Source organism: Pseudarthrobacter sp. MDT1-56 (genome assembly GCF_059383555.1).
Window position 1 is genome coordinate 1 of the sequence record NZ_JBWZCK010000001.1, and the last position, 55,135, is coordinate 55,135.

The window sequence follows — 55,135 nt, forward strand, 5'->3', positions numbered from 1 at the left end:
TGGTGACGCTGGGCGCTGCAATGCTGCTCGCCGTGAAGCTCGTGTTCGCCGCGGTGGCGACGCTGCTGTCCAGGGGCGTGGTGTTGTTCACGCCCCGGTAGGCGGTCATTCCGCCGCCCCACTTTGCCGAGGTGCTCAGCGTCCAGCTGTAATTTGCAGGGTCGGAGGCACCCACCACCTTGTAGTACGAGAACACCCGGGCGCCGCTTCCGACATTGAGGGTGTTCACGATCGGGGTCCAGCCCGACGGGGTGGTAGCGGAGGGGTTCTTGTCCGCCGTGAATGACGCCACCAGGACGTCACCGGCTGCCGTGCCCGAAGGTTTGGTCAAAGTGACGGTCGTAGTGGCGGTCGTGTTGTTGGTGGTGGTGGAGGCGCCCAGGGTGATTCCTGACGTCGGCGGCGGCGGGGTGCCGCCGCTGACCGTGATCGTCCTGCTGGCCGACGTCGAACCCCCGGCGTTGGTGGCGGTCAGGGTCGCGGTGAACGTGCCCGCAGTGGAGTACGTGTAGGACGGGTTCCGGGTGGTGGAGGTCCCGCCGTCCCCGAAGGCCCAGGCCCAGGAGGTCGGTGAACCCGTGGACGTGTCCGTGAAGGCCACGTTCAAGGGGGCAGTGCCGGACGTCGGCGACGCGGTGAACGAGGCTATCGGTGCTGCCGGCGGGGGTGTGCCCCCCAGGGTCCGGTAGGAGAACCAGTAGCGCTTGGTCACGTTGTTGCTGGCCAGCACGACCAGGCCGGTGGTGCTGTTGACGCTCTGCTTGCTGGTGGTCACATCGTTCATGTTGGCGGACGAACCGTCCTGGATGATCGGCGTGCCGCGCCCGGACGGGAAGACAGGGTTATCCATGGACGCCGTCTTTTCATAGATGGCGCCAGGGATGCCGGAGTAGGCGCACCCGCTGACATCGGTGCCGGGCGCCGTATGGAATGCATGCACCGTGTTGTTCTGCGTGTCCAGGACGATTTGCGGGCGGGACACGCAGTCCCCGACCGTGGCGATCGTTGACTGCGAGAAAGAGCCGGTTGCGGGCTTGAAGACCAGCAGCACCAACTGCGCGAGACTCTGGTTGGTTGACCCCTCGTTCAGGCCGGTCTTGATCGCGGCGAAGACCCGGCCGGTACTGTCGGACTGCAGCGTTTTGACGTTCAGGTGATCGTCGGCCAGATTGTTGCCCTTGACCGCGTCCTGGACTCTCCACGATGACGTCGCGGTGGGGCTGGTCCCATCGGTGCGGGTTGCCCAGCGTACGGCCCCGGTGCGCTGGTCACTCCACATGACCCCGATCTTGTTGCTGCCGTAGGCGACGATCGCGGAGATGTCATCCGGCGCAGGGTTCGGGCTGGTGACGGGGATGACGAATGGGGAACTCCAGCTGGTTCCGCCCGGCGCGGAGCGGTTGACGTAGACGGTGTTGGTGAAGCCGCTGGCCGAACTGCCGGAGACTTGGGTCCAGGTCGCCCAGATGGCGCCGGTGCTGTCCTGGTCGATCGTCATCGACTCGCTGCTGTTGTTCATGATCGTGGTCGGGAAACCGCTGTCCAAGGTGAACGATCCACCGGAGTAGCTGTAGCGGTACAGCTTGGCCGGCTGGCCCGAGACTGACGCCCGGGGCGTCGTGTCACCGGAGACCGTGACGACGTGCGTGGCGATGTAGAGGTGGGTGCCGTCCCAGAGGGTGTCCGCCAGCGTGTTGGCGCGGGTGTCGTTCGTGAGGCCGGTGCTGACCCAGGTTTTCGATGGAACATCCAGCCGGTAGATCTGCCAGCCCGTTCCGGAGGTCCACATATCGGCCCACCAGGACCCGCCATGCCACCAGAGCTTGCTCTGCGGCTTGTCCGAGGTGGGCGGATTGCTCACGCCGCTATAGCTGATGCTCGGGTAACCGTAGTTAGTGGCCGCGGTAGCGCTGGTCGAAATTCCCAGCAGCCCCCCGGTCGCAACTAACGCTATTACTACGATTTTGCTGAGCCAACTGGCGGTACGTTTCATCTTCATCGCCGATTCTTTCATGCGTTTGATCGCCGTTTCCATGGTGACCCCATTGATATCTCCCGGTTACGGTGATGCTAGCCACTCTTTCCGGAAGTGCAAAGGGGTATTTGTCGTTTCTTGAGTTTTCTTCTGTCTTTCATGGCGGAGAAAGAACTGTCATGGAATACGCGATATCCCCCCGGGCGCCAGCTGAACTGCGCCCACAATCCCGTTCCCCCGAACCGCATCCACACCAGGCAACTTCGATGTGGCTGCCACGCACGCCGGCTCTGGACCTCGCCCCCCGCATCGGCGTACGGTTCCAGTATCAGGACAAAAGCGCTGAAACTCAACGAATATTGACCGTATAGGCGCTGACCGAGTACACCGTTCCGGAATGACTCGAAGTTCCCGAGTAGGCCACCCCGATGACCCAAGTAGAGGCGCGGGAGTAGTGCAGGGACGGGAACAAACACCCAAGTATTAGCCACTCGTGACACAACTTTGGGTGAACTTTAGGCTCTAGGCAAGGCCACCATCCACTGGTAGCTGGGGCATGGGGGTTGTACACAATTTTCGACGGATTCCTATGAATTCGTCCTCGGGGTTCTCATTCGCTGATGGTTTATACCGTCGGCGCCGGAAATTTCATGAAGTGGTGAGGCTTTTGTCCATTCCAAACTTGGTCCCTAATTCGCCGCCCGAGCAGGGCGCGGTCTCGCAGAGGGCTACGGTAAGCGTCGTAATTCCGACGCTGAATGAAGAAATGAATTTGCCTTGGGTTCTGCGCCGGATGCCTTCCTACGTGGATGAAGTCGTCATCGTGGACGGTCGTTCGCACGACCACACCATTGACGTCGCCCGGGCACTCAGGGTTGACGTCGTTGTGGTGGCTGAGCCCCGTAAGGGCAAAGGCATCGCTGTCCGTGCCGGCTTCGCCGCTGCATCGGGCGACATCATCGTGATGCTTGACGCGGACGGGAGTATGGATCCGCAGGAAATCGGCTGGTTCGTCTCTCCCCTTCAGCATGACTACGACTTCGTCAAGGGGTCGCGCTACGTCACCGGAGGCGGGTCGGAAGATTTGACCTGGTTGCGGAACGCCGGCAACCGCGTGCTGACGGGGTTGGCGAATACGGTGCTGAGGAGCAACTACTCGGACCTCTGCTATGGCTATATTGCCCTCCGCAGGGAATGCCTTGAGGTCCTCGAGCTGGAGTCGGACGGCTTCGAGATTGAGACGGAGCTGATTGTCAGGGCGGCGCGCGCAGGTCTTCGCATCGCGGAAGTGCCAAGCTTCGAACTTGACCGCATCTCCGGAGTCTCGAACCTGCAGACCTTCCGCGACGGATGGCGGGTCCTCCGCACCCTGGCCCGGGAATGCACCACATGGGAAGCGCCAACCGCCGGGGCAAGGCCAGAAGCCCTCCGGCGGGTGAAGTACACCTATCCAAACGTCCGGTTTGCTCGCACACCCACGGACCCGCAAAGCGTCCTTACCGTGGCGGAAGGAGCCTAAGGTGCTCGACTTCAATTTCCGGCCTACCGCTTCGGTGGTCATCTGCTCCTACACGGAGCAGCGCTGGGACCTGCTGATGGACGTCATTAACTCCGTCCATGCCCAGACGTTCCAGCCGAAGCAGGTAATCGTTGTGGTTGACCACAACGAGGACCTGTACAAACGACTGGTGGCAGCCGTCCAGGACGTTACCCTGGTGGAGAGCACCGGGCTCCAAGGGCTTTCCGGAGCCCGCAACACGGGGGTGGGGCTTTCCACCGCGGACATTGTGGCCTTTCTGGACGACGACGCCGTGGCGGCCCCCGACTGGCTCGAAAAGCTGACGGCCCTCTACGACGATTCCGACGTCCTGGCAGTCGGCGGCAAGGTTGAACCCGCGTGGGAAGGCGGACGGCCAAGCCACTTCGGCCCGGAGCTGGACTGGATTGTCGGTTGCAGCCACCGCGGCATGCCGAAGGTGGCCTCCGAAGTGCGGAATGTCATCGGCGCCAACATGTCATTCCGGCTGCAAGTGCTCCAGCAAGTGGGAGGTTTCAACCTCTCCCTTGGCCGCCAGGGGACCAAGCCGCTGGGATGCGAAGAAACCGAAATCTGTATCCGGGCCGCTATCGGTTCCCCGGGGTCGCGCATCGTGTACGAGCCGGCAGCCTTGGTGCACCACTTCGTCCCCATCCAGCGGGGAACGTTCCGCTACATGCTGGAACGCTCGTGGTCCGAGGGCATTTCCAAAGCCCAGGTCAGCCACGTGGTGGGCCACAAGAGGGCTCTGGGCCCCGAGCGGCGCTACGTGCGCAGCGTCCTGCCGCGGGCGTTCTTTTCCGCGCTGGCGGACTGGAGCAGGGGTGCCGACCCTGAGGGCTGGCGCCGGGCCGGGGCCTACGTAGCTGTTCTGGCGTTCACGGCCGCGGGATACTTCCGCGGACGCCGGCTCGCCCAAGGCTCCGGATCAGTCCTGACCGGATCAGCACCCGTTCCCCATCGCAGCCCTCCCTGGAGGGAAGCCACGTGATCGAAGTTGGAAATGAGTTTGTGGTGGCACCTGAGGACGCAGGACTGGACATTGCACCGTCGATGGGGACCGAGGCCGTCCCCGACTGGCCCGGAGCCCTGTGGGTCGGAGCCGTCGATCTCGATTCCCTCTCCGGTTATTCTCACCTGAGGCTGCAGGACTCCATGGGCTATCACCGTGCGCGCTTGCTGGTGCGCAGCGGACCGTCCGTCCGCGGGTTTATCGACGTCGACGCCCCGGGCGGCATCCTGGACTGCGGCGTTCTCACGTCCGCAGCGGCGGACCTGCCCGCGGCGTTGGCATCCCAGGCGTCGTCGACGCCCTCGATCACCGTGGTTGTGTGCACGCGGGACCGGGCGTCGCTGCTGCGCGGTGCCATCGCGGCGATCCTGCGGCTCGACTATCCGAACTTCGATGTCATCATCGTGGACAACGGGGCCAGCACGGCTGAAACCCGGGACATGGTCCGTGATGAGTTCCGCGACCCGCGGTTGACCCTGATCTCCGAGCCCAGGCCGGGACTGTCAAAGGCACGCAATGCCGGCTTGCGCCGAGCGCGCGGCGACATCGTCGCGTTCACGGATGACGACGTCGTTGTGGACGAGTTCTGGTTGCGGGGGATCGCCGCCGGCTTTGAACAGGCCACCGATGTTGCCTGCGTGACAGGGCTGGTACCGGCCGGTGAGTTGCGCTCGCCTGCCCAGGGCTACTTTGACGAACGCGTCAACTGGTCCAAGATCGTCGCGCCGAAAGTCTTTTCCATGGCAGACCCTCCGGCCGATCTGCCGACATTTCCGTTCTGCGTGGGAGCTTTCGGCACCGGCGCGAACTTCGCCCTGGACCGCCGCACCGCGCTGGCACTGGGAGCCTTTGATCCGGCCCTCGGCGTCGGGACGCGGACGTGCGGAGGCGAGGACATCGACATGTTCACGCGGGTCATCCTCGGAGGGCACTCGTTGGTGGTCCAGCCCTCCGCGATTGTCTGGCACCGCCACCGGGCGGAGCTGGAGGACCTGATCATTCAGGCCCGCGGGTACGGCAAAGGCCTCGGATCGTGGCTGACAAAGATTCTCCTGGACCCGCACACGGCCCGTCTGGCGATCGCACGAAGCCCGCAGGGCGCGCTGCACTTCCTGAGGAACGCCCGAAACAATTCACTGGGGCAAAGCGCCGCGGAGAAAACCACTCCGGCGCTCCGGGACCCGCGCATCGCCAAGGCCCTCCGGACTGAACTCATCTCAGTGGCGCAAGGTCCGCTGAACTACCTTCTTGAGCGCCGGTCGGGGAGGACATAGACGGGCGACACAGTCCCTGGCACGACCGACAGCACACAGTTCCTGGGGGAACGCGGCACAAGGGGACGCTCACTTCCCAGTTGCACAGTTCCCGTAGATCGATCAAGGAAGTATCAGCGACATGAGTCTCTTACTCCAAGACGAAACACCAACCCCCAAATCACCGAAACCAACGGTTGCGGCGTTGAGGGCAAGTAGGCCCTTGGACTTTGGACTGGCTCTGGCCGGCGTCATGCTGGCCGTTCTTATCCTGTTCGACCTCGGCGGCCCGGTGCTCGCGCCGGTCACGCTCCTGGGGTGCCTCGTGTTGCCCGGATGGGTCCTGGTGCGGCGGCTTCCCGACGCTGATCCGGTGGCGCAGGTGGTCTGGACCGTGGTGATGAGCGCAGCCATCTACACCGTTCCTGCCCTCCTTATGGCGTGGGCCCACGTATGGCATCCCCGGCCCATGACGGCCGCCATCCTGGTTGTGGCCTCTGCCCTGATCGCAGTCTTTCCGCCCGGAACCGGTACCGGCCGGCATGCAATCTACGGGCATCCGGTTAACAGGCGCCCGGTGGACTGGCGTGCCCTGTGGAACCTGGACGCACTACGGGGCCGGGGCCCGGGGACTTACGTCCCGTGGGCCATTCTCGGGGTCGCGATGGTGATGTGGGGCGTGGCCCTGGCAATCACGGGGGAGGAACTCGTCGGAGACCGGGGGCTGCTGACAACGTTCCCGCTGATCTGGTACTTCGCCGTGGCCGCCGTCGTGGCCCTGTGCATCTGGGCCGTCGCCGCACGGAAGATGGCGTCCAACTTTTTCCTGTCAGCCTCCATCACAGGGCTCGTCGCCATGCTCTACGCCTCGGCCCCGATGGTGGTCAGCGTTCCGCGCCTGCCTTGGTCCTACAAGCACATCGCTGTCACCAACTACATCGGTGCTATGGGCCAGGTGGATCCGTCGATCGATATTTACCAACGGTGGCCAGGCTTCTTCTCGGTCAGCGCATTTATGGGCGAGGTCGTTGGCTATCGCGACGCCGTGGACTACGCGGCGCTGGCAGAGTTCAGTTTCGCCCTGCTGGACGTCGTTATCATCCTGGCCATCGCGCGGACCCTCACCATCAACCCGAGGATCTACTGGACCGCGACGTTGGCCTTTGCCCTCACCAACTGGGTGAACCAGAACTACTACGCACCGCAGGCGTTCTCCTACACCCTCTACCTGACGATGTGCCTCGTCGCCCTGACGTTCCTCCGAAGCACCCCCGCCAGAATCGTGACCCTGGTGGAGGACCGGCTGAAAGGCCTGCAGGTGCGGTTCAACCCGGGACTCCGGGCCGCCCCGGAGGCTCAAGCAGTCCGCCCCAGCCGCGCCATGGTCATGCCTGCGGCAGTGGCACTACTCCTCCTGCAGGCCGTGACCGTCGCGAGTCATCAGCTGACACCGTACATGGCAATCCTGGCGTTGTTCCCGCTTTTTGTTTTCGGCTATTTCCGGCCCAAATGGCTCGGTCCTGCTCTGGCGGTTCTGGCGATCGCGTACTTCCTGCCGAACCTCGACTACGTGGACAACAAATATGGCCTCTTCAGCGGGTTCGACATCTTCAAGAACGCGAGTTACAGCCCGCCCCAGGTGAGCAACATTAATGACGCCTCCCGCTGGATGGCCCGCACCCCGGATGCCCTCTCCCTCTTCATCGGGATGCTCGGGATGGCCGGCTTTGCCCGCAATCTGCTCCGCGGCAACGTCAGGCAAACACTGATCGTTGGCTGGCTGGCCGTCGCGCCGATGTTCTGGCTCCTGGGCCAGTCCTATGGCGGGGAGGCCAAGTTCCGCGTCTTTATGTTCGCTCTCCCCTGGCTGTCGGTCGGGGCGGCCTGGCTGTTCTGGTCCGGACCGGTGCGCACCCGTAAGGCCGTGATGGGCGCTACCGCCTCGCTGACGATCATGGCCATTCTGTTCACCGTCGTGTACTTCCAGGCCGAAGGGAAATTCCGGGTCCCCAAGGAAGACGTTGTGGCGGCGCAATGGCTGGATGCCCGGGTAGGGGAGAAGGATGTCATTTTTGAAACCAACGCCTTTTTCCCGCTGCTGATCGGCCCGAACTACCCCAGCTTTCTGGAGTGGGGCCGGGTCACTTCGCTGACGAAATTCCTCCAGAAGTCCAACGGGAACGTGAGGCCGGAGGACGTGGAGCGCTACGCGAACAACAACTGGAAACCTCAGCGCATCTTCATCGTCTTCTCAGACTCACAGCTGGAACAGGCGATCAAAGACAAACTATTCGATGCCGACATGCTCCCCGCTCTTGAGAGGGAGATAGCTGTAGGGGATAAGGCCGATCATGTATTTGACAATGGAGCCGTCCGAATCTACCAAATCAAAAAAACCCTTTAGATTGGGCAATAGCGGCTTGGTCCTGGCCAAGGTCGTCGCGATGACGGTCGCAGGTGCGCTGCTCATCGCGCTCGTCTTTTTCCTTTCGCGGACAGCCACACCGACGGAAATGCCGGTGGGGGACCTCCCCGGCTGGAAGCAGACCGGCGCCCAGGACTTCACCACCCCGGCCAAACTGGGCCGCGTGGGCGAGGTCTACGGTTCGGATATGCGCGGCTATCACGATCTCGAGGACACCTCCGGACAGGGCCTTTACACGCCGGATTCCGTGCTCTCCGTGAAAGACGGCAAACTCGATTACCACCTGCACACGAAGGGTGGAATACCGCGGGTGGCGAGCGTCGTCCCGTTCGGCTATGCCGGTCAGACTTATGGCCGCTATTCCGTCCGGTTCCGGTCAGATACCCTGCCGGGCTACAAAATCGCCTTTCTGCTCTGGCCTTCAAGCGACGATTGGCTCGAGGGTGAGATTGACTGGCCGGAAGGCGAACTCGACGGGAAGATGTATGGCGTTTCAGCCATAAAGGACTCAACTCTCAAAGGCCCGGCCCGCTTCGACCCCTCCACCCGGTACTACTCGCCGACCGATGCGACCGAGTGGCATGTGGCGACGACGGAATGGACCCCCGGCAAAGTCAAGTGGTTTTGGGACGGGCAACTCGTCGGTGAGACCACGATGCCCAAAGGTGTTCCCACCACGAATATGCGGCTGACCCTGCAGGCCGAGACGAAGGACGGAGCGGACTCGTCGTCACCCAAGCCGGAAACGTCAGGACATCTGGAAGTCGACTGGGTCGTGCAGTATGCCTACGCGCCCTAGCCCCGGCGCCCGCTCATCACCGTCAGGATTCGTCAGGCATGATCACCAGGGTTACGGGGGAGCAACAGATGGAAGTCCCGATTAACGGCCAGACCGACCCCGGCGAATGGAACGGAGAGCAGCCAGACATTCACCCGTCTATCGCGAGGGCGTTCCGGGCGCTGGACGGGTCGGGGCTTCCCTGGGTGCTGCTGCGCGGAGAAGATGACCTGGTCCGCCCAAACGGCGATGTGGACATTCTCGTGGCCGTCGGCCAGCTTCCTCGCCTGGACGCCTTGCTGGCGGGTGCAGGGTTCCGCCGTGTCATGGCCCGCGGGCACGGAAGCCATCGGTTCTATTTCAATTACGACGCCACGGAGGACCTGTGGCTCAAGCTGGACATCGTCTCCGAGATCTCCTTTGGCCCGTTTCAACAGTGGCACACGCTCCTCGCCCCGGGGTGCCTCCAGCGGCGCATCCGCAACGGCCTGCTCTGGCTCCCTGCAACAACCGAGCAGGCATGGCTCCAGCTCCTCCACACCATGCTGGACAAGGGTGGAGCCGTCAGGCCTGAGCGGTTGGAAACGGTCCGGGTCGCCGGCGCGCTGGCATCGACCGACGACGTGATCGCGGCCTTTGTCGATCGACAGGTGGGACCCGGAACCGCTGCGCAGCTGCTGAAGCTCGTTCGCTCCGGAAGCGTTGGCGATTTCCGGGATCCGGCACGCCGCATGGCATCAGCCCTGACCCGGAACGCGCCGTTGCGCACCCGGCTGACCGCGGGAAGAAACAGGATCCTCCGGCTGCTCAGCCCGACCTTCCCGGGGCGCTTCAGCCGCGGGTTTGTGGTTGGTGTCATCGGCCCGGATGGGTCGGACACGACCACACTGCTGCGCCGGATCGGCGAGGCCTTCCCGATTCCCAGCCGCTACGTCTCCCTGGGCAGAACGGCACCCGGGCGTGGGGGCGGCTGGGTCACCCGGATTCCCGGTGGGCTGCACGGCCAGCAGGTAATCCGGCAGCTCCGCGGCGCGCTGGCGGCCAAGTACCACTACCGGCGGGGCCGGCTGGTTCTGGTGGACCGGCCGGCCTACGACGCTAGCCTGCCGGGGCATGCCGGGCCCGTGGCCGGAGGGCGGAAGGATGCGGCCCTGGCGGCCGCGCTGGCGCCCGCACCCGACGTGCTGCTGGTGCTCGACGCGCCCGGCGAGGTCATGCCCGCCGGGAACGGCGGACACCCGCACGAAGTCCTGGAGCAGTGGCGGCAGGACCGGCTGGAGACGGCGAGGCGGCTCCCGAACGCCTGGGTTGTTGACGCGTCCCAGCCTCAGCCGCTCATCAACAGGGTCGCCACCGGGATCGTCTGGGAGCAGGTGTCGGGTTCCTCCGCCGTGGCCGCCCCCGGCCAGCCAGGCGAGCCCGAGTCAGAGACGCCGGAAGCCGGAGGGCAGCCGTGAACTTCATCGACTCGGTCCTTCGCGGGCATTACGACGAGTGGAATTTGGCGGACTTCAAACTGGGCACGGACTGGACCACCGTCCTGGTGACGCCGCAATTCACCACCTCCCGGCACGTTGTGGGACTGGTCTTCCCGGCCGGCGCCAGCCAACCCAGCCTGGTCGTCAAAGTGCCGCGGTGTCCGGGAGACAACGAAGGCGTCCAGCGGGAGGCGGACATGCTCCGTCAGCTCAGCACCCTCAGCGGCGGGCGGGTGGAAGGCATCCCGCACATCGTGGCCACCTTGGACGTCGGGGAGCACACCGTGCTGGTGGAGACTGCTTTGACCGGCGCTCCGCTGGACCCCCACCGGGTCGCGGGGGATCTGGCCGGTGCAGTGGCTCTCGGCGTGGATTTTGTGGCCGCGCTGCCCTGCACCCTGCCGGGACCGGAGAACCCGGGCTGGTACGAGCGGACGGTCGAGCGCCCGCTGGAGGCACTCGCCTCGCTACTGCCCGGGGACGCCGAGGTCTCTGCCCTGGTCCACCGCACACACGAGCTGCTGACGCCCCTGCGGAGCAGCACCCTGCCCGCCGTGTTCGAGCACGCGGACCTGAGCCATCCCAACCTCCTGGTGCAAAGCGACGGCCGGCTCCAGGTTATGGACTGGGAACGGTCGTCGCTGTTCGGCCTGCCCGGCCACGATCTCGTCTTCTACCTGCAATATCTCAGCGAATCGTCCGACATGGCGTTTTCGCGGGTTGCCCAGTTGGCGGCGTTCGACAAGGCCTTCGGGCCCGGCGGGTGGGCGCTGGCGCCACTGCGCGAGCACCTGATGCTCAGGAACGTCGACCCCGAGTTGCTTCCCCTGGTGGTGATCGCCACCTGGGCGCGCTCCGCTGCCACCCTGGCCTATCGGCTCGCTGCCGAGGACGCTCCGGCGCCTGGGTCAGCGCAGCTGCGGGCGGCCGTGCTGGATGATCGCGACTTCTGGCTGTGGCGGCACGTCGTCGCCTCCGGGCTGAACTAAGCCTGCACGGACAAGCCTGCACGGACGGAAGCGGCGCCGGCAATTCGCCCCGGCCAGCGCTTCACGGCAAGATGTGAGCATGGAGCACACTGACCAGCAGCCCTGGGTGAAGAACTACCAGCCGGGCGTCCCGGCCGACATCGAATTGCCCACGGAGTCGCTCGTTGCGATGCTGGAGCGGTCCGTGGCCGAGGCCGGCACCGCCCCCGCGCTGGAGTTCTTCGGCCGCCGCACCAGCTACACCGAACTCGGCGAACAGGTCGACCGCGCAGCCGAGGGCCTGCGCCGGCTCGGCGTCCGCGCCGGCGACCGGGTAGCCCTGATCCTGCCGAACTGCCCGCAGCACGTCGTCGCGTTCTACGCGGTGCTGCGCCTCGGCGCCGTCGTCGTCGAACACAACCCGCTGTATACCTCCCGGGAACTCCGCCACCAGTTTGAGGATCACCAGGCCAGGGTCGTCATCACCTGGGACAAGGCCGCGGCGGCCGTCCGCGACTTCCCGTCGGACATCGAGATTGACCATGTCGTTTCGGTCAACCTCCTTGAGGCGTTCCCAGCCGTCAAGCGACTGGCCCTGCACCTGCCCGTGAAGAAACTGCGGGCGTCCCGCGAGGCGCTGACAGCCCCGGCGCCGGGCACCACACCGTGGAAGGAGCTCCTCAGCCACGGCCGCATCGACCCGGAACACCCCCGCCCCGGGGTGTTTGACCTCGCCGCGATCCAGTACACCTCGGGAACCACCGGCCGTCCCAAAGGCGCCATGCTGACCCACTTCAACCTGTACTCCAACGCGCTGCAGGGTGAAGCCTGGATGCAGGGCGCCGAGTACCGCAAGGAAATCTTCTACGCCATCCTGCCGATGTTCCATGCCTTTGGTATGACCCTCTACCTCACCTACGGCATCCGCAAGCAGGGCCTGCTCGTGCTGTTCCCCAAGTTCGACCCGGACCTGGTGCTGGCCGCCATGAAGAAGTCGCCCGCCACCGTCTACTGCGCGGTCCCGCCGATCTACGAGCGCACCGCGATGGCCGCGAAGGAGAAGGGCATCTCGCTCCGGTCCTGCAAATACTGCATCTCCGGCGCCATGAACCTGCCGGACCATGTGGTGGAACTGTGGGAATCGGTCTCCGGGGGTCTGCTGGTGGAAGGCTACGGCATGACCGAGTCTTCCCCGGTCGCGCTGGGCAACCCCTTTCACCCCACGCGCCGCAACGGCACGATCGGTGTGCCGTTCCCCTCCACCCTGATGAAGGTGGTCGACCTGCACGACCCCTCTCTGGAAGTGGCGCCGGGCCAGCCGGGGGAATTGCTGCTCAAGGGCCCTCAGGTGTTCCAGGGCTACTGGAACAGCCCGGAGGAAACAGCGAAGACCCTCACCGCCGACGGCTGGCTCCGGACCGGCGACGTGGTGACCGTGGACGAGGACGGTTTCACCACGATCGTTGGCCGGGCCAAGGAGCTCATCATCACCGGCGGTTTCAACGTCTCACCCAGCGAAGTGGAGTCGGTGCTGCGCCTGCACCCGGCCGTCAGGGATGCCGCCGTCGTCGGCAGGCCCCTTGAACGGGGCGGTGAGATGGTGGTCGCCGCCGTCGAGCTTGAACCGGGCGCCACGCTGGACGAGGATGCCCTCCGCGGGCACTGCCGCGAGCACCTGGCCGGCTACAAGGTCCCCAAGCGGATCGTGGCTATCTCCGACATGCCGCGCTCCATGCTCGGCAAGATCCTGCGCAAGCAGGTGCGCGAGCAAGTGCTGCCGACGCTCTGACCCCTCCGGGCGCCGAAGCGAGTAGGCACGGGTGGAACCAGCGCACTGCCCAAGTAGATCGCCGCGGGCGGGGCCAGAAACCGCTACTGGTGACACCCCTTGGTGCGGATCGTAGGCTTTCTTCCAAAGCTCCCGCGGCGGCTTCGTCGTTGGTGTCTTCCGGTGAGTGACGCGGTTGATTGAAGCGCTGGGCAGCTTCACGCGTCAGCCGAACCCGGCCAAGGAGGTCTCACGCACATGGTCCACGAGGTCCGAAGCGACGTCCCGGCACCTTTGCTGCCAGGACACGCGCGACGGCGGTGCGCATGACGGCGGACCCGCACACCAGTCATTCGGCCGTGCACCCGAGGGTAGCCAAGGCGTTTTCCGCCCTTGACCAGACGGGAGTGCCCTGGGTTCTGTTGCGCGGTGAGGATGACCTTGCCCGGCCCGCCGGCGATGTGGACATCCTGGTGGCGGGCGGGCTGCTACCCGGCCTGGACGAGCTGATGAGCGGGATCGGGCTGTGCCGGGTGCGCGCCGCGGGACACGGGAGCCACCGCTTCTACTTCGGGTACTCGGACTCCGGTGAGCTGTGGCTGAAGCTGGACATCGTCTCGGACATCTCCTTCGGCCCATTCCAGCAGTGGCGGACCCCGCTGGCGCCGGGCTGCCTCGAGAGGCGCGTCCGGAACGGCGGGTTGTGGATGCCCGCCCCGGCCGACCAGGCCTGGCTGCAACTCCTCCACCTCGCACTGGACAAAGGGGAGATCCAGCCGCAACGGGAAGGAACAGCTCTGGCTGCGGCCGCCGCCGCGTCGCCAGAGGACGGCATCGCCGGGTACGTGGACCAGCGCAGCGGACCGGGCACCGCCGCGCAACTGCTGGAGCTGGTCCGTTCGGGCAGATTTGGCGAGTTCTCCGCCCTGGCCGCGCGGCTGCGGTCCGGCTGGACGGACGGGGCACCGCTGCGCACCCAGTCACTGGCCCTGGCGAACCGTGCCTTGCGCCAGCTCAGCCCGAGGCTCCCCGGCCGTGGACTGGTGGTGGGGGTTATGGCCCCCGACGGCGCCGGCAAGACCACACTGCTCCACGGCATGCGCGCAGATTTCCCCGTCCCCACTGCCTACGTCTATATGGGAATGTGGGGCGCGGGTCCCTGGGACGGCTGGCTGCACCGGGTTCCCGGCGGGCGAACGGCAAAGAAGTTGTACCGGGTCCTCAAAGGAGGGACGGCCGCCAGGTACCACCGTGCCCGCGGCCGCGTGGTGCTGATGGATCGGGTCGCCTACGACGCCCTGCTGCCCTCCGCTGCTGGCAGCAATCCCTCAGGCAGCAAACCCGCCGGCGGAGTGTCCAACGCGCTCGCCGTGTGGCTGGGCGCCGCTCCGGATCTCCTGCTGGTCCTCGACGTACCGGGTGAGGTGATGTTCTCCCGGAAGGGTGAACACACGGCAGAAATCCTGGAGCACTGGCGGCAGTCCTATCTGGCGTTGGCCGATCGGCTGCCGGGATCCCGGATTCTCGACGCCGCCCAGCCCCAGCACTTGGTCCAGCAGTTGGCCACAAAAACGGTGTGGCGCAGCGTATGCCCCGGCGAAGCGGAGATTTCCGACCCGGACAGCCCCGCGGCCAACGCGGGGGATGCGGCCGCCCTGTCCCTGCATCAGTGGCGGCTGCTCGACTGGCGCTTCCTGGTGCCCGTACTGCAGCCCCGCAGCGTGGGATACGGCGGTGCCGTGGGCCCGGAGCTGCTGGCGGCGCTGCGTCTGCTGGACCCCGCCGCCACCCGCATCCGGCCCGGCGGCCACACAGGCACCCGCTCCGGCCGCAGCGGCACCCCGGCAAAGGTGTTCGAGGTTGTGCTGCTCAGGGAGCCCGAACTGCAGCTTTTCGAGAAGGCCGCGGCGGCGGTGCAGCCCGGCGGCTGGATGTGTGCCCAGGTGAAACGTTCGCTGCTGCGGCGCTCGGGCCCGCGAACCCTGGCGGGATGGAAGCGGACGTTCAGGCGGTATGGGTTCGAGGACGTCAGCGTCTCCTGGCACGCGACGAGCCTGGACAGTCCGGGCCGCCTGGTTCCCGTGGCGTCGGCAACCGCGGTCAAGGACACCCTGGCGCTGCACAGGGGAATCCGCTTCGGACTGGCCAAGGCGGTCCTGGCCCGGCTCGCCCTGGCGCTGCGGCTGTTCGACGTCGCCGTCCCCGAAGGGACCGTGACCGGCCGCCGGCCGGAGAACTGAGAAAGGGCCGGGAGGCTCCCGGCCCGGGTTCAGCGGCTCCCGCTTATTCGGCGGAACGTCGGACTCACTGGCGCCGGAGCATCTGCACCAGCTCATCATGCAGGGGCCTGAACCCGAAGCGAAGAATCGCGTAGACCACCGCAACGGCTGTCGGGACAACCAGGATCAGGGTGGTCACTGCGCCCAGGACCGGCGCCGCCAGGACCCCGAGGCCCGCCACCGCCACCGCCGCCCCGCAGACCAGGCCAGGGGCTATGGCACGGAGCAGTTCGCGTGCCCGCAGCTGGATGACTCTGGCGGCCACGAGCTGCATCCCACAGGCGAACAACACCGCGACGATGAACTGTGCGCAGGCGATGCCCACGATGCCCCACTGGGTGGCAAACAACAGGACCGGCAGAAGGATGACGAGCCGCACCAGCGATACCCCGATGGAAAGCCCCGGACGGCCGATGGCCTTGTATACGTCGTTGGCACCGGCGCCCAGGGAGCGGGCCGCAGCGTAGAGGGCGAGGAAAACGAGCGGCAGGACAGCGTCCATCCACTTCTCCCCAAAGACCAGCGGCACCAGAACCGGGGCCACGACTGCCAGCCCCACACCGGTGGTGACGCCGTACAGGGACTGGATCCGCACGCTGGTCAGGTAGCCGGAGCGGAGCCGTTCCGGCTCGCTGCGGACCTGGGTGTACAGGGGGAAAAGGACGGTCGACAGCACAAAGAAGACGTTGAGGATAAGCACTTCCGGGAGGCGGAAGGCCAGGGTGTAATAGCCGAGCGCCTGCGCGCCGAGGAACAGTCCGATGATGAGGTAGTCGATGTCGAAGATCAGCCGGGCCAGGAGGCTGCTGCCGGCGACCGGTGCGCCGTATTTCAGGTTGGCCTGAAGGGCATCTTTGCGCACACGCCAGATTTGCCAGGGTCCACCCCTTCCGAGCAGGAACCAGCACGTCGCTGCGTACGCCACGGACCCGGCTGCTGTGCCGACGGCCAGTGACCAGGCCCCGTGGCCGGAGAACGCGAGGGTGAGGGTTACGGTGCCCATCGTGGCGGCACGAACCACCGGGGCCGCCGTGAGCTTCTTGAATTTCAGGTCACGCCGCAGCAGAGCCTCGGGGACAGCGCCGAGCGCGGTGGCCAGCACCGAGATCCCCAGGACCTGGACCAGGGGTTCCACATCGGGAAGGCTGAAGAGCTCCGCAATCAGGGGTGCGGCAAGGAAGGCGCCCAGGCCGAGGAGCGTGCCAAGCACCACGGAGATCAGCAGCGCGGATCGAGCAATAACGCCGGTGCGTGGAAGGTAGACCAGCGCCTGGGCCACCCCGGCGTCGGCGACGGTCTCCGCGTAGGCCATGAGGACCAGGGCCAGCGCCACGAGGCCGTACTCCTCGGGGGAAAGCAGCCGCGCCAGCACGATGGTCGTGACCAGGACGATGATTCTCCCGCTGGCAAAGGCCAGCCCCTGCCAGATGGCACCCCGGACACCGGTCCGGGCCAGTTCTCCGGGAGCGTATGTCATGCCGGTGAGCCTCCAAGCGGCAGATCCGCACTGCCGGGTTGGATCGCGCTGCGCAGCTCGTCCAGGTACTCCTGCGTGACCGTCTGCCACGTCCGGACGGCGCCTGCGTCGCGCTCTGCATCCTGCGGACGGGGGCCGGTCAGCCGGTTGACGATGTGATCAACAAAGCTGCCGGTGTCCTGCGCGACGGTCAGCAGGGGATGAGGTTCCTGTTCACGCGCGGCGACCGGCGTCGCAACCACGGGGAGCCCCGCGGCGAGGGCTTCACGGACCGAGTTCCGGATGCCGACGCCGTGTTCGTCTGGAAATGCTGCCACATCGGCGGATTGGAAGACATCGAGGACGGACGGCACATTGGCGAGGACCTCCACCCGGGGGCCGGCCAGGGCGAGGACCTCAGGCTCGGGGCGGCGGCCGGCGAGGACGAACCTCGCGTCAGGGACCTGCTCCCAGACGAGGGGAGCGATCTTCCCGACCAGGACCTTCGCGCTGTCGATGTTCGGTCCGTAGTTCAGACTGCCGACGAAGCAGATGACGGGGACACTCTGCCGGGAGTCAGGGCGGACGGCCAACTCGGCTCCGTTCGGGATGCTCCGCACCGGCCTCCCCAGCCGTTCGACCCATTCACGGGCGTCCTGGGACCCCACCGTGAGCAGGCGTGCCCGCGCGGGCAGCCGGCGCTCGGACCGCAACCATTGACGCTCCCGCGCCCGGTAGGCAGGCCGCAGGAAGCGGGGCGCAATAGCGGTGTCCATCCCGGCTCTGATCGACCAGGGGTCCACTGTCTGCAGGACAACCGGTCCCTGCACGTGGCGGGCGAGGACCAGGGCGTGCGGCCCGTGGATCAGGGTGGCGTCACTGTCCGCGGAAAGCCTGGCTGCCGTCGAGAGGGCCTCCGCCGTGGCGCGTTCGTGCTTTCCGACGCCGTTCAGTCCAGCGACGGAGCGCACCAGCGCCGCTTTGCGGCTCCGGGGCGTCAGGACGTGGACCGCTGCGCAGCGGCTGCGCACCTCGTCCGGAAGCCCGACCGGCCCTGCGTACGTCAGCAGGGTCACGTCCACGTCGGCCGGCAGATTCCGCAGGATCTCATAGGGGATCATGGAGCTGCCGTCACCGAACACGGGGTCCCGATTGGGCACACTTTCTGTGATGTACAGAAGCCTCATTGCACGAGTGTACTGGAGCCGGGGGCCGGGCGGCCGGGGGTCCAATGGCCCTGTTCCGGCCGCCTCACGCAGCCGCCCCGGCGTTCGTCCTTGGCCGCCGGGATTTTGGTTCGCATACTGGAAGCAGGGTGCATATCGGCGCAGCAGAGAAGGACGGGGAGCTATGAGCGGAGGGTCAAGTGGGTCGTTCCGGCGCCGGGTGGAGCGTGCAGCGGAACTCCGCTCTCTTCGGGTGAGCGGAATGTCGGTCCAGGAAGAGGAGGAACTGGCCGCTTCCGAAGAGAAGGAACGGGAACTGCGTGCAAAATTCGACGACGCCGCCAGGGCCGAGTATCTGATCCGCGATGCCATGGCGCAGGGCAAATTCGACCACCTCAAATACGCCGGAAAACCCATCCCCGGGCTGGGGGAGAAGTACGATCCCGACTGGTGGGTCAAAGGCCTGATCCAGCGCGAAAACATCACCGGGATGGGTCCCAGGGCCATCCTGCTCCGCACCGAGGACGCCGGGCTCGATGACCGGATCGACGAGCAGCACTCCGAAAAACAGGTCCGCCAGCTCCTGGAAGATTTCAACGCCCGCGTGATTGATGCCAGGCGGCAGCTGCAGGGCGGGCCGCCGGTCGTCACGAAGACCCGCGACGTCGAGTCCGAGGTGCGGCGCTGGGTGGAGCGCCGCGCGGCCCGCGCCGCCGCCGTCGCTGAGCTGGCGGCGCAACAGGGACCGGAACAGATCCGCCGTCGGTGGTGGCGGCGGTTCTGGTCCGGTCCCTAGCGGCCTGCTGCCGTTGGCCTCTGGCCGCGGCCCGGGTCAGTACCGCGAGATTCAGTACCGCGCGATCTGGGTCAGGTAACCGTAGTACTGGCCATCGATCGGGCGGAGCGGGTCGCCCTCGAAGCCGAAGTCGCTGTGTTTCTTGTTGTACGACGCGGTGATGTCCAGGAACTGGGACATCACGTCCTCGCCCGTTCCCTCACATTCCCCTTCGCTGATGCACAGCGCCAGGGAACCGGCGACGGCAGGGCTGGCGAAGCTGGTTCCGTGGGCCACGGAGTAGCCGCCCGGGGCCGTGGAGGTCATGCAGACCCCGGGGCCGGCGATGGTATGCGCCTTGTCCTCGGACTCGCTGGCGTAGTTGGAGAAGAACGCCGGACGGTCATCCAGTTGCCCCACCCCGGCCCAGTCCTCGGCCCCGCAGACCGGGGCCTCGAGGCCATCAGGCTTGCCGTCGAAGTCTGCTATCGCCGTGGCGGTCAGCACCTCGTCGTACGTGGCCGGGACCGTGCCTGCGATGTCTTCACCGGAGTTTCCGGCTGCGACGGCGTAGACGACTCCGGCCTTGACGGAGCGACAGATGGCGTAGTGCATGGGATCCGTGCCCTTGCCGCAGTTGTCAGTTTCGGTGCCCGGGCCGCCGATGCTGATGTTGGCCACCTCAATGTCGTTCTTCGGGTCCTTGTCCTTGCGCGTCGCCGTCACCCAGTCGATGGCGCAGATGAGCATTTCCTCCGTGATCATGCCGGCGTCATCCACAACGCGAACGGACCACAGCGGGGTTCCCGGTGCCGCGCCGATCACGCCCTCGTTGTTGTCCTTGGCTCCGATGACCCCGGCCACGAAGGTCCCGTGTCCAACATCGTCCGTAGGGTCCACCTTGACTGGCGACCCGGTGGAGCAATCGATGCCGCCGCGCACATTGAGGTCCGGATGGCTTCCGTCGATCCCGCTGTCGATCACGGCCACGTTGACGGCGACGGAGTCTGTGTCACCCTGGTGCCTCGTGTCATCAGAGGCAGCGCCGCCGATCCTCAGCCACCAGAGCGGCTCGACCTGGGTGCTCGGTTCGGGGGCCTCGGGCTTATGGAATTCCCGGGACAGGGTAACGAAGTCAACCCCAGGGTCGGCCGCGAGGCGGGCCGCGACAGATGCCGTCATCGTGGCCGCGTACCCGCTCACGGCAGCCCGATAGACCGTGGATACGGAGAGTTCATAGCTGCCCTGCTGTGCCGCGGCCGTGGTGCCGGCGTCGACGAAGCCATCCTTCAGCACCACAATGTAGCGTTGTTCCGGCTCGGCGCCGGCTGAGGGGACGGCGGCGAGCAGGCCTCCAGCCACGGCGAGACTCAGCGCTGCGAGGCCGCCCACGATTCCCCGGAACCTTGTGATTTTCGGCGGTGGCGCGGCGGTTCCGGCATTCCGGCGTGCCCCCGCGGCTGCAAGCACTGGTTCCCGTGATGATCCCGAACGGCGGACGTGGCTGAACATAGTGGCCTCCCTTAAGCGTCTACGCTACTGAGCGCCCCCCGGTCCTAGCTTAGGCCTGCGACTGTCTCTTGCACACGGACCTTTGGCATTACTTGGAAAAGGACCACAGCAGGAATTCGACGACGGCGGGTCCCGGCCGCCGTCGGAGGCTTGGGCCCGGGCGGCCCTGATCAGGCGGCGGTCCCTAAGTGCGGAGCCACTCCTGATCGAAGTCGGGGTGGTCGTAGTAGGGCAGGGCCAGCGTGTTCAGGGACTGCTCCAGCCATTCCAGGGATTGCGGGATCCAGCCTGCGTCCTGAACGGGGTCGCTGACCAGTGACGCGAGTGCCGCCTGCCGGGCTGATTCCACGATGCGGATCAGTCGCCGCTTGGCCTCGCATTCGAGCAACAGTCGTTGTTCGTACCAGGCGCCGGATTTGGAGACAGTCCGGTCGCCCAGGAGGGTCCGCGCCACGGCCTCGTCCTCGGTGATCCGCTCGGACAGGAAATCGACAATGTCCACACCGCGAGCGTACGCGCGGTCCTTGGCCTGCAGCCAGCCCGGGCGCCGCGACTGTCCCGTCGGCTAGTGGACCGCCAGGTTTGCCGCGTCCTCGGGACCGACGAAGAGGCAGGAACCCTCGTGCCGCTCGGTCCCCTCACAGGTCCGGCCGGTGGGCAGGTGGACGTTGCCGCAAAGTCCGGTAATGGCCACGTCCTCGCGGACGTGCAGGCTGCTCAGGTCGGGCCGGTGCTGGCTTTGCTCGTGGATTTGGCGGCCGGGGGAATTGTGCTCTGGACTGTTCATGTCTGCTGCTCCTTGGAGTGCCGTGCAGGCGGGTGCCAGTCTCGATTGAGTCCGATGCCACCAGTCTCACACGGCGACGTTAGTACCGGGTGACCGACCCGTCAGATATTTGTCTCGGTCCCGGTACCGGGATGCTTTCGCAGGGGTATATTTCGAAGGAGAGCAGCGACTTCAACCAGGCGAGAAGGGGTGCGCCATGATGGTGCCAAATTCAGCGGACATCGGTGACCGGGAACAGAGTGCGCGCGGCGAGGCGCCGATCAGCGCGGACGCTCTTGCCACCCGGCTGGGTGACATCGCCCGGGAGCTCCAGCACGAGGATGACCCTGACTCCGTGCTGGCCGGGATCGTGCACGCCGCGTTAGAGCTGGTACCGCATGCGGCCGAGGCCTCGGTCAGCCTCGTCACGGGCCGCCGGACGATCGACTCGCGTGCTGCTTCCAGTGAAATGCCGCGCCAGGTGGATGCCCTGCAAAGCGAGACCGGGCAAGGTCCGTGCCTGGAGGCCTCTTACGAAGAGCGGGTTGTCAGCGTTCCCGATCTCAGCTCGGACCAGCGCTGGCCGGAATTTTCGCGGGCGGCCTACAAGCTCGGAGCACGGAGCATGCTCTCCTTCCAGCTCTTCGTCGATGGCGCCCACCTCGGAGCCTTGAATCTGTTCGGGAAGGAAGTAGGCGCCTTTGACGCCGAATCCGAGCGCATTGGGGCGATGGTGGCGGCCCACGCCGCGGTCGCCGTCGCCGGCAGCCAGCAGGTCAGCCAGCTCACCCAGGCACTGGATACCCGGGACCTGATCGGGCAGGCCAAGGGAATCCTGATGGAACGCTACAAGATCACGGCCCAGCAGGCTTTCCTGCTGCTCTCTCGGGCCAGCTCGGAGCTGAACATCAAGCTTCACGACGTCGCGGAGCGGTTGACCGTCAGCGGGGAAATGGCCAAAAAACCCTGACACCGGCCGGGCTCGCGCCCGGCACCAGGTTCTCAGCCGTTGGCAGTAAACCGGGTGCCATCGATAAGATCCGAGCACACCCGGGACAGCGGTGTTTGATCGGTCCGGGCACGATGCAACAACTCTTGAAGGGCCTGCTCCGCCGACAGTCCATGGCGTTCCATCAGGATCCCGCACGCGCGGTTGGTGTTGTCCCGGCCGGCGAGTGCGCCTTTGAGCGGGCCACTCAGGTGCCGGGGTGTCTCGGAGCCCTGGACATGGGCGAGCAGGGTTGCCGCGGGAACAGCGAACTTCTCAAGCAGATGCCCGGTCGCGGCGGTATAGGCTGCCGGCAGGGTGGCGTAGACCTTCAGCGTTCCGAGGGGATCGCCGGCGGCGGCCAGCGGCGTGCTGACAACGGAGCGGACGGGCAGCGAAACGACGGCCCCGCCCCAGAGCGGCCACCGATCATCCGCCGCGGCGTCGTGGACCAGGACCGTTGTCCCAGCGGTCCAGGCCTCCACGCACGGGCCCTGACCCAAATCGTGCTGGGCGGTGTCCACCTGACCCACGAATCGTGCTGTCGACGCGGTGCTGCTTCCGCGCCCGTGCTCGTCGAACAGGGAGATGCCGGCCCCGGCGGATCCTGGAATGGCATCCCGGACCGCCTGAACGAGCAGCTGAAGCGCGCGGTCCACCTTGTCCTCGGTCAGGAGCAGGCCTTTGATGCGCGCGAAGACGGCGGTCAGTTCATCGAGGGGGAGCGGATTGAATGGCTGGTTAAGCACTTGCGGCCTTACGGCGTGAGGGCACGATCACCCTGCGTATGCCCCCTGCTGAGCCGGGACGCCTAGTGCGGCGGTCCACTTCAAGCATAGCCCGCCGCACTGTGTGGCGGCTAAAGATCGACGACTGCGCGACGTCCCGCCGTCGTCGTCCTGCACGGCCGCTGGTGCCGGCCTCAGCCTCAGCCCGCAGCAGCCAGCGGAATTTCCAGGAACCCGCCGGCGGCGTCCCAACTGCTCGCCGTCCCGAGGTGCCGGCTGAGCCGCTGCATCCGTTCCGCGATCTGCCGGGAATTCCGGCCCGCCAACCTTGCCTGGAAATCGGTGATCAGGGTCGGGTACAGCCGCAGCGTCAGCGGTGTTCCCCCGTCCGTGGAGAGCAGGAAGATGAACGACTGGTCGTTGCGCTCCAGCGGATCCACCGCGTAGTCGTCCACAAAGTCCCCGGCGCTGTAGATGATCGGCCGGTTCCGGAACAGCTCGACGCCGCGGAAGATGTGCGGCGAATGCCCGAAGACCACGTCGGCCCCCGCCTCGATCAGTGCCCGCGCCAGCTCGCGGTGCTCGGACGGAGCCCCGGAGCCCCAGTTTGGCCCCCAATGGGCGGAGACGATCAAGAGCCCGACGCGTGCCTTGGTGCGCCGGACCAGGGCCAGCAAATCGGCCACCCTGGGGTCGCTGTCCACCACCGGGACGTAGAAGACGCCGGGCTCGCCGTCAGCTTCCCAGTCCGGCTGGTTGTCGGTGAAGGCAATGAGGCCGACGGCGGTCCCGGCCACGCGGCGCACCGCCGGCCGGCGGGCGGCGTCCCGGTCGAGGCCGGCCCCGGCATGCAGGATGCCGGCCGAGTCGAGGACCGGGAGCATTTCGCGGAAGGCGCCGGCCCCGTAGTCCAGGACGTGGTTGTTGGCCACCGACACCATCCCGATTCCTGCGGACCGGAGGCTTGCCACGTTCTTCGGGTCGGACCGGAAGTAAAAGACCTTCCCGGCCTCCGGCTCTCCGCCGGCTGCCAGGACGCATTCGAGGTTGGCGATCGTCAGGTCCGCCTGGCGCAGCACGGAGTCCGTGTCTCCCCACGGGTACTCGGCGCCGACCCGTCTCAGCCGCTCGTTGACCAGCCGTCCCAGCATGACGTCGCCCAGCAACCCAATCAACATCGCACACCCGTCCGGGGCTCAGGATTCGTAGTTTTCCACCTGCTTGACGGGGCGGGGCTCTGCCTCATTCGGGTTTTCGCCGTACTGCAGCTTGGCCCTCCGCTGCCGCAGGAGGTCCCAGCACTGGTCCAGGTCCTCTTCGATGCGCTTCAACCGCGTGTGCTCCGGACCGTGTTCGTAGTCCGGCGAGGAGGACGGGGCTTTCTCGCGGAGCGCCTGCTCTTCTTCCACCAGCGCTGAAATTCGTTCCAGGATGTGTTTTTCGTCCATGACAGCCTTCTTTCGGGTAGCAGTCCTCCCGCCAGAGTAGCGAGGCTGAGATGCGCCGGCCAGAGGACCGGCTCGCGTTACAGGCAAAGCAGGTGGAGTCCGCGGCGATAGCTGCGCCGGGTGCCCGGCGGGACAAAACAGCAACATAATCAGCTTGCTTATTATTTTGGCGCTTCCTAGAGTTGGTCCTGTAAGGCATCAATCTCTCCGTGTGGAGGTTCCCGGCCGGGCCACGGCCGCGTGGACCTCCCCGGCCACCAGAGGAGGACCCATGTCAGAGCACAACATTGCCGGTAAGAAAGTCGCCTTCCTGCTCACGGACGGTGTGGAGCAGGTGGAACTGACCAGCCCCTGGAACGCCGTGAAAGAGGCCGGCGGCGAACCCACCCTGGTTGCCCCCAAGGGCGGCAAGCTCCAGGGCTACGACGGCACCGAGAAGGGGCAGAAATTCGACGTCGACCTCACCGTCGCCGAGGCTAACGCCTCTGATTTCCACGCCCTGGTGATCCCCGGCGGCGTCGTCAACGCGGACCACCTCCGCGCCGACAAGGACGCCCAGGCCTTTACCCGGGCCTTCTTTGAGCAGCACAAGCCGGTGGCCTCGATCTGCCACGGCCCCTGGCTGCTGATTGAGGCCGGCGTCATCAGCGGCCGGAATGTCACCTCGTACCACACGCTCCAGACCGACCTGAAGAACGCCGGCGCCAACTGGAGTGACCAGGAAGTGGTGGTCGACCAGGGCCTCGTGACCAGCCGGAATCCGCACGATCTTCCCGCCTTCAACGACAAAGTGCTGGAGGAAATCGAGGAGGGCGAGCACGCCGGCCAGACCGCCTAGGCGGCGACGCCCCGCAAGTGGCCCGCGCTGCGGCCGCATCTACCCTCCAGGGCTGATCTGGGGCAGGATATGCCGTGTAACGTGCGCCGCCGCGGCCGCAACGCGGCACCCTGGCCGGCGCCCCAGCTGCAAGGAGTCCCGGATATGACCACGCTTAACCCGTACCTGAGTTTCCGCGACAACGCCAAGGAAGCAATGACCTTCTACCAGTCGGTCTTCGGCGGCGAACTGAACACGAGTACCTTCGGCGAGTATCACGCCAGCGAAGATGCCGCCGAGCAGGACAAGATCATGCACGCCATGCTGACCACGGACAAGGGAATGGTGCTGATGGGTGCGGACACACCCAACGGCATGGAATACACGCCGGGAAGCAGCATCTCCGTCTCGCTGAGCGGCTCCGACGAGTCCGAACTGCGCGGTTACTTCGACAAGCTCGCCGACGGCGGCCGAGTGACGGTCCCCATGGAGAAAGCGCCCTGGGGGGATGTCTTCGGCATGTGCACGGACCGCTTCGGCACGGACTGGCTGGTCAACGTCGGCCCCGAGTAGGGGCCAAGGGCGGCCGCGGACTGGAGCCGCCCGGATGCCGGGCCGGGCGGCGAGTGGGCCGCCCGGCCCCTAGTCGGGGCTGGAATCCGTCGTGAGTCCGCGGTCGTCGACGGACTGCTCGTCCTGTTCCTCCGCCGGGCCGGTCGCCTTATTGCCGTCGTTGGCCCCGGCTGCTGCCTGTGCCTCGGTGGTGCCTGAACCCCGAAGGCTCTCGTCCTGGCCTTCCTCGCGGGGCACCGGCGCGGCACCGGCCTGGCTTACGTCCTCGACGCCGTCCTTGACGATTTCTTCTGGTTCCTTGGGTTCCTTGCCCATCGGTTCCTCCCCGCTCTGGCTGCTCTGGTCCAACAGTCAGGGCCCGGCCGCGGGCCCTGACTGCCCAAGATACACCGCCGCCCGGCCCGCGTATTCCCCTCTACCGTGGGCGCGGCTATTCTAAAGGCGGCCGGGCGCCGCAAATTCGAGTCCACCTTCCCGGCCAAGAGAGGCATGCCATGACCGAGAAGTTGCACCTCACGCCGGAGGATGAGTTCCCGGAGGACCTCACCAAGGTGGAAAACAAGGACCTGCAGGTCCTCGACAGCCAGGTCCAGCGGCAGCTGGACCACGAATACGTGGCAGATGGCGAACCGAACCCGGAGACCGAATTCAGGCACTACGACCTCGATGAGGAGTTCAGCGAGCGCGACAAGAGGAGCGAGTGACCGGCTGGATTGTCAGTATGCTTAGTAGACGCTGACAAGTGGCGCTGAACAAATGCGCTGAACAGGAAAGAGCCCACCATGGACAGGCCCGACCGTTTTGAGATCGAGGCCGCAGGCCATCTGGGCCATTTGTTTGTCTCCACACGGCCGGCCGGTTTAGCCGGTGCGGAGGCGGCGCGTCCGGCCGTTGTGCTGATCCACGGAATCGGCGTCTCGCACCGCTATCTCAAGAGGCTCCACGGGCTGCTGGCCGAGTCTGTGGACACCTACTCGATTGACCTGCCCGGCTTCGGCTCAACGCCACGGCCGGAGCACACCCTCACGGTCGCCGACCACGCAACGTATATCCACGGCGCGCTGGAACAGCTGGGGGTCCTGGAGTTCGTGCTTGTGGGGCACTCGATGGGCACCCAGTTCGCGATCGAAGCGGCGCTCCAGCAGCCCGGCCGGATCTCCCAGCTGGTCCTGATGGGACCGGTGGTCGATGCTAAGCGCCGCACCGTGGTGCAGCAGGCCCTGGCGTTGGGCCGGGACAGCGTGTTCTTCGAAAGCCCGTCCTCGAACGCCCTCGTTTTCACCGACTATTTCCGCTGCGGGCCCCTCTGGTACCTGAAGACCCTGCGCGTCATGATGGGCTACCCCACGGAACAAAAGATTCCGGGGGTGTCCGCTCCGGTCCTCGTGGTGCGCGGCGCCAACGATCCGGTGGCCTCCGCAGACTGGTGCCGTCGGCTGGCCGCGCACGCAGCCCAGGGGCAAGTGCTCGAAATCGAAGGCACGGGGCACGTGGTGCAGCACAACCGCTCCGGGGAGGTGGCGGGAGCCATCCTGGACTTCGCCGGGATCCGCAGGACGGCTGGAGAGGCTCCCCAGGGGCGCCCGGCATGAGCGGGGTCCTGCAGGCCGCCCGGTGGTGGGCCCAGGACTACCTCTATGCCGCCGGCCGGCAGATCCTCAGCGCTGTGTCCCGGACCAGGCCGGAGGATTTCCTCAGCGGGACCGGGCGGCCCGTGGTGGTGATTCCGGGGGTTTACGAGGATTGGCGCTTTATGCTGCCGCTGGTCAAGCGGCTTCATGAGGCCGGCCATCCGGTGCACGTGCTGACCCCGCTGCACCGGAACCGGCTCGCGGTTCCCAAAGCTGCGGATCTGATTGCCGGATACATTCGGGATCGTGACCTCACGGACGCGGTGATCGTCGCCCACAGCAAAGGCGGGCTGATCGGCAAATTCGTGATGATGCAGCTGGATCCGGAACGCCGGATCGCCGGCATGGTGGCGGTCTGCTCGCCGTTCTCCGGCTCGCGCTACGCCTTGTTCATGTTGCTGCCGAGCCTGCGGGCCTTCTCGCCACGGAATGCCGTGACCATGCAGCTCTCCCGTGAGGAACGCGTCAACGAGCGCATCACCTCGGTCTACGGGAGCTTTGACCCGCACATCCCCGAGGGGAGCGTGCTCCCCGGCGCCCGGAATATCCAGCTCGACACCGCCGGGCACTTCCGGATCCTGGCCCACGAGGGCACGATCCGGACCATCCTGGACACAGCGGCCGCGCCTTCGAGCCAATAGTCGCCCGCGCCAGCCCCTCGACGGCTAGTCTGACAGTGAACGTATCAGTGTCCGGATCCCGGACTGACCTTTCAAGGGTTCAGTATGTCTCTTCGCCGGCCATTTCCCGCGGCCGGGGCGTCGCCCGATGTTGCCGACGGCATTCCCCCGGAGCTCCTGGTCCGCGCCCTTGAAGCGACCTCCGAAATTTCCCTGATCACGGATGCGGCACAGAACATCCTGCATGCCAGCCGCTCCTTCAGCGCCATCACCGGCTACTCGGAAGCGGAGGTGCTCGGCATTAATTGCCGGATCCTCCAGGGTGCGGGTACCGCGCCGGAGGCCGCCGGGGCCATCCGTGACGCCCTGGCCCGCGGGGAACAGTTCCGGGGGGAGATCCTCAACTACCGCAAGGACGGATCGCCGTTCTGGAACGCCCTGGCCATTACCCCGCTCCGGGACGAGCACGGTCAGGTGACACACTTCGTCAGCGTGCAGCGGGACATTACCGCCCGGGTCGCCCTGCACGAACAGCTCCGGTTCCAGACCACCCACGATCAACTGACCGGCCTGCCCAACCGCGCCGCCCTGGATGGCCACCTCGCCAAGGTGCTGGATCCCGACGGCGGCTCCCGGCCGGCCGTCGCCGTCGGACTCATTGACCTGGACCGGTTCAAGGAAGTGAACAACGCCCTGGGGCATGAGGCCGGTGACATCATCCTGAAAAGCTGGGCCGCCCGGATGCAGGCCCGGCTCCAGCCGGCGGAGTTCCTCGCGCGGATGGGCGGCGACGAATTCGTGCTCGTGGTTGCGGGCGCGGCCGGCGGCGATGATGCGGCGCTGGGCGGCGTGCTTCAGCGGCTCGGCCGGAGTATGGCCGAGCCCTTCGACGTCTCCGGGGAATTGATTTCCCTGACCATGAGCGCGGGGCTGGCATGTTCGCCCCGCGATGGCATTGAAATGCGCACCCTGCTGCGTGGTGCCGATGCCGCGCTCAATGTGGCCAAAGCCCGCGGGGGCGGAACTCAGGGCTGGTGGCGGCTGGCCGGGGATGCCGTGGACGCCGGCGTGGCTGCGGGATCCCCGGCGACCGTCGAACCACCCGGTGGGACACCCGCGGGGGCGGATCCCTCCGGTGATTCCGTCGCCTTCCACCGGGAGCGGCTCTTCGACGGCGGGCTGGAAATGTTCATGCAGCCAACCGTGGACCTCGACGCAGGCGGCGTCTATCTCTTCGAGTCCCTGGCCCGGCTAAGGCTCGGGGATGGCAGCGTTGTGCCGCCGGCGGCGTTCCTCCCGCACCTCAGCGCGGCCGAGACCGCATGGCTGTTCCGGGCGGGGCTGGAGCAGGTGCTGGCGAGCCTCGCGGCCTGGGACGGGCTGGGGCTCTCCGCCAAGGTCTCCGTCAACATTGCGCCGTCCACCCTGCTGGACCCGGCCTGCCCGCCCTTCGTTGAAGAGGCGCTCCGGCGGCATGCGGTCGCGCCGGAGCGGCTGGTCCTGGAACTGCTCGAATCCGAGACCGCGGACTGGGACCTGCTCCGCGGACCGCTGAACCGGCTGGTCACGCTGGGCGTGGGCCTCGCCATGGATGATCTCGGCGCGGGCTACAGCAGCCTCAAGCGGCTGTCGATGCTGCCCTTCACGGCGTTAAAGATCGACCGGGACCTGCTCACGGGTCTACGCACCGGTCCGCTGGAAACACTCAGCCTGATTGCCACCCTCGTGCAGATCGGCCGGGATTTCGGCCTGACGGTCGTCGCCGAAGGCCTGGAAGACCTGGGCGCGACCGAAGCCGTGGCCGTATTGGGCGCCCGGTACGGCCAGGGCTACCACCTCGCCCGCCCGATGCCGACCGCCGAGGTCCCGGGCTGGACGGCGGACTTCGAACCTCAGGAGTACCACCGCCGGGTCCGGACTGCCCTCGGTGCGCTGGCCTTCCACTGGAAGTTCCTTCGGCTCGGATCCCCGCACCCGCACGCCGTCGGGGACTGCCTCTTCACGGGATACCTGGAGTCCCGCGGCGGGAGGCAGGAGAACGTCCACCGCTGGCACGCCCAGCAGCATCGGGCCGACAGCAGTTCCGGCGCCAGCCGGATGATTGTGGATTGGCTGGTCCGGGAAATCCGGCGCGGGGCTTAGGCGTCGAAGTGCGTCTGGGCCGGTCCCTTACCAAGCGACTCCACGACCCCGGCCGCCACGGCGTGCAGCTTGATGTTGCGTGCGCTGGAAGCGGCTTTGAGGAGCTCGAAGGCCTCCGCCTGGCTGCAGCGGTTCTGCGCCATGATGATGCCTACCGCGACGTCGATGCCGGTCCGTGTCTCCAGCGTTGCCCTGAGGTTCGCCGCAGTGTCGCTGTAGTGCGCGAATCGCACCGCCAGGCGCAGCGCCAGGGACGTCTGGCTCACGAAGGTCCGGGCCAGGTCCATCGCCCTGCCATCAAACCGGCCCGCGCGGTGCGAGTACAGGTTGAGGGCCGCCCGGGTGTCACCGTCCAGCAGGAACGGCAGGGCCAGGATCGAGCGGACGCCGTGACCCCGGACGCTGGCGGCGTACTGCGGCCAGCGCCCGCAATCGTCGAGATCCCGGATATGGACAGTTTCCTGTTCCCGGGACGCCGTCACGCACGGGCCGTCACCGAAGGTGTATTGGATTTCGTCCATGGCCTGGGCGGCCGCGCTGCTGCTGGCCACGGTCGCGGCTTTCCGGTGCCGGAAGAGCGTGATCCCGCACAGGATCTCGTCGCCGGGCTCCGAGAGGCTGCGCGCGGAAACCCGCGCCAACTCGCGCAGGAAATCCTCAACGTCGGAGCTGTTGAGCATCAGTTCCTGCAGGTGCTGGTTGGTTGAAGTTGCGTCTATGGAAGCTGCGGTTGATTCTCTAACCACTGTCTCGTTGTGTCGTTTCACTCAGGTCAAAACGATCCGGACGGGCGGCCCACGTGCGTCAGGGCGACAGTGGCGGACGGCGGACGGCCGGATCGAAGAACAATCCAACGGCTCGCTGCAAAACCGTACGGGGAAATTATATACAGCAGCCTCACGCCCTTTTGGCCGGATCTGACCTGCCCCGAACAAGCCCTGCGACACCTGCCGGGAGGGACACGGCGCCCGTTTCCGGGTCGGCTCATATGCTCCGCAGTGCGCCGCGGGGGACCGGGCGGGGGCGCCCGCCAATCCGGGCACAAAGGCCCTCACGTCCAGGGGCCTCCTGACAGATAGTGGGAGGGAGCGGCCAACTGGTCAATTTCCCAGCCTGCGGAGCGCACGCCTGGATGAGGTCAGGGCCGACATCCCGATTGGAAGCCATACCGATGAGCATTTTCGAAGACAGGGTCGACGCCGGACGGCAACTGGGAAGGCGGCTCGCGGAGTTGCGGGGTCAGGACATCGTGGTTCTGGGCCTACCCCGCGGCGGAGTCCCCGTTGCCTTCGAAGTCGCCGCCGCCCTCGACGCGCCGCTGGACGTGATCGTGGTGCGGAAACTGGGCCTTCCCTACCAGCCGGAGCTTGCCATGGGAGCGATCGGGGAGGGCGGCGCCCGCGTGCTGGAAGAACACGTGCTGGCCCATTCCCGGGTCAGTGATGCAGAGCTGAAGGCCGTCGAAGACCACGAACGCGCGGTGCTGGAGAACCGGGTGCTCCGGTTCCGGAAGGGCCGGACCCGGCAGGACCTCACCGGGCGCATCGCCGTCATCGTCGACGACGGGATCGCCACCGGATCCACCGCCCGGGTCGCGTGCCTGATCGCCCGGAAGCTCGGAGCCGCGAGGGTCATCCTGGCCGTTCCGGTCGCCCCCGCCGACACCCTCAGGAGCCTGACCGAGCCCGACGAGGTGGTCTGCCTCGCCACCCCGCATCAGTTCTCCGCGGTCGGCTACCACTACCGCGACTTCTCGCCCACCGAAGACGACGAGGTGGTGCAGCTGCTCGACGCCGCGGCGAAGCGCCTGCAGAACTCGCAGCCGGCGTCCCGCACGCCGGCCACGGCCAGCGTGCAGGACTCGGAGTTCGATGAGGAAGTCGAGATCCCGTCACGCGGGGTCCGGCTTCAGGGCCAGCTGCACCTGCCGGTTCCGGCGCGGGCCGTGGTGCTGTTCGCGCACGGGAGTGGCAGCAGCCGGCACAGCCCGCGGAACCGTTATGTCGCCGGAATGCTCCAGCAGGCCGGCCTCGGCACCCTGCTGCTGGACCTGCTCACCCCGGCGGAGGAGCGGAACCGGGCGAACGTCTTCGACATTGAACTGCTGGCCCGCCGGTTGTCCGCTGCCACCGTCTCGCTGGCCACCAGGCAGGACACGGCCGACTGCTCGATCGGCTATTTCGGGGCCAGCACCGGTGCCGGAGCAGCGCTCTGGGCCGCCTCCGAACCGACCGCCAGGATCGACGCCGTCGTCTCCCGTGGCGGACGCCCCGACCTGGCCGGCCCCAGGCTATCCGCCGTCCGTGCGCCCACCCTCCTCATAGTGGGCAGTTATGACCACGAGGTGCTGGAGCTCAACCGCATGGCGAAGTCGATGATGCGCTGCCCCAACCAGTTGGCCGTGGTCCAGGGCGCCACGCATCTCTTCGAAGAACCGGGTACGCTGGCGGCGGCTGCCATCCTCGCCAGGGACTGGTTTGTCGACTACCTTCTGCCGGCCAAGACCACTCCAGGAGCAACAGCATGAGTTACACCTATACCGCCGTCGTCCCGCTGAGCTGGGAGGACGCCGTCGAAAAGACGCGTGCGGCGCTCGCCACCCAGGGCTTCGGAATACTCTCGGAAATCGATGTGCGCGCCACCTTCGCCGCCAAACTCGGCGAGGACGCCGCGGAAGCACTGGGGGACTACGTCATCCTCGGTGCCTGCAATCCGATGCTCGCCAGCCGGGCGCTCGCCGCCGAGCCGGAGATGGGGGCGCTCCTGCCCTGCAATGTGGTGGTGCGCCGCGGCAAGGGGGCCACTGCGACGACGGTCCATGCCATCGACCCGCAAACCATGGTCCAGCTCAGCGGGGCTCCCGAGGTCCGCGAGGTCGCAGACGACGCCGGCACCCGCTTGCGGGCGGCCATGGCCGAACTGTCCGGGGACGTCTGAACCGTCAGGCTCCGTGCACCTTGTGGTGTCCGTCGGCGCGGTGGCGGTAGGCGTACACCAGCAGCGCCACGCCGGCGAGCAGCAGGAGCACCGGGACAAAGAACTCGCTGGCGGTGAGCAGCGCCGTGGCCTGCAGGGCGAAGATCAGCCCCATCACGGCGAGGACCGCGGCTGGAATCAGCGGCCACTTCATCCTGGCCGGTTCAGCGGCCCCTAGCTGGGCGGGGCCGCCGGCCGGCTTGCCGGGGCGATGTTCCGGGAGGTGCTCGGGCCGGACCGGAACGAGCGAAAGCGCCGCGAAAGTGGCAGCCAGACCCAGGAACAGTACGGCGGCAACGGCCATGCCCTCCCAGGCCTGCGGGAGGGCCACCACAAGGGCCAGCGTCAGCATCACCCCGCAGGGGATCAGCGCCCACCAGTTGGAGCGTTCGCGCACATACACCGCGCCGAAGCCGGCGCCCATGAACAGGAACAGGAAGGCGCCGGCCCAGAACGCCGCCGGGCCCGGCCAGAGCTGGGTGATCAGGATGACCGCCGCCAGGCCCAGGAACACCGAGCCGGGAATGGCAGCCCACCAGTTCTCGCGGCTGCGGAAGAACAGCACCACGAAAGCGGTCCCGGCTGCAGCGAAAATCAGCGGCCACACGAGGGCCGCGCTATCGAGGATTCCAAACAGGTCCAGCAGCAACAGGACGCCGGCCGCCATCAATGCAATGCCGGCGATGATGCTGGTATTTGCCGATTTCACCAGTTGCCTCCCGGAACGCGGCGGGCGGCCGCACACCGCCCCTGAACCTTCAGGCTATTCGTGCGCGGGCAGCCGGCCTAGGGCACAAGGTCATGGAGGCCGCCGGCCGCCCGGTTAGCGGCCGCGGCCTTCTGCCCGGGACTTGATGCCCAGGAGCATGCGCCGTTCCATGATGAACTGCAGGGGTTCCAGCACCGGCCGGAGGACCAGCCCCACGGGCAGCGGGGAGTAGTCGTAGCGCGCCCGGGACAGCAGCCTCGTGCTGCGTTCAGTGACAGGCTGCAGCACAAACGTCCAGCCGAGCTCCACCCGCGGCCCCGCGGCAGCGCCGCCGGACGGCCTGATCCTACCGGTGCGCGGATCCATCGTGCCGCCGAGACCCAGCACTGATCCGGCCTCCACGCGCCGGACCGGAATCCCCACGTCCGGGCCCAACGGAAGAACGTCGCCGACGTCGAGCTGCTGGTACTCGGGAAGGATCCGGTCTGCGCTGTGCATGCCGAGGCCCGCGGCGTTCTCCAGCAGGTCGTAGCTGTACATGCCGCCGCGTCCGGCCCCCAGCTGGACCAGCCAGGGCCAGACGCTCGCGGCCGGCGTTTTGATGGTGACCGCCCGTGTGCTCTGCATCCGTGGCGTCCGCACGAGTTCGTCGCCCGGCAGCGGCGCAGCGGTTTCCTGGGCGGTCGCTCCCCAGTGCAGCAGCCGCGGCCGCACCGCGAGAACGTAGCCGGCGGCGACGGCGGCGGCTGCGAGGGCAGCCAGCGGTCCTCGGAGCCGGCGGGAGGCACGGGACCGGCTCATCATTTGCGGCGTCCATCGTATGGTTGCTGGCGGCGCCAATGTGCGACGGCGGACGGGATCAGGAACGCCAGCGCCGGGACACTCCACAGCCAGAAACCCCAGCCGAACAGCATGAGCCCCAGATGGAAGGCGATCACGCCGGCCCAGCCCACGGTGGCCCACGAGCCGCCCCGGAGCAGCAGGAGGCCGAGGGCAACCTCACCCAGGGACAGGACCAGGCCCCAGGTGGAGGGATTGGCCATGAAGACGCTTTGCCAGGCGGAGGTGATGAAGGGCAGCAGCGCCCCGTCAGCGAAATGCCGGTAGAATTCCGGGTCCGCGGCCACGATTCCGAGGTGGATCCCGCCGGTGAAAAGGAAGAAGCAGCCCACGACTCTTCCCGGCCGTCCGGTGCGCTCCGCGGGCCGGGTCTGCTCCGCAGCCTGCAGCTGTGCCATGGCTCCTACTTTCCGGGGCCTACGCCGGGGCCGGCGCCGGCATCCGCGGTCCGGGCCAGGGGAGTCCGGTGGCGCAGCGCCGCGCCACCGCCGGGATTCAAGTCCAGCTTCCAGAAGTGCAGCCCGCCCAGCACCAGGAAGAAGGCAGAGAGCAGTACCGAGGACCACAGGGACAACGCGGACACAGGGACGTTGAACATCGGCTTGAACAGCTCCCCCAGAGCCAGGGAGAAGATCAGCGTGAAGCCGAGCAGGTACAGGGCGGGCATGAACACCAGCCCGGGCCAGCGGCCGCGGAACGTCAGGACGGCGAGGATGAGGAAGGCAGGCATGATGAAGCACAGGTCAAGGACGAAGACGGAGTAAAGCGAATCGATCTGATCGCCGGTCCGCATCAGCGGCAGCAGCATGGCTATCCACAGCGGATAGAAGATGAGCGGCTGCAGGAGCGCACCGGAGGCGGACAGCACCCTGATGCCCTTAGCCAGCCGCGCCCGCCTCGGCCCGTCCGCCCGGAGTTCGAGTGCCGTGTAGACCATCCCCCAAAAGGACAGGGCAAAGACGGCCAGGTAGACGAGGTAGAAGCCGTTGTATGTCCGCTCGATGGAATAGATGCCGTAGGCGTAAAATAGGTAGCCCAGGATTCCCAGCGCCACGAGCTGCACTTTGGGTTGCCCCCGCCGCCCGGCGAAGGCCAGGACCGGCAGGGCAGCGCCGGCTACGGCGGACATCAGGTCTTGGGACACCGCGCCGGGCAGGAGTTCCGGTGCCACGACGCCCCGGTAGATCTCCGGGAACAGCAGCCCAGTCACCGCGGCGGGGAGGGTCAGCGCACCGGTGAGGATCCAGAGGGCCAGCACCGGCCACCGGCTGCGGTTCATTCCCTTGCCTGGTGTTTGTCCTCGTCGGCGCCGACCACCAGCACCGGGCAGTGGGCGTGGGCCGCGCAGGCACCGCTGACCGATCCCATGATCTGCGCCAGGAAGCCGCCGCGGCCGCGGCGGCCCACTACCAGGAGCTGGGAGTCCCGGCTAGCCTCGACCAGAATCTTGGCCGGCGGGCCGAACTTCACGGTCCGGGTCAGGCCCGCCGGGACGTCGCCGCCGAAGGCACGCTCCAAAGATTCGTCGACGAGCCGTTTGGCCGTCTCTTCGAGCTGGGTGGTGGTGGGGGTGCTCTCTTCGGGCAGGTGCGAAGCCAGGAAGAGGTCCGAGGTGCCCAGACAGGTGAGGACTTCCAGCGGCGCGTCCAGGCTGCGGGCCATGCGCCCGGCGAGCCGGAGTGCCTTCGTCGAGAAATCCGAACCGTCCACGCCCACGACTATCCGCTGATCAAGGTTCATGGCCCCAGCCTGACCGGTCCGCCCGGCCGCGCCTAGGGCCAAAAGTCACGCGCGGAGTCGCTCGCCGCCGAAATGGAACCATGACCTGGGGGCTCCGATTTCGCGGGCGGGCCGGCCAGGGGGTGTGCACCGTCCCCGGCCCCCTCTAGGGTGGAACAAGCCCCACACGCCCCACGATGCGAGGAGTACTGATGAGAGTTGCTGTTACCGGAGGAAGCGGAAAGCTGGGCCGGAGCGTCGTCCGGCGGCTGAGCGAGGACGGGCACGAGGTCACCAACCTGGACCGCACCGGCACGCGCGGGCACGGGTTTACCGAGGTGGACCTGCGCGACTACGGCCAGGTGGTGGACGTGCTCCTGGGCCTTGAGGACCGGCACACGGGGTTCGACGCGGTGGTGCACCTTGCCGCGATCCCGGCGCCTGGCCACGCCCCGGACGCCGCAACCTTCGAGAACAACATGCAGGCCACTTACAACGTGTTCCAGGCGGCCCGCCGCGCCGGGATCAAGAAGATTGTCTACGCCTCCAGCGAGACGGTGCTGGGACTGCCGTTCGACGTCGACCCGCCCTACATCCCAGTGGACGAGGAGTACCCGGCCCGGCCGGAAAGCACCTACTCCCTGGTGAAGCACCTCGAGGAACAGATGGCGATCCAGCTCACCCGCTGGGATCCGGACCTGAGCATCACCGGGCTGCGCTTCTCGAACGTGATGGACCCGGAGGACTATGAGGAGTTCCCCGGCTTCGATGCCGATGCCAGGCTGCGCAAGTGGAACCTCTGGGGCTACATCGACGGCCGGGACGGCGCGCAGGCCGTGGCCCGCGCCCTTGAACACGGCACCCCGGGGTTCGAGGCGTTCATCATCGCCAACGCGGACACGGTGATGAGCCGCTCCAGCGCCAGCCTCGCCGCCGAGGTGTTCCCCGGTGTGCCGGTGGCCAAGGAACTCGGAGAGCACGAGACCCTGCTCTCGATCGACAAGGCCAAACGGCTGCTGGGCTATGCGCCCGAGCACAGCTGGCGGAACTACCACCCGCTGCGCACCACTCCCACGGAAGACTGACGAGGAGCCCCATGCAGTACCGCACCCTTGGCACCAGCGGCGCCGTCGTCTCCACCTTCGCGCTGGGCACCATGACCTTCGGCGCCGAAGCCAGCGAGGAACAATCCCACGCGATCCTGGATGACTACCTCGCGGCGGGCGGCAACTTCATCGACACCGCCGACGTCTACGCCGCGGGGGTCTCGGAGGAGATCATTGGCCGCTGGCTCGCCGCGCGCCCGGAGGCCCGGGACCGCGTGGTGCTCGCGACCAAGGGCCGCTTCCCGACCGGCAAGGCTCCGAACGACGTCGGCACCTCCCGCCGGCACCTGAACCGCGCGCTGGATGACTCGCTGCGCCGCCTCGGCGTGGAGCAGATCGACCTGTACCAGCTGCATGCCTGGGATCCGATCACGCCGCTGGAGGAATCCCTGCGGTTCCTGCACGACGCCGTCTGCAGCGGGAAAATCGCCTACTACGGCTTCTCGAATTTCCTGGGCTGGCAGCTGACCAAGGCCGTCCACGTGGCCCGTGCCCACGGCTGGAGCGGACCCGTGACGCTGCAGCCGCAGTACAGCCTGCTGGTCCGCGAGATCGAGTCGGAGATTGTTCCGGCCTCGCTCGACGCCGGGATCGGGCTGCTGCCCTGGTCGCCGCTGGGCGGGGGCTGGCTCTCCGGGAAATACAAGCGGGACCAGCCGCCCGCCGGTGCGACCAGGCTGGGCGAAAACCCGGAGCGCGGGATGGAGGCGTGGAAGGCCAGAAACGCGGACACGCGCACCTGGGAGATCGTGGAGGCGGTGCATGACATCGCAGGGCGGCACGAGGCAAGCGGCGCCCAGGTATCCCTGGCCTGGCTGGCGGAACAGCCGGCCGTGACCTCGGTGATCCTGGGTGCCCGCAGCACGGAACAGCTCGCCGACAACCTCGCGGCCGCGGACCTCCTGTTGACCGAGGGGGAGCTGATGCGGCTGAGCGAGGTTAGCCGGCCGCACGTCGGCGTCTACCCGTACGGGCCGCTGGCCCAGGAGCAACGGAGCCGGAAGATCACCGGCGGACGCTGACAACGCACCGCAATCGCCACAGTCACTTCGCCTATCCCACCGCCGGGGAGGGGCTCGAAATGACGCCGCGTTGAGTCTCGGGGGCGGGCGCAGGCTGTGTCTCGGGGGCGGATGAAAGCTCCGGCGCAGGCGCAGGCGCAGGTGCGGGGGCGGCGGGCCGCTGGTGGCGGGACCAGATGTCGCCCATTTCCTCGGTGGACTGTTCCACAATCCGGCTCATCGCGGCGTGGGCGGCGTATGCCTCGCCGCGCTGGATGGCGCTGGCCACATCCACGTGCAGCTGGAGTGCCTCATGGTCCGGCAGGTGTGGCATCAGGCCGTGCTCGGTGCGCCCGGTCAGGACCTCGGTGACGAGGTTGTGCAGCTGGGCAAACATGGGATTCCCGGAGGCCTTGAGCACTGCGGCGTGGAACTGGATGTCCAGCCGGAGGAATTCGTCATTCTCCCCGCGCTGGCCCGCCGCCCAGAGCCGCGCGGCCTGGGCGACAAGTTCGCTGCCGGCGTCCCAGGAGGCGCGCTCGGCGGCGAGGCGGGCGGCCTGCGGTTCGATCGCGCCGCGGAGTTCGTTGAGTGCCTGCAGCTGCTCCAGCCGTTTGGAGGAGGCGAGCCGCCAGCGGATCACCTCCGGGTCGTAGGCGTTCCAGGACTCCTCCGGCTGCACTACCGTGCCCAGCCGGCGTCGTGATTCCAGCATGCCCTTGGAGGAGAGAACCCGGGTGGCTTCCCGGACCACGGAACGGGACACTCCGTGCTGCGCCTCGAGTTCGTCCAGGCGCAGGATCGAGTGCGGTGCCAGGGTCCCCTCGGCAATGGAGAGTCCCAGGTTTTGGACCAGCACGGAATGCAGGTCAGCCGCGGACTCCGCCTTAGGGGTTTTCATAAAATAAATCATACGGGTGATGCGCAAGGGGTTGTTTAAGTCTGCTTTATTTATCTATGATCGCTTCCAGAGCAGATGTAAAGATGCATTTGCAGCCGGCTGGACAGTGCGCCCAGCCCTTAAAGAACCAAGGGAGTCGTAATGAAGCGACGTTCGATCATGCAGTACGCGGCAGTCGCTGCGGTCCTGTCGATGGGCCTCACCGCCTGCGGCGGCGCCAGCGGCAGCAGCGATGCCAAAGAAGCAGGCACCGTCCGGGTCACCCTCGCAAACCACGTCTGGACCGAAGGCATCAAGGCCGCCATTCCGGAATTCGAGAAGTCCAGCGGCCTCAAGGTCGAACTGACCCAGCTCGGCGAAGACCAGCTCTCGGACCAGTACAACGTCAAGCTCAATGCCGGCAGCGACGAGATCGACGTCATGATGTACCGCCCCCTGCAGGAGGGCAAGGCGTTCGCCAAGAACGGCTACCTCGCCGACCTGACGTCCAAGGTGTCCTCGGACTCCGGCTGGGACTGGAAGGACTACCAGGAGGGCCCGGTCAAGGCCACCACGGCTGACGGCAAGGTGGTCGGCGTCCCGATCATCACCGAACGCGAAGTGCTCTACTACCGCAAGGACCTGCTGCAGGCCGCCGGCCTTGAGGTTCCCAAGACCATGGAAGAGCTCGAAGCGGCAGCAAAGGCCATCAAGGAGTCCTCGCCGGACACCGCCGGCTTCGTGGCCCGCACCGGCAAGTCCGCCGCGGTCACCCAGTTCTCCAGCTTCCTGTTCAGCTTCGGCGGCGATTTCACGGATGCCAGCGGCAAGTCCGCCGTCAACTCCGACGCCGCCAAGGAGGCCTACGCCTACTACGGCGGCCTGATCCGGAACTACGGCCCGGCGAACGTCAGCACCGACATGAGCTGGCCCGAGGCGATGGCAATCTTCACTCAGGGCAAGGCCGCCTTCTACACCGAAGCCGACTCGCTCTACAAGAACGCCACCGACCCGGCCAAGTCCAAGGTCGCCGACACGGTCGGCTTCGCCGCACTGCCCGCCGGCCCGGCCGGTTCCAAGCCGTACAACATCCCGTCGTGGGGCCTGGCCGTCAACGAAGCCTCGGGCAACCAGGACAACGCCTGGAAGTTCATCCAGTGGGCCACCAGCAAGGAGCGCACCCTGGAAGCCCAGAAGGCCGGTGTCCCCGGACCCCGTGCTTCCGTCTGGTCTGACCCGGCCGGCACCTCCACCTACCCGAAGGACCTGGCCGAGGCCATCGCCGCCAGCGCCAAGAACGGCGTCGGCCACGACCGTCCCGAGGTTGTCACGGTCGGCAAGGCCCGCGAAATTGTCGGTGGCCCGATCGTCGCGACCATCACCGGCGAAGACGCTTCCGCCGCCGCCGACACGGCCCACGAGGCCTTCCAGAAGTTCCTGGACAGCGAAAAGAAGTAGCGCGCCCGGCGCACCATGCGCCAGCGTCCGCAACCGCCCGGTGGGGCGGCGGCCCAGCCGTCGCCCCGCCCGGCCAGCTCTTCACTTCACCCCCGACTCCTTAGGTGAACCATGTCTGTATTGACCCCTCCCCGCAGCGCGCAGTCCGGGCCGCCGTCCGGCCGCAACACCGGCCGCGCCCCCGGCGCCCGTGAGAACTTCTCCGCCTGGGCCAACCGGCACCGCAAGTGGCTGTTCGCCGCCCCCGCGATGATCTTCGTCGGCGTGCTGATCGTCTTCCCGCTCGCCTGGACCGTATACCTGAGCCTGACCGATTCGCAGGGCTCCGTCCGGGCCGCGTCCGAGTTCGTCGGCCTGGAAAACTACCTGACGGTCCTGTCCGACGGGGAACGCTTCTGGCCCGCCGTCGGACGCACGCTGACCTTCACCGGCGTCGCACTGGTCTGCGAGGTGGTGCTGGGCATGTGCATCGCGCTGCTGCTGTGGCGCCCGTTCCGCGGCGAAAAGTGGGTCCGCGTGGCCATCCTCCTGCCGCTCGTCGCCACCCCCGTGGCCGTCGGCATGATGTGGCGGCTGATCTTCGACCCGAACATCGGCTTCGTCAACCAGCTGCTTGGCATGGTCGGGATCCCGCCGCAGCCGTGGCTCTCCGGCCAGGACACTGCGCTGGGCACCACGATCTTCATGGACGTGTGGCAGTGGACCCCGATGGTGGTGCTGATCCTGCTTGCCGGCCTGACGTCGCTGTCCGAGGAGCCCGACGAGGCGGCCCGGATGGACGGCGCCAATGCCTTCCAGCGCTTCTTCCTCATCACGCTGCCCCTCATGATGCCGACCGTGATCGTGGCCATCCTGCTGCGCGGCATCGATGCCCTCAAGACCTTCGACATCCTTTACGCCACCAAGGGCAAGGGCGGCGGATCCTTCCACGAAGTGGAGACCCTCAACGTCTACGCCTACGGCCTGAGCTTCGACTACAACCAGTACGGGCTGTCCTCCGCGGTGCTGATCCTGTTCTTCATGATCATCATCGGCTCCATGTGGCTGCTGACCATGCGCAAGAAAGCGGTAAGCAAATGACCGTATTGACCGAACCCCAAACCGCCGGCACCGGCCGGCCCGCGCGGGACCCCCGCCGCCGCAAGCCCCTGGGCACCCGCGCCTACAAGGCTTTCCGCGTCACCGCGCTCATCGCCGTCGTGATCTTCCTGGTGGCCCCGCTGTTCTGGATGCTGCTGGCATCCTTCAAGACGAACGTGGACATCTACGACACCGGCAAGTCGTTCTTCTTCACCCCCACGGGCGAGAACTACGCGAACGTGCTGCAGCGCAACAACTACTTTGTCTTCATCTTCAACAGCTTCTGGGTCGCCTTCGTCTCCACGGCACTGTCGCTGGTCCTCGGCGTTCCGGCGGCCTACGCGATGAGCCGCTTCACCATGCACCGCTCGGCCCTCGTGGTCCTCATGGCGCGCGTCATCCCCGGTGTCTCCCTGCTGGTGCCCTGGTACTACGTCTTCTCCAACCTGAAGATGGTGGGCGGCTTCGAGGTGCTGATCCTCAGCCACATGTTCGTCTCGCTGCCGCTGATCGTCTACATCATGATGAGCTACTTCGACTCGCTGCCGCTGGAGCTGGAGGAATCCGCGCAGGTGGACGGGCTCACCCCGATCGGCGCCTTCCGCCGCATCACCCTGCCGCTCTCGGTGGCCGGCATGGCCACCGCCGGCATCCTGTCCTTCATCTTCTCGTGGAACAACTTCATGTTCGCCCTGGTGCTCTCCGGCTCCAAGACCAAGACCCTCCCGGTCGCGATCTTCGACTTCGTCTCCTACGCCAGCATCGACTGGGGCGGACTGATGGCCGCCGCCACGGTGGTCACCATCCCGATTATGATCATTGCGCTCTTCACGCAGAAGTACATCGTCTCCGGGATGACCGCCGGCGCGACCAAAGGCTAGGCCACCGATGACACTGATCAGCAGGATTGAAACCTTCCTCGTCGCCCCGCGCTGGCTCTTCGTCCGGATCGAGACCGACAGCGGTATCGTCGGCTGGGGCGAGGCTAGCTGCGAGGGCCGCAGCGAAACGGTCCGCACCGCCGTCGACCAGCTCTCCGAACTGCTCATCGGCAACGACGCGCTGCGGATCGAGGACCACTGGCAGGTAATGACCAAGGGCTCCTTCTACCGCGGCGGCCCGATCCTGGCCAGCGCCGTGTCCGGGCTGGACCAGGCCCTGTGGGACATCGCCGGCAAACATTTCAACACCCCCGTGCACCAGCTCCTGGGCGGCCACGTCCGGGACCGGATCCGGATGTACGGCTGGGTGGGCGGGGACGAGCCCAACGAGGTCGCCGACCAGATCAGCGCGCAGCTGGAGGTCGGGCTCACGGCCGTCAAGATGAACGCCAGCGGCCGGATGAGCCCCATCGCCTCCGTGGCGGAGCTCGACGGCGTCGTCCGCCGTGTCGCCGCCGCCCGCGAGGTCCTCGGGGACCACCGGGACGTCGCGGTCGACTTCCACGGCCGCTTCAGCCTGGCGAACGCCCGGCGGGTTGCGCCGCTGCTGGAACCCTACCGGCCCTTCTTCCTCGAAGAGCCGATTGTTCCGGAGAACACGCACCTGCTGCGTGAATTCACCTCCTCCACCACGACGCCGGTCTCCACCGGTGAGCGGCTCTACAGCCGGCAGGAATTCCTGCCCGCGCTGCAGGCCGGCATCGCGGTGGCCCAGCCGGACCTCTCGCACGCCGGCGGCATCACCGAGGTCCGCAAGATCGCCTCGCTCGCCGAAATCTACGAGGTCCAGCTGGCCCCGCACTGCCCGCTGGGTCCGCTGGCGCTGGCCGCCTGCCTGCAGGTGGGCTTCGCTACACCCAACTTCCTGATCCAGGAGCAAAGCATCGGCATCCACTACAACCAGGGCGCCGAAGTCCTGGATTACGTGGTGGACAAGTCCCCGCTGAAATTCGTGGACGGCCACATCGAACGCCTGACCGGCCCGGGTCTTGGCATCGAAATCGACGAGGCCGTGGTCCGCGCCGCGGACAAGCGCGGCCACGCCTGGCGCGGGCCCGTCTGGCGGCACCCGGACGGAGCCTTCGCAGAATGGTGAATGATATGACCGACGAGCTGACCACAGACCTGACGCCGGAGGCCCTGCTGGCAGGAATCCGGCAGACCCGGCTGGTCGCCATTGTGCGCGGCACCGACGGCGGCGCCGCTGCGAAGGCGGCCCTCGCGGCTATGGAGGAGGGCTTCCGTTACGTCGAAATCGCGCTGACCACACCGGACGCCCTCGCGGCGATCCGGGAGGTCCGCGCGTCCGCCCCGGCCGGCTGTTTCGTCGGGGCCGGAACCGTGCTGACCGCGCAGGACGTCGAGCACGTGGCTGAGGCCGGCGGCCAGTTCATCGTCACCCCGGCGCTGGCCGAGTCGATCGAGGCCGCCGCAGCCCGCGGAATTCCGGTGCTGGCCGGGGCGCTGACTCCCACCGAGGCCTACGAGGCGATGACCCGCGGCGCCACCGCGGTCAAGCTGTTTCCCGCGTCCATCGGCGGACCCGGCTACCTCAAGGCGCTGCGCGACCCGTTCCCCGGGATCCCCTTCATCGCCGTCGGCGGCGTGGGGCTCGACGAGGCGTCGGGCTACTGGCAGGCCGGGGCCGTCGCCGTCGGCCTGGGCGGACCGCTCTTCGGGGACGCCGGCTCGGGCGGTGACCTGGCTCCGGTGCGGGAGCGCGCCCGGGGGTTCGTGGCGCTCGCCGCCGAATTCGATCGCCGGCTCGCCGCGGTGAGCCTGCGGTGATCGCCGGACCTGTGCTTCCCGTCCCGGGGATTCCTGAGCTTCTGACCTTCGGGGAGTCGATGGTCTCACTGCGCTCCGCCGGGCCGTTGTCCGCCGGCGGCTTGCTGGGCATGCATGTGGCCGGGGCGGAGTCGAACGTGGCCGTCGGCGTCGCACGGCTTGGCCACCGGGTGGGCTGGGCCGGGGTCGTGGGCGCCGACCCGCATGGTGAGTTCATCCTGCGGCAGTTGCGCGGCGAGGGCATCGCGGTGCACCACCGCGAGGATGTCGGCCGGAGCACCGGCGTGATGTTCCTCGAGCAGCGCACCGCCGACGTCACCCGCGCCTTCTATTACCGCGCCGGTTCCGCCGGATCCACGCTCAGCCGGGACGACGTCGACGCGGCCTTCCGGAGCGGCGCCCGGGTCCTGCACCTCACCGGAATCACCGCAGCCCTGAGCCAGGAGGCGCGGCGGGCCGTCGAGTATGCGGCCGCCCGCGCTGCCGGCGAAGGCCTGGACGTCTCCCTCGACGTCAACTACCGCGGCAAGCTCTGGTCCCGGGATGAGGCGCGTGCCGTCCTCACCCCGCTGGCCCGGCACGCCAGCATCCTGATTGCCTCCGACGACGAACTCTGCCTGGTCGCCTCCGGCGGGGCTGGCGGCACCGGCTGCACCGGCGGCACCGCCGGTTCCGAAACCGGCGCCGGTCCGGGCGGCGACGCCGAAACGGCCATGGCCGCCGAACTCCTGGACCGCGGGGTACGGGAAGTCGTGGTCAAGCGCGGCGCGGCCGGCGCCGGGGTCCACACCGCCTCCGGCCGGTGGGAGACCCCCGCCGTGCCCGTCACCAGCATCGACACCGTGGGCGCCGGCGATGCCTTTACCGCCGGCTACCTCTCCGCCCTGCTCGACGGCGAGGACGTGGCCGGCCGCCTGCGGCGTGGCGCCCTCGCAGGAGCCTTCGCCGTCAGTACCGCCGGTGATTGGGAAGGCCTGCCCCGCCGGGGCGAGCTCGCCCTCCTCGGGACCACGCCCAGCGGAACCACCCAACGCTGAGGCCCCGTCCGGCCGCCTCCACCGCCACCGACCGCCTCGACCGAATTACGACCTACACGGAAAGCCTGGACCAAAAAGTGAAAATCATTGCCGCGGAAGTCTTCGTGACCAGTCCGTCCCGTAACTTCGTGACTCTCCGGATTACCACCGAGGATGGTGTGACCGGGATCGGGGATGCGACCCTGAACGGGCGTGAGCTCGCGGTCGCCGCGTACCTCAAGGAGCACGTCGCTCAGCTGCTGATCGGGAAGGATCCGCACCGGATCGAGGACACCTGGCAGTTCCTGTACCGGTCCTCGTACTGGCGGCGGGGTCCGGTGACGATGGCCGCGATCGCCGCGGTGGACATGGCGCTGTGGGACATCAAGGGCAAGATGGCCGGGATGCCGGTCTACCAGCTGCTGGGCGGGGCGTCGCGGAACGGGCTGCGCGCCTACGGGCACGCCTCGGGCGCGGACATCCCGTCCCTGTTCGACTCGGTCCGGGAGCACCTGGAACTTGGCTACAAGTCGGTGCGGATCCAGACCGCGGTTCCCGGGATCAAGGCCGTGTACGGCGTCGCGGCGCAGGCGCAGGCCTCGGGGGAGCGGTATGACTACGAGCCGGCCGGCCGGGGGGTGTTCCCGGTGGAGGAGGACTGGGACACCCGCGCGTACCTTCGGCACCTGCCGGGCGTGTTCGAGGCGGTCCGGAACGAGTTCGGCCCGGAACTGCCGCTGCTGCACGACGGCCACCACCGGATGACCCCGATCCAGGCCGCGAAGCTAGGCAAGGCGCTGGAGCCGTATGACCTGTTCTGGCTGGAGGACTGCACCCCGGCCGAAAACCAGGAGGCGCTGCGCCTGGTCCGGCAGCACACCACCACCCCGCTGGCCATCGGGGAGATCTTCAACACCGTCTACGACTTCCAGAGCATCATCAAGGAGCAGCTGATCGACTACGTCCGGGCCGCCTCGACGCACTTCGGCGGGATCTCACCGCTGAAGAAGGTGATGGATTTCGCCGCGCAGTACCAGATCAAGTCCGGTTTCCACGGCCCCACGGACATCTCCCCGGTCGGGTTCGCCGCGCAACTGCACGTGGGCCTGGCGATCCACAACTACGGGATCCAGGAATACATGCCGCACTCCGATGCGACCAACACGGTGTTCGAGCAGTCCATGACGTTCGTGGACGGCTACCTGCACCCGGGCGACAAACCCGGCATCGGCGTCGAATTCAACGAGGAAGCCGCCGCCACCTACCCGTACCAGCAGGCCTACCTGCCCTACAACCGCCTCGTCGATGGAACGGTCCACGACTGGTGACCGCTCCTGCCTGACCGTTCCATCCTGACAGTTCCTGCCCCACAGGGCCCGGCACAAAGAAGGTCCCGGGCGGGAGTCGATGCTCCGCCGCCCGGGACCTGGCTTTTTTGCGCTGAGGCAGGCGCCTATGGCAGGCGCTTAGGGCTTTGCCCGGGTCAGTGAATGATTTCCCGGGTCATGCCGAAGGGGACCTGGTCGGACAGCGCCGCCGTGTAGTGGCCAGCCTTGTGCCGGGTGAGCAGGATGCCCTGCGTACCGGTTTCCATGGCAATCTGCTGGAGTCCACGGACGGCGTCCTCGAGCCGTTCGTCAAGGACCTGACGGCTGTCGACCTGGATCTCAATACACTCGGTTGCTGTGGTCATCGCTCTGTCCTTCTTGGGTATTACTCGTCGGCCCCAATGATTGAAGCGACAATAACGTCATATTTATCCGCCCGTCAAATCACCGCAGTGACCCTAAATGTTCCAGGTCCGGACCAAAAATTCGGTCGGCGCGTACCGCACGCCGTTGACCTGCAGTTCCAGTAGATGCGCGCCCGCATGATGGCGCCGCGTGGTCATTTGGCGGAAGGCATGGCGCTTCGAAAATTTCCTGGACTCGCCCGGCCCGAGGACGGACGTTCCGAGCATAAATACCTTCTCCGCGAGGGTGCCGTTCGCCTTGGCGTAGTGCACCACGTAGTCGACGGCGAGCCGGGCCTCCGCCGGCCCGATATTGGACACCTCGAAATCGAAGGCCAGCTCTCCGGGAAGTTCGACGACGGTGCGGTCCAGCCGCGGCGGCGTCACGGCGAGCGACACCGGCGGGAACCCCAGCAGCTTCAGCGCGCCCGGGTGGGCCTTCTTAAGCAGGGTCCTCAGCCCGTGCCGGACCACCCTGGGCGTGTTCGCGTCCGGGGCGGCCAGCCACCTGGCCGCCGTGGCCACCACCTCGTCAGGGGCATGGCGGGCCAGATCGTTGAGGTGATTGGCCACCGAGCGCCGGACATCCTCAACTGGGTCCCGGTACAGGGCATCGAGGATCGGCAGGGTGGCGGCGGGCCGGTCCGTGATCTCCGGGATGCGGATCGCCCACGGCAGGTAGGCCCGGGTGCCCTCGCTGGCGAGCCGGCGGACCTGCCAGTCCGGATGGGAGGTCCAGCCCTGAATGACGGCCAGTGCCCGGTCCAGATCGGCAGCGAGAAGCCGCCGGATCGCGAATTCCGCGGTGAGCCGCGGCGTCAGCTCAGCGAGTAGCGCCAGGCAGTCCTCAAAGTCGCCGGGTGTCGGGCCGGCCAAAGCGAGGGTGGCCGCTGTCTCGGTCACGGGCCAGATCATCCAGCCGGTGAAATCCGGATCTTCCAGCGCACGGCGGAAGATGACTGCGGCACCGGCGTAGTCCGCCGGCAGATCAGCCAGCAGGGCGCGGCTCAGGAGGTCCGTGCGTTCCCGCAGGCTCAGTTCGTCGAGGTGCCCGGCCGCTGCGGCGAGTCGGGGGAAGCTGCGCCCCGGCGACGCTGCGGCGAGGATCCGCTCCAGCGAACGGACGACACCCGGGTTGATCAGTTCATTCATAACGCCCATTGCTTCAGGCTACCGGGGGCGCGCGGCGGGGCCGCCCTGGCGTCCCAGCCCCAGCGGCGCCGGAACCGGGATATTCTTCACGAAGGAAATGTCCATACGCGGCGTAGAGGCGGAGACGGGAATGGCAGAGGAAACTACCGGGAAATCGCCCGGACGGTGGCAGGTCTTCCACGACAAGTTCGTTGTGGAGGAACGCTACATGAGCGAGCGGGACCGGAGGAACCTGTACCGGATCGCCGTCGGCCTCATGATTCTGGGCACCGTGCTGTTCGTCTCGATCCTTGCCAGTGTCCTCCAGCAGGGCGGCCTCGCGGCAGGCGACGAACCGGTCCGCTCCTGGCTCCTGACCCTCCGCTCCGAACCGCTCACGACGATCATGATTATCCTTGCGATCGTTTTCGGCCCCGTCGCCCTGCCGATCATCATCCTGGTGGTGACGGTGGCTTGGGGACTGCTGGCCAAGCACGCCTGGCGGCCGATGCTCCTGGCCGGCGCCATGGTCACCGGCGTGATCCTTGCCCAGATCATCGGGCGCACGATCGGGCGCCAGCGCCCGCCCGTGGATCTTATGCTCTTCGGCGCCGACTTCACCTTCTCCTTCCCGTCCGGCCACGTCCTGGGCGCCTGCGACTTCCTGCTGGTCAGCGCCTTCCTGGTCTTCTCCCGTCGGCACAACCGCATGGCCGCCGTCGCTGGCTTCCTGCTGGCCGGGGTCGGGATCTTCTTCGCCGCGGTCAGCCGGCTCTACCTGGGCTATCACTGGCTGACCGACGCGATGGCCTCGCTGTCCATCTCGTTCGTGATCCTCGGCGGCGTGATCGCGCTGGACACCTGGCGGACCGCCCGCATCCGCGGCGAGCAGATCACCGGAACGCTCTCCAAGGCCGACACCAGCCAGACGTAGTGCCCCGCCTGCAGCCCTCTTGTCCCGCCCCGGCGTGGATGCGACAGTGGGGCCATGGCCACCGAAGAGGATGTCCGCCGCGCCGCCCTGGCCCTGCCGGGCGTGGTTGAACGGCCCAGCTGGGGCCAACCCGCCTGGTTCGCGGCCACATTGATGGCCCGGATCTGGGAAGAGGGCGTGCTCACGGTCAAGACCGAGGAACGCGAAGGGCTCGCCGGAACGGACCCGGACACCTTTTTCTGGACCCCGCACCACGAGCGTTCACCGCTTCTCGTGCTGGTGCGGCTGGACCGGATCGGCAGAGAGGAACTGGCCGAACTCCTTGAGGAGTCCCACCGCCTAGCCGGGGGTCGGAGGTCCTAGCTCCGGCGTGAGCGGAGGCGGTTCAGCTCGCCCTGGAGCCGGGCATTGACGGCCTCCAGCTCCAGCACCTTGGCCACGCCGGCCAAGTTGAGCCCCTCCTCCAGCAGTTCGCTGATCCGCCGGAGCACCGCCAAATCCGCGTTGCTGTACTGCCGCGTTCCTCCGGCGGTGCGGTCCGGTGTCAGCAGGCCCTTCCGCTCGTAGAGCCTGATGTTCTGCTGCCCGGTCCCGACCAGCTGGGCCACCACGGAGATCGCGTAGACGCCCAGCTCCTGACCACGTTCCGTCACGGTGCTCCTTTGCAGTTCCAGGCGCCGGTTCCGGCGTGCCGCCACTTTTTCCTCTTGCATCAGTGTCGCACCGGTGCTATAAAAAATCTATATCCACCAACACAGATAATCCGGCTGGTTGGATACAGGGAAAAGACAGAGCTCTCGCATGAAGGAGTGGGAAATGATGTTGATGCGTACGGACCCGTTCCGTGAATTGGACCGGCTGACGCAGCAGGTCTTCGGAATGGCGGCACGGCCGGCCGCCATGCCGATGGACGCATGGCAGGAAGACGGCGAGTTCGTCGTCGCGTTCGATCTGCCCGGAGTCAACGTTGACTCGGTGGACCTCGATATTGAGCGCAACGTCCTCACCGTCCGCGCCGAACGGCGTGATCCGACCCAGCCCAACGTGGAGTTGATCGCCTCGGAGCGGCCGCGCGGCGTCTTCAGCCGCCAGCTCATCCTCGGTGACACGCTGGACACCGAGAAGGTCAGGGCACAATACTCCGACGGCGTCCTGACGCTCCGCATTCCGATGCTGGAACGGGCCAAGCCGCGGAAGATTGAAATCACGCACACGCAGGACCAGATGCAGGAGATCGGGAAGTAGCTGCGGCCGGCGCCGTCTGGTCCCCGCCCGGTCCGTCCAGAGGGCGGTGAATCGATGAATCGCCACCCCCGCGGCTACTACGCTGCGTTGCACGTGACACCGGATGCGACGGCCGCCGGGGGCCGGGAGATTCCGGTGCGGCACCACCGGCAGGAGGGCCCGGCCCTGCGGGTTACCCCGGTGCGGTGGGAGCGAGGTCCGCTGTGACCCGGCCGCCGTCACCCAGACAAGAAGCACAAGAGAGGGAGGGCAGCCATGAGCGCATGGCGCCGCTACGATTCGCACCTGATGCCGGTCTTCCACGAGCGTTTCGAGGCCCGGTGGGGCACAGGCACAGCCCCGTTCCTTGATCCGGAAGCCCACGAAGCGCCGCTTCCGCGGGCCCAGTGGATCAACATCGACACCGGCGCCGCGGTTGCGGTGGTCCCCATCTGGACCGCTGACGACAGCCAGCACCGGTCCTTCGGCGTCTTTTACCTGCCGCCGACCGGTGATATCTGGGTGCTGCGGCCCGGGTACACGAGTTATCTGGAGCCCTCCGTGGATGAGACCGAACAGCTCCAGGCGCTGCGGAATGACGCGTTCAAAAAGGCCGTGGCCCACGCCAAGGAATTCCTGTTCGGTCCGGAAGCCGCGGCCTACTGAGGTTCTGCGGGAGCCCTTCCGGGCCCGGGGCCGATCCGGCGCGCTGGCGCGGGTCGTGGCGCGGGGATGCGCCGCGGCCTAAAATCAGTCAACTGCCTGAAACTACATAGGGGACTCCTCTGATGAAAGCATCCGCCAAGGACCTGGCCGCCCTGCTGCCGCCGCGCTTCACCCTGGGCGTGGCGACCGCGGCCTTCCAGATCGAAGGCGCCCTCGATGAGGACGGCCGCGGTCCCTCGGGCTGGGACCACTTCGCCGCCAGGCCCGGGGCGATCGTGGGGGACCATAGCCCCGCGATTGCGTGCGATCATTACCACCGGATGCCCGAAGACGTGGCCCTGATGAAAGAACTCGGGGTCGACTCCTACCGGTTTTCCCTGTCCTGGTCACGCATCCAGCCCGGCGGTAGCGGGCCGGTCAATCCCGCGGGCCTCGACTTCTATGACCGGCTGATCGACCTGCTGCTGGCCAACGGGATCGCACCGATGGCCACGCTGTATCACTGGGACACGCCGCTGGAGCTGGATGAGGCCGGCGGCTGGATGAACCGGGACACGGCCTACCGGCTAGGGGAGTTCGCCGCAATCGCCGCGGCCGCGTATGGAGACCGGGTGACCCGCTGGGTGACGGTCAACGAACCCGCCACGGTCAGCACCAACGGCTACATGCTGGGGATGCACGCGCCGGGCGAAGCACTCATGCTGAAGGCCCTGCCGAGCGTCCACCACCAGCTGCTGGGCCATGGGCTGTCCATGCAGGCCCTCCGGGCCGCCAACGTACCGGGCGAAATCGGGATCACGAACGTCTACTCGCCGATGGTTCCGGCCTCGATCAACCCCCTGGACAAGCTCAGCGCCGGTCTTATGGACATGGCCCAGAACCGGCTCTACGCGGACCCAGTACTGCTCGGCAAGTACCCCGACACCATCCGGGCCGCCACCCTCTTCTCGTCCTTCAGCCCGTCCAGCGAGGACATGAAGCTGATCTCGCAGCCGCTGGACTTCTACGGGCTCAATTACTACATGCCAACGCGCGTGGCGTCCGGCCCTGGCGAGGGCGCGGTGCCCAAGGGGATGGCCGAGGCCATGGGCGATGACCTGAGCGGCACCGCACCCGGGTCCCCGTTCCACATCGAGTCGTTCCCGGACACCGAGATCACCGCGTATGGGTGGCCCATCAAACCGGAGTACATGGCGGTTGCGCTCGCGGAAATGGCTGAGCGCTACCCGGACCTTCCACCGGTCTACATCACCGAGGGCGGGGCCAGCTTCGAAGACCTTGAGATCCGGGACCCGGAAGGCGGGCTGATCATCCCGGACGAACGCCGCGTGCGCTACCTGGCGGACCATATTGCCACCGCCATCGAAGCGACCTCACCCGGGGGCGCGGCAGAGTCGGTCGAGCTGCGCGGCTACTACGTGTGGTCGCTGATGGACAACTTCGAATGGTCGGGCGGCTACAAGCAGCAATTCGGGCTGCTGCACGTGGACCGCGAGACCCAGGAGCGCACCAGGAAGGCCTCGTTCTACTGGCTGCAGGAAGTCCTCGCCGCCCGGCACCGGGACGCCATCCTGGAGACCCCCGACGCCGGCGCCGCGCCGGTAGCGTCCGTCGCCGTGCCGGTAGCGTCCGTCGCCGTGCCGGTAGCGTCCGTCGCCGCCAACCCCCAGCCGGCAGCCTAGCAATCGATCACACGTACAGGAGCGGGAGGTCTTCCGGCGCGGGATCGCTGAGGGGCGCTGGCCAGCTCGGATCCCCCGTGTCAGCGGCAGGGAAATGGTGACCGGTGGTGAACTGGTACCAGTCCGGGAAGGGGTCTTCGGGCAGTTCCAACTTGGGATCCGGGCCGGGGTCCGGGGGTAGGTCCAGGTCGGGATCCCAGCCGGGGTCCGGGGGTGGGTCCAGGCCCAGGTCTTCCTCCGTGGGCAGGCCTTCGTCCGTGCGCAGGAGATGGCCCGGCCAGTCGGGTGGTTCCCAGTCCTGTTGTTCGCTGGGATAGTTGCGTCCTGTCGGTGAGGTCCAGCCCGGCGGGCTGTGCTTGCTGGCCCCGGACGGTGTCCAGCCGGAGCTGTGTTTCAGGCGGTGATGCTTGGGGCAGGGCTGGCCCAGGTTGGTGATCCCGGTGGTCCCTCCGTCGGCCCAGGCCAGGAGATGGTCCGCCTCATTGTCCAGGGAAGGGTTGTTGCAGCCCGGGAAGGGACACCTGCCGTCGCGGAGCCGGAGCCAGTGGCGCATAGCTTTCGTGGGCCGGTAGCTGGTCCGTCCGATTTCCAGCGGGGCCCCGTCCCGCGGATCCGTCAGGACCCGGTAAAAGGAACCCGCACCCTCGGCGACCAGGCGGCGGGCCATCGACGGCGGGATCGGCCCGTACCCGTCCAGCATTGCCGGTTCCTCCCCGGCACCCAGGAGGGACAGGGCCGGGACGGTGATGAGGACCTGCGCCCGCGGGACCGGCACACCCCCACCCACACACCCGGCCATGCCGGTGCCGGCGCCGCCAGCCAGACCGTGTCCTTCCTCGCTTGTGCCGCCGATGGTCCCCGTGCCGCCTTCGGCCAGTCCAGTGGTGAGGAGCCAGGTGGCGGCGATGTCGGCGCGGAGCTGGGTCAGGGTCCGGGCCTCGTCCGGGCCCTGGAGGGCGCGGGCGGCGGCGGTGGTCCGCTCCCAGATCCCCGCGGCGGTGTCGGCCGGGAGGTACGCGGAGAGCCAGGCCATCCCGTCCCGGTCCGGGCAGTACTCGACCCGCCGGTCCGCAGCACACTTGGTGTGGCGTTCCTCGATGCTGACCGGGTGGTGGCGTTCCCGCCAAACACGGGCCTTGGCCCGGAACCGTCCCGGGACGAGATCCCCGGCCGGGCACCCCCTGGCCGGGTTCGGGGCATCGGGGTCCAGGAAGTGCGTCTCCAATGCCGCCGCCCCGGCCGCATCCAGGTTCGCGGTTTCGTCCACCATGATCCGGGCATGGGCCCACGAGATTGTCCCGGCCTGCAGGGCCGCCAGGGTCAACGGCAGCCGCGTGGTCAGGGCCTGGCACTCGGACAGGAACACCCCGGCGGCGTGTTCGCTGACCCTCAATGCACACGCGACCTCGGCCACCAGCGCCATCTCCTGGCCGGCGCGGTCCTGCGGGGACGCCGCCGGGGAGGCCAGGGCCCGGGTCGCCTCAGCGTAGCCCGCGGTCAGGCGTACCTTCAGCGCAGCGTTCCGGGCCTCCCGCCGGGCCGCCTCGGCCATCCCGTCCAGGCACGCATCCGCCAGATCCCGCAACGGATCAGAACCCCGCAGCGGATCGACGCCCGGCGTGGCAGATTCGGCGTCCCGCAGCCCATCGGCGCCCGGCGGATCAGGACGGTCCGCGCCAGCGCCCGTGAAGGCACCAAGCGCAGCAACGGACGCGGCGACGGCCTCCCAGGCCTGCCTGCTTTCCGCACTCCACGCTGCCGTGCTATCCACACTCAAAGACTATGGCCAGCCACTGACAATTCCTGCTGGGTTGCAGCGACCGCCGCCGCCCGGTGGGCGATTAGAGAATCTTCAGCTCCTGCAGGGTTCTCGCCATGCCTGCACCGTCCGGCGAGTAGATCCACGGAACGTTGGAGCCTGTGTGGTCCCCGGTTTCCGAGTGGCCACCGGCCAGGACGGCTTCGCTGGCGGAGAGCTGCCGGATGCCGATGGCGGCCACCCGGTCGCCGTGTTGCTGGGCGAAACCAGAGTAGATCGCTTCGTCGTGCTGCCCGTTGTCGCCGAAGAGCAACCAGCGCATGTTCGGGAACTCCTCGGCGAGCAATTCCAGGTTGCGGCGCTTGTGCTCCTGGCCGCTGCGGAACCAGCGGTCATGG

55 protein-coding genes (1 of these 55 cut by a window edge) are annotated in these 55,135 nt (G+C 67.2%); 33 read left to right on the forward strand and 22 right to left on the reverse strand.

All coding sequences use genetic code 11. The annotated features are described in order from the left end of the window. On the reverse strand, positions 1–1,861 hold a 1,861-nt coding region (locus AC50YC_RS00005), incomplete at its 3' end, for a PKD domain-containing protein (RefSeq protein ID WP_494951604.1). A 796-nt stretch (positions 1,862–2,657) separates the two neighbouring features. Between AC50YC_RS00005 and AC50YC_RS00010 the strand changes: the two genes are divergently transcribed. The 9 genes from AC50YC_RS00010 to AC50YC_RS00050 all read left to right on the forward strand — a co-directional run bounded on the left by AC50YC_RS00010 (position 2,658) and on the right by AC50YC_RS00050 (position 15,434). Then, on the forward strand, positions 2,658–3,494 hold the full coding sequence (locus AC50YC_RS00010) for a glycosyltransferase family 2 protein (protein ID WP_494951605.1): 837 nt from the start codon (positions 2,658–2,660) through the stop codon (positions 3,492–3,494). A 1-nt stretch (position 3,495) separates the two neighbouring features. Further along, on the forward strand, positions 3,496–4,503 hold the full coding sequence (locus AC50YC_RS00015; protein ID WP_494951606.1) for a glycosyltransferase family 2 protein: 1,008 nt from the start codon (positions 3,496–3,498) through the stop codon (positions 4,501–4,503). After that, a complete protein-coding gene (locus tag AC50YC_RS00020) occupies positions 4,500–5,798 on the forward strand; it encodes a glycosyltransferase family 2 protein (protein WP_494951607.1) in 1,299 nt (432 codons plus the stop codon). The genes AC50YC_RS00015 and AC50YC_RS00020 overlap by 4 nt, the downstream gene beginning before the upstream one ends. A 202-nt stretch (positions 5,799–6,000) precedes the next feature. Continuing rightward, positions 6,001–8,181: a hypothetical protein gene (locus AC50YC_RS00025; RefSeq protein ID WP_494951608.1), complete on the forward strand. Its 2,181-nt coding sequence runs from the start codon at positions 6,001–6,003 to the stop codon at positions 8,179–8,181. A 16-nt stretch (positions 8,182–8,197) separates the two neighbouring features. Beyond that, positions 8,198–9,001 (forward strand): glycoside hydrolase family 16 protein, encoded by an 804-nt coding sequence (locus AC50YC_RS00030; protein WP_494951609.1) that lies wholly within the window; start codon positions 8,198–8,200, stop codon positions 8,999–9,001. Between the two features lie 68 nt (positions 9,002–9,069). Then, positions 9,070–10,437, forward strand: a complete 1,368-nt coding sequence (locus AC50YC_RS00035; RefSeq protein WP_494951610.1) for a hypothetical protein — start codon at positions 9,070–9,072, stop codon at positions 10,435–10,437. Next, entirely contained in the window at positions 10,434–11,447 is a 1,014-nt protein-coding gene (locus AC50YC_RS00040; RefSeq protein WP_494951611.1) for a phosphotransferase family protein, read from the forward strand. The genes AC50YC_RS00035 and AC50YC_RS00040 overlap by 4 nt, the downstream gene beginning before the upstream one ends. A 79-nt stretch (positions 11,448–11,526) precedes the next feature. After that, entirely contained in the window at positions 11,527–13,215 is a 1,689-nt protein-coding gene (locus AC50YC_RS00045; RefSeq protein ID WP_494951612.1) for a long-chain-fatty-acid--CoA ligase, read from the forward strand. A 305-nt stretch (positions 13,216–13,520) separates the two neighbouring features. Continuing rightward, positions 13,521–15,434 (forward strand): hypothetical protein, encoded by a 1,914-nt coding sequence (locus AC50YC_RS00050; RefSeq protein ID WP_494951613.1) that lies wholly within the window; start codon positions 13,521–13,523, stop codon positions 15,432–15,434. Positions 15,435–15,498: 64 nt separating this feature from the next. Here AC50YC_RS00050 and AC50YC_RS00055 read toward each other — a convergent pair whose 3' ends face one another. Together AC50YC_RS00055 and AC50YC_RS00060 are read right to left on the reverse strand one after the other, a co-directional pair. Further along, positions 15,499–16,950: a lipopolysaccharide biosynthesis protein gene (locus tag AC50YC_RS00055; protein ID WP_494951614.1), complete on the reverse strand. Its 1,452-nt coding sequence runs from the start codon at positions 16,948–16,950 to the stop codon at positions 15,499–15,501. After that, positions 16,947–18,116 carry a glycosyltransferase gene (locus AC50YC_RS00060; protein ID WP_494951615.1) on the reverse strand — a complete coding sequence of 390 codons (1,170 nt, stop codon included), beginning with the start codon at positions 18,114–18,116 and terminating at the stop codon, positions 16,947–16,949. The genes AC50YC_RS00055 and AC50YC_RS00060 overlap by 4 nt, the downstream gene beginning before the upstream one ends. Before the next feature lie 163 nt (positions 18,117–18,279). Between AC50YC_RS00060 and AC50YC_RS00065 the strand changes: the two genes are divergently transcribed. Then, complete coding sequence (locus AC50YC_RS00065) at positions 18,280–18,891, forward strand: DnaJ family domain-containing protein (protein ID WP_494951616.1); 612 nt, start codon at positions 18,280–18,282, stop codon at positions 18,889–18,891. A 51-nt stretch (positions 18,892–18,942) separates the two neighbouring features. On the opposite strand, the gene AC50YC_RS00070 is transcribed toward AC50YC_RS00065, so the two are convergent. From AC50YC_RS00070 to AC50YC_RS00080, 3 genes are all read right to left on the reverse strand, one after another. After that, positions 18,943–20,262 carry a S8 family peptidase gene (locus AC50YC_RS00070; protein ID WP_494951617.1) on the reverse strand — a complete coding sequence of 440 codons (1,320 nt, stop codon included), beginning with the start codon at positions 20,260–20,262 and terminating at the stop codon, positions 18,943–18,945. Between the two features lie 304 nt (positions 20,263–20,566). Beyond that, positions 20,567–20,884 carry a DUF6221 family protein gene (locus tag AC50YC_RS00075; protein WP_494951618.1) on the reverse strand — a complete coding sequence of 106 codons (318 nt, stop codon included), beginning with the start codon at positions 20,882–20,884 and terminating at the stop codon, positions 20,567–20,569. A 63-nt stretch (positions 20,885–20,947) separates the two neighbouring features. Beyond that, positions 20,948–21,169: a hypothetical protein gene (locus AC50YC_RS00080; protein WP_494951619.1), complete on the reverse strand. Its 222-nt coding sequence runs from the start codon at positions 21,167–21,169 to the stop codon at positions 20,948–20,950. A gap of 196 nt (positions 21,170–21,365) precedes the next feature. Between AC50YC_RS00080 and AC50YC_RS00085 the strand changes: the two genes are divergently transcribed. Continuing rightward, the gene (locus AC50YC_RS00085) at positions 21,366–22,118 is read left to right on the forward strand and encodes a GAF and ANTAR domain-containing protein (protein ID WP_494951620.1); all 753 of its coding nucleotides are present in this window, start codon (positions 21,366–21,368) and stop codon (positions 22,116–22,118) included. 32 nt (positions 22,119–22,150) lie between these two features. Here AC50YC_RS00085 and AC50YC_RS00090 read toward each other — a convergent pair whose 3' ends face one another. The 3 genes from AC50YC_RS00090 to AC50YC_RS00100 form a co-directional block, all read right to left on the reverse strand. Beyond that, positions 22,151–22,885, reverse strand: coding sequence for a GAF and ANTAR domain-containing protein (locus AC50YC_RS00090; RefSeq protein ID WP_494951621.1), 735 nt, complete (start codon positions 22,883–22,885; stop codon positions 22,151–22,153). A gap of 179 nt (positions 22,886–23,064) precedes the next feature. Further along, positions 23,065–24,042 (reverse strand): CapA family protein, encoded by a 978-nt coding sequence (locus AC50YC_RS00095; protein WP_494951622.1) that lies wholly within the window; start codon positions 24,040–24,042, stop codon positions 23,065–23,067. 18 nt (positions 24,043–24,060) lie between these two features. After that, positions 24,061–24,312 carry a DUF2630 family protein gene (locus tag AC50YC_RS00100; RefSeq protein ID WP_494951623.1) on the reverse strand — a complete coding sequence of 84 codons (252 nt, stop codon included), beginning with the start codon at positions 24,310–24,312 and terminating at the stop codon, positions 24,061–24,063. A gap of 271 nt (positions 24,313–24,583) precedes the next feature. Between AC50YC_RS00100 and AC50YC_RS00105 the strand changes: the two genes are divergently transcribed. Together AC50YC_RS00105 and AC50YC_RS00110 are read left to right on the forward strand one after the other, a co-directional pair. Further along, entirely contained in the window at positions 24,584–25,150 is a 567-nt protein-coding gene (locus AC50YC_RS00105; protein ID WP_494951624.1) for a type 1 glutamine amidotransferase domain-containing protein, read from the forward strand. Between the two features lie 144 nt (positions 25,151–25,294). After that, the gene (locus tag AC50YC_RS00110; protein WP_494951625.1) at positions 25,295–25,702 is read left to right on the forward strand and encodes a VOC family protein; all 408 of its coding nucleotides are present in this window, start codon (positions 25,295–25,297) and stop codon (positions 25,700–25,702) included. 69 nt (positions 25,703–25,771) lie between these two features. On the opposite strand, the gene AC50YC_RS00115 is transcribed toward AC50YC_RS00110, so the two are convergent. After that, positions 25,772–26,017, reverse strand: a complete 246-nt coding sequence (locus AC50YC_RS00115; protein ID WP_494951626.1) for a hypothetical protein — start codon at positions 26,015–26,017, stop codon at positions 25,772–25,774. Positions 26,018–26,196: 179 nt separating this feature from the next. Here AC50YC_RS00115 and AC50YC_RS00120 point away from each other — a divergent pair, with 179 nt between their 5' ends. The 4 genes from AC50YC_RS00120 (at position 26,197) to AC50YC_RS00135 (ending at position 30,095) form a co-directional block, all read left to right on the forward strand. Continuing rightward, positions 26,197–26,406 carry a hypothetical protein gene (locus tag AC50YC_RS00120; protein ID WP_494951627.1) on the forward strand — a complete coding sequence of 70 codons (210 nt, stop codon included), beginning with the start codon at positions 26,197–26,199 and terminating at the stop codon, positions 26,404–26,406. Positions 26,407–26,484: 78 nt separating this feature from the next. Beyond that, positions 26,485–27,294 carry an alpha/beta fold hydrolase gene (locus AC50YC_RS00125; protein ID WP_494951628.1) on the forward strand — a complete coding sequence of 270 codons (810 nt, stop codon included), beginning with the start codon at positions 26,485–26,487 and terminating at the stop codon, positions 27,292–27,294. Beyond that, positions 27,291–27,974: an esterase/lipase family protein gene (locus tag AC50YC_RS00130; RefSeq protein WP_494951629.1), complete on the forward strand. Its 684-nt coding sequence runs from the start codon at positions 27,291–27,293 to the stop codon at positions 27,972–27,974. The genes AC50YC_RS00125 and AC50YC_RS00130 overlap by 4 nt, the downstream gene beginning before the upstream one ends. 84 nt (positions 27,975–28,058) lie before the next feature. Next, positions 28,059–30,095: a putative bifunctional diguanylate cyclase/phosphodiesterase gene (locus AC50YC_RS00135; protein ID WP_494951630.1), complete on the forward strand. Its 2,037-nt coding sequence runs from the start codon at positions 28,059–28,061 to the stop codon at positions 30,093–30,095. On the opposite strand, the gene AC50YC_RS00140 is transcribed toward AC50YC_RS00135, so the two are convergent. Next, on the reverse strand, positions 30,092–30,841 hold the full coding sequence (locus AC50YC_RS00140; protein ID WP_494951631.1) for a GAF and ANTAR domain-containing protein: 750 nt from the start codon (positions 30,839–30,841) through the stop codon (positions 30,092–30,094). The genes AC50YC_RS00135 and AC50YC_RS00140 overlap by 4 nt on opposite strands. Positions 30,842–31,266: 425 nt before the next feature. On the opposite strand from AC50YC_RS00140, the gene AC50YC_RS00145 reads away from it, so the two are divergent. Beyond that, a complete protein-coding gene (locus AC50YC_RS00145) occupies positions 31,267–32,622 on the forward strand; it encodes a phosphoribosyltransferase family protein (RefSeq protein ID WP_494951632.1) in 1,356 nt (451 codons plus the stop codon). Then, positions 32,619–33,032: a DUF302 domain-containing protein gene (locus tag AC50YC_RS00150; protein ID WP_494951633.1), complete on the forward strand. Its 414-nt coding sequence runs from the start codon at positions 32,619–32,621 to the stop codon at positions 33,030–33,032. The genes AC50YC_RS00145 and AC50YC_RS00150 overlap by 4 nt, the downstream gene beginning before the upstream one ends. Before the next feature lie 4 nt (positions 33,033–33,036). Here AC50YC_RS00150 and AC50YC_RS00155 read toward each other — a convergent pair whose 3' ends face one another. The 5 genes from AC50YC_RS00155 to AC50YC_RS00175 all read right to left on the reverse strand — a co-directional run bounded on the left by AC50YC_RS00155 (position 33,037) and on the right by AC50YC_RS00175 (position 36,360). Further along, positions 33,037–33,780 carry a hypothetical protein gene (locus tag AC50YC_RS00155; RefSeq protein WP_494951634.1) on the reverse strand — a complete coding sequence of 248 codons (744 nt, stop codon included), beginning with the start codon at positions 33,778–33,780 and terminating at the stop codon, positions 33,037–33,039. 114 nt (positions 33,781–33,894) lie between these two features. Beyond that, a complete protein-coding gene (locus AC50YC_RS00160) occupies positions 33,895–34,584 on the reverse strand; it encodes an SRPBCC family protein (protein ID WP_494951635.1) in 690 nt (229 codons plus the stop codon). Next, positions 34,581–35,018, reverse strand: a complete 438-nt coding sequence (locus tag AC50YC_RS00165; RefSeq protein WP_494951636.1) for a hypothetical protein — start codon at positions 35,016–35,018, stop codon at positions 34,581–34,583. Before AC50YC_RS00165 ends, AC50YC_RS00160 begins: the two co-directional genes overlap by 4 nt. A gap of 5 nt (positions 35,019–35,023) precedes the next feature. Beyond that, positions 35,024–35,899, reverse strand: a complete 876-nt coding sequence (locus AC50YC_RS00170) for a hypothetical protein (RefSeq protein ID WP_494951637.1) — start codon at positions 35,897–35,899, stop codon at positions 35,024–35,026. Then, positions 35,896–36,360: a universal stress protein gene (locus tag AC50YC_RS00175; protein ID WP_494951638.1), complete on the reverse strand. Its 465-nt coding sequence runs from the start codon at positions 36,358–36,360 to the stop codon at positions 35,896–35,898. Before AC50YC_RS00175 ends, AC50YC_RS00170 begins: the two co-directional genes overlap by 4 nt. Positions 36,361–36,551: 191 nt before the next feature. Here AC50YC_RS00175 and AC50YC_RS00180 point away from each other — a divergent pair, with 191 nt between their 5' ends. After that, the gene (locus tag AC50YC_RS00180) at positions 36,552–37,424 is read left to right on the forward strand and encodes an NAD-dependent epimerase/dehydratase family protein (RefSeq protein ID WP_494951639.1); all 873 of its coding nucleotides are present in this window, start codon (positions 36,552–36,554) and stop codon (positions 37,422–37,424) included. Between the two features lie 11 nt (positions 37,425–37,435). Beyond that, positions 37,436–38,467, forward strand: a complete 1,032-nt coding sequence (locus AC50YC_RS00185; protein ID WP_494951640.1) for an aldo/keto reductase — start codon at positions 37,436–37,438, stop codon at positions 38,465–38,467. 31 nt (positions 38,468–38,498) lie between these two features. Here AC50YC_RS00185 and AC50YC_RS00190 read toward each other — a convergent pair whose 3' ends face one another. Beyond that, positions 38,499–39,347: a FadR/GntR family transcriptional regulator gene (locus AC50YC_RS00190; protein WP_494951641.1), complete on the reverse strand. Its 849-nt coding sequence runs from the start codon at positions 39,345–39,347 to the stop codon at positions 38,499–38,501. 141 nt (positions 39,348–39,488) lie between these two features. On the opposite strand from AC50YC_RS00190, the gene AC50YC_RS00195 reads away from it, so the two are divergent. From AC50YC_RS00195 to manD, 7 genes are all read left to right on the forward strand, one after another. Further along, positions 39,489–40,784, forward strand: coding sequence for an ABC transporter substrate-binding protein (locus AC50YC_RS00195; RefSeq protein ID WP_494951642.1), 1,296 nt, complete (start codon positions 39,489–39,491; stop codon positions 40,782–40,784). 111 nt (positions 40,785–40,895) lie between these two features. After that, on the forward strand, positions 40,896–41,864 hold the full coding sequence (locus AC50YC_RS00200; RefSeq protein ID WP_494951643.1) for a carbohydrate ABC transporter permease: 969 nt from the start codon (positions 40,896–40,898) through the stop codon (positions 41,862–41,864). Further along, positions 41,861–42,745 carry a carbohydrate ABC transporter permease gene (locus AC50YC_RS00205; RefSeq protein ID WP_494951644.1) on the forward strand — a complete coding sequence of 295 codons (885 nt, stop codon included), beginning with the start codon at positions 41,861–41,863 and terminating at the stop codon, positions 42,743–42,745. Before AC50YC_RS00200 ends, AC50YC_RS00205 begins: the two co-directional genes overlap by 4 nt. A gap of 7 nt (positions 42,746–42,752) precedes the next feature. Beyond that, the gene (gene dgoD, locus AC50YC_RS00210; protein ID WP_494951645.1) at positions 42,753–43,901 is read left to right on the forward strand and encodes a galactonate dehydratase; all 1,149 of its coding nucleotides are present in this window, start codon (positions 42,753–42,755) and stop codon (positions 43,899–43,901) included. Further along, a complete protein-coding gene (locus AC50YC_RS00215; RefSeq protein WP_494951646.1) occupies positions 43,895–44,593 on the forward strand; it encodes a bifunctional 4-hydroxy-2-oxoglutarate aldolase/2-dehydro-3-deoxy-phosphogluconate aldolase in 699 nt (232 codons plus the stop codon). Before dgoD ends, AC50YC_RS00215 begins: the two co-directional genes overlap by 7 nt. Next, the gene (locus tag AC50YC_RS00220; protein ID WP_494951647.1) at positions 44,590–45,630 is read left to right on the forward strand and encodes a sugar kinase; all 1,041 of its coding nucleotides are present in this window, start codon (positions 44,590–44,592) and stop codon (positions 45,628–45,630) included. Before AC50YC_RS00215 ends, AC50YC_RS00220 begins: the two co-directional genes overlap by 4 nt. Positions 45,631–45,707: 77 nt before the next feature. Further along, the gene (gene manD / locus AC50YC_RS00225; RefSeq protein WP_494951648.1) at positions 45,708–46,937 is read left to right on the forward strand and encodes a D-mannonate dehydratase ManD; all 1,230 of its coding nucleotides are present in this window, start codon (positions 45,708–45,710) and stop codon (positions 46,935–46,937) included. 155 nt (positions 46,938–47,092) lie between these two features. Here the strand turns inward: manD and AC50YC_RS00230 are convergent, their stop codons facing one another. Together AC50YC_RS00230 and AC50YC_RS00235 are read right to left on the reverse strand one after the other, a co-directional pair. Further along, the gene (locus AC50YC_RS00230) at positions 47,093–47,302 is read right to left on the reverse strand and encodes a hypothetical protein (RefSeq protein WP_494951649.1); all 210 of its coding nucleotides are present in this window, start codon (positions 47,300–47,302) and stop codon (positions 47,093–47,095) included. A 93-nt stretch (positions 47,303–47,395) separates the two neighbouring features. Next, complete coding sequence (locus tag AC50YC_RS00235) at positions 47,396–48,502, reverse strand: DNA alkylation repair protein (RefSeq protein ID WP_494951650.1); 1,107 nt, start codon at positions 48,500–48,502, stop codon at positions 47,396–47,398. A gap of 121 nt (positions 48,503–48,623) precedes the next feature. Between AC50YC_RS00235 and AC50YC_RS00240 the strand changes: the two genes are divergently transcribed. Together AC50YC_RS00240 and AC50YC_RS00245 are read left to right on the forward strand one after the other, a co-directional pair. After that, positions 48,624–49,406, forward strand: coding sequence for a phosphatase PAP2 family protein (locus tag AC50YC_RS00240; protein WP_494951651.1), 783 nt, complete (start codon positions 48,624–48,626; stop codon positions 49,404–49,406). A gap of 54 nt (positions 49,407–49,460) precedes the next feature. After that, a complete protein-coding gene (locus tag AC50YC_RS00245; RefSeq protein WP_494951652.1) occupies positions 49,461–49,769 on the forward strand; it encodes an MmcQ/YjbR family DNA-binding protein in 309 nt (102 codons plus the stop codon). Here the strand turns inward: AC50YC_RS00245 and AC50YC_RS00250 are convergent. Further along, positions 49,766–50,059 carry a MerR family transcriptional regulator gene (locus AC50YC_RS00250; protein WP_479824022.1) on the reverse strand — a complete coding sequence of 98 codons (294 nt, stop codon included), beginning with the start codon at positions 50,057–50,059 and terminating at the stop codon, positions 49,766–49,768. The genes AC50YC_RS00245 and AC50YC_RS00250 overlap by 4 nt on opposite strands. A gap of 166 nt (positions 50,060–50,225) precedes the next feature. On the opposite strand from AC50YC_RS00250, the gene AC50YC_RS00255 reads away from it, so the two are divergent. From AC50YC_RS00255 to AC50YC_RS00265, 3 genes are all read left to right on the forward strand, one after another. Next, a complete protein-coding gene (locus tag AC50YC_RS00255; protein WP_494952156.1) occupies positions 50,226–50,651 on the forward strand; it encodes an Hsp20/alpha crystallin family protein in 426 nt (141 codons plus the stop codon). A gap of 255 nt (positions 50,652–50,906) precedes the next feature. Beyond that, positions 50,907–51,296 (forward strand): hypothetical protein, encoded by a 390-nt coding sequence (locus AC50YC_RS00260; protein WP_494951653.1) that lies wholly within the window; start codon positions 50,907–50,909, stop codon positions 51,294–51,296. A 122-nt stretch (positions 51,297–51,418) separates the two neighbouring features. Then, positions 51,419–52,978, forward strand: a complete 1,560-nt coding sequence (locus tag AC50YC_RS00265) for a GH1 family beta-glucosidase (protein WP_494951654.1) — start codon at positions 51,419–51,421, stop codon at positions 52,976–52,978. Positions 52,979–52,985: 7 nt separating this feature from the next. On the opposite strand, the gene AC50YC_RS00270 is transcribed toward AC50YC_RS00265, so the two are convergent. Next, positions 52,986–54,749 carry an HNH endonuclease signature motif containing protein gene (locus tag AC50YC_RS00270; RefSeq protein ID WP_494951655.1) on the reverse strand — a complete coding sequence of 588 codons (1,764 nt, stop codon included), beginning with the start codon at positions 54,747–54,749 and terminating at the stop codon, positions 52,986–52,988. A gap of 70 nt (positions 54,750–54,819) precedes the next feature. Continuing rightward, positions 54,820–55,135 carry the 3' end of an App1 family protein phosphatidate phosphatase gene (locus AC50YC_RS00275; RefSeq protein ID WP_494951656.1) on the reverse strand. 755 nt of this gene lie beyond the right edge of the window, so 316 of the gene's 1,071 nt are visible here — the last part of the coding sequence; its start codon lies off the right edge, out of view — the gene reads right to left on this strand; it ends in the stop codon at positions 54,820–54,822.

What these genes read in the sequence shown, in the direction of transcription:
- AC50YC_RS00035 (WP_494951610.1), top strand. Translation starts at nt 9,070, where the DNA reads ATGGAAGTCCCGATTAACGGCCAGACCGACCCCGGCGAATGGAACGGA.
- AC50YC_RS00045 (WP_494951612.1), top strand. Translation starts at nt 11,527, where the DNA reads ATGGAGCACACTGACCAGCAGCCCTGGGTGAAGAACTACCAGCCGGGC.
- AC50YC_RS00050 (WP_494951613.1), top strand. Translation starts at nt 13,521, where the DNA reads ATGACGGCGGACCCGCACACCAGTCATTCGGCCGTGCACCCGAGGGTA.
- AC50YC_RS00055 (WP_494951614.1), bottom strand. Translation starts at nt 16,950, where the DNA reads ATGACATACGCTCCCGGAGAACTGGCCCGGACCGGTGTCCGGGGTGCC.
- AC50YC_RS00060 (WP_494951615.1), bottom strand. Translation starts at nt 18,116, where the DNA reads ATGAGGCTTCTGTACATCACAGAAAGTGTGCCCAATCGGGACCCCGTG.
- AC50YC_RS00065 (WP_494951616.1), top strand. Translation starts at nt 18,280, where the DNA reads ATGAGCGGAGGGTCAAGTGGGTCGTTCCGGCGCCGGGTGGAGCGTGCA.
- AC50YC_RS00080 (WP_494951619.1), bottom strand. Translation starts at nt 21,169, where the DNA reads ATGAACAGTCCAGAGCACAATTCCCCCGGCCGCCAAATCCACGAGCAA.
- AC50YC_RS00085 (WP_494951620.1), top strand. Translation starts at nt 21,366, where the DNA reads ATGATGGTGCCAAATTCAGCGGACATCGGTGACCGGGAACAGAGTGCG.
- AC50YC_RS00095 (WP_494951622.1), bottom strand. Translation starts at nt 24,042, where the DNA reads ATGTTGATTGGGTTGCTGGGCGACGTCATGCTGGGACGGCTGGTCAAC.
- AC50YC_RS00100 (WP_494951623.1), bottom strand. Translation starts at nt 24,312, where the DNA reads ATGGACGAAAAACACATCCTGGAACGAATTTCAGCGCTGGTGGAAGAA.
- AC50YC_RS00105 (WP_494951624.1), top strand. Translation starts at nt 24,584, where the DNA reads ATGTCAGAGCACAACATTGCCGGTAAGAAAGTCGCCTTCCTGCTCACG.
- AC50YC_RS00110 (WP_494951625.1), top strand. Translation starts at nt 25,295, where the DNA reads ATGACCACGCTTAACCCGTACCTGAGTTTCCGCGACAACGCCAAGGAA.
- AC50YC_RS00115 (WP_494951626.1), bottom strand. Translation starts at nt 26,017, where the DNA reads ATGGGCAAGGAACCCAAGGAACCAGAAGAAATCGTCAAGGACGGCGTC.
- AC50YC_RS00120 (WP_494951627.1), top strand. Translation starts at nt 26,197, where the DNA reads ATGACCGAGAAGTTGCACCTCACGCCGGAGGATGAGTTCCCGGAGGAC.
- AC50YC_RS00125 (WP_494951628.1), top strand. Translation starts at nt 26,485, where the DNA reads ATGGACAGGCCCGACCGTTTTGAGATCGAGGCCGCAGGCCATCTGGGC.
- AC50YC_RS00130 (WP_494951629.1), top strand. Translation starts at nt 27,291, where the DNA reads ATGAGCGGGGTCCTGCAGGCCGCCCGGTGGTGGGCCCAGGACTACCTC.
- AC50YC_RS00135 (WP_494951630.1), top strand. Translation starts at nt 28,059, where the DNA reads ATGTCTCTTCGCCGGCCATTTCCCGCGGCCGGGGCGTCGCCCGATGTT.
- AC50YC_RS00145 (WP_494951632.1), top strand. Translation starts at nt 31,267, where the DNA reads ATGAGCATTTTCGAAGACAGGGTCGACGCCGGACGGCAACTGGGAAGG.
- AC50YC_RS00150 (WP_494951633.1), top strand. Translation starts at nt 32,619, where the DNA reads ATGAGTTACACCTATACCGCCGTCGTCCCGCTGAGCTGGGAGGACGCC.
- AC50YC_RS00160 (WP_494951635.1), bottom strand. Translation starts at nt 34,584, where the DNA reads ATGATGAGCCGGTCCCGTGCCTCCCGCCGGCTCCGAGGACCGCTGGCT.
- AC50YC_RS00165 (WP_494951636.1), bottom strand. Translation starts at nt 35,018, where the DNA reads ATGGCACAGCTGCAGGCTGCGGAGCAGACCCGGCCCGCGGAGCGCACC.
- AC50YC_RS00170 (WP_494951637.1), bottom strand. Translation starts at nt 35,899, where the DNA reads ATGAACCGCAGCCGGTGGCCGGTGCTGGCCCTCTGGATCCTCACCGGT.
- AC50YC_RS00175 (WP_494951638.1), bottom strand. Translation starts at nt 36,360, where the DNA reads ATGAACCTTGATCAGCGGATAGTCGTGGGCGTGGACGGTTCGGATTTC.
- AC50YC_RS00180 (WP_494951639.1), top strand. Translation starts at nt 36,552, where the DNA reads ATGAGAGTTGCTGTTACCGGAGGAAGCGGAAAGCTGGGCCGGAGCGTC.
- AC50YC_RS00185 (WP_494951640.1), top strand. Translation starts at nt 37,436, where the DNA reads ATGCAGTACCGCACCCTTGGCACCAGCGGCGCCGTCGTCTCCACCTTC.
- AC50YC_RS00190 (WP_494951641.1), bottom strand. Translation starts at nt 39,347, where the DNA reads ATGAAAACCCCTAAGGCGGAGTCCGCGGCTGACCTGCATTCCGTGCTG.
- AC50YC_RS00195 (WP_494951642.1), top strand. Translation starts at nt 39,489, where the DNA reads ATGAAGCGACGTTCGATCATGCAGTACGCGGCAGTCGCTGCGGTCCTG.
- AC50YC_RS00200 (WP_494951643.1), top strand. Translation starts at nt 40,896, where the DNA reads ATGTCTGTATTGACCCCTCCCCGCAGCGCGCAGTCCGGGCCGCCGTCC.
- AC50YC_RS00205 (WP_494951644.1), top strand. Translation starts at nt 41,861, where the DNA reads ATGACCGTATTGACCGAACCCCAAACCGCCGGCACCGGCCGGCCCGCG.
- dgoD (WP_494951645.1), top strand. Translation starts at nt 42,753, where the DNA reads ATGACACTGATCAGCAGGATTGAAACCTTCCTCGTCGCCCCGCGCTGG.
- AC50YC_RS00215 (WP_494951646.1), top strand. Translation starts at nt 43,895, where the DNA reads ATGGTGAATGATATGACCGACGAGCTGACCACAGACCTGACGCCGGAG.
- AC50YC_RS00230 (WP_494951649.1), bottom strand. Translation starts at nt 47,302, where the DNA reads ATGACCACAGCAACCGAGTGTATTGAGATCCAGGTCGACAGCCGTCAG.
- AC50YC_RS00235 (WP_494951650.1), bottom strand. Translation starts at nt 48,502, where the DNA reads ATGGGCGTTATGAATGAACTGATCAACCCGGGTGTCGTCCGTTCGCTG.
- AC50YC_RS00240 (WP_494951651.1), top strand. Translation starts at nt 48,624, where the DNA reads ATGGCAGAGGAAACTACCGGGAAATCGCCCGGACGGTGGCAGGTCTTC.
- AC50YC_RS00245 (WP_494951652.1), top strand. Translation starts at nt 49,461, where the DNA reads ATGGCCACCGAAGAGGATGTCCGCCGCGCCGCCCTGGCCCTGCCGGGC.
- AC50YC_RS00255 (WP_494952156.1), top strand. Translation starts at nt 50,226, where the DNA reads ATGTTGATGCGTACGGACCCGTTCCGTGAATTGGACCGGCTGACGCAG.
- AC50YC_RS00260 (WP_494951653.1), top strand. Translation starts at nt 50,907, where the DNA reads ATGAGCGCATGGCGCCGCTACGATTCGCACCTGATGCCGGTCTTCCAC.
- AC50YC_RS00265 (WP_494951654.1), top strand. Translation starts at nt 51,419, where the DNA reads ATGAAAGCATCCGCCAAGGACCTGGCCGCCCTGCTGCCGCCGCGCTTC.